48 protein-coding genes and 4 pseudogenes (1 of these 52 only partly in view) are annotated in these 47190 nt (G+C 48.0%); 49 read left to right on the top strand and 3 right to left on the bottom strand.

All coding sequences use genetic code 11. The features are described from left to right. The 23 genes and pseudogenes from B5G27_RS09615 to B5G27_RS09720 form a co-directional block, all read left to right on the top strand. Positions 1–497: the 3' portion of a carbohydrate ABC transporter permease gene (locus tag B5G27_RS09615; protein ID WP_087178680.1), read on the top strand. It extends 355 nt beyond the left edge of the window; 497 of the gene's 852 nt are visible here — the last part of the coding sequence; its start codon lies off the left edge, out of view; it ends in the stop codon at positions 495–497. A 4-nt stretch (positions 498–501) separates the two neighbouring features. Continuing rightward, positions 502–1605 (top strand): ABC transporter ATP-binding protein, encoded by a 1104-nt coding sequence (locus B5G27_RS09620; RefSeq protein ID WP_087178681.1) that lies wholly within the window; start codon positions 502–504, stop codon positions 1603–1605. 59 nt (positions 1606–1664) lie between these two features. Next, positions 1665–3041, top strand: coding sequence for a glycoside hydrolase family 32 protein (locus tag B5G27_RS09625; RefSeq protein ID WP_087178682.1), 1377 nt, complete (start codon positions 1665–1667; stop codon positions 3039–3041). Then, positions 3034–3999 carry a carbohydrate kinase family protein gene (locus B5G27_RS09630; protein WP_087178683.1) on the top strand — a complete coding sequence of 322 codons (966 nt, stop codon included), beginning with the start codon at positions 3034–3036 and terminating at the stop codon, positions 3997–3999. Before B5G27_RS09625 ends, B5G27_RS09630 begins: the two co-directional genes overlap by 8 nt. Positions 4000–4199: 200 nt before the next feature. Next, positions 4200–4700 (top strand): MazG family protein, encoded by a 501-nt coding sequence (locus B5G27_RS09635; RefSeq protein WP_087178684.1) that lies wholly within the window; start codon positions 4200–4202, stop codon positions 4698–4700. Then, positions 4684–5352 (top strand): YczE/YyaS/YitT family protein, encoded by a 669-nt coding sequence (locus B5G27_RS09640; RefSeq protein WP_087178685.1) that lies wholly within the window; start codon positions 4684–4686, stop codon positions 5350–5352. Before B5G27_RS09635 ends, B5G27_RS09640 begins: the two co-directional genes overlap by 17 nt. A gap of 72 nt (positions 5353–5424) precedes the next feature. Beyond that, positions 5425–5580: pseudogene (locus B5G27_RS09645) on the top strand (DapH/DapD/GlmU-related protein); the annotation flags it as partial. A gap of 488 nt (positions 5581–6068) precedes the next feature. Then, on the top strand, positions 6069–6287 hold the full coding sequence (locus B5G27_RS09650) for a helix-turn-helix domain-containing protein (RefSeq protein ID WP_075672052.1): 219 nt from the start codon (positions 6069–6071) through the stop codon (positions 6285–6287). Between the two features lie 14 nt (positions 6288–6301). Then, positions 6302–6715, top strand: coding sequence for a DUF1788 domain-containing protein (locus B5G27_RS09655; protein WP_143449688.1), 414 nt, complete (start codon positions 6302–6304; stop codon positions 6713–6715). Positions 6716–6719: 4 nt separating this feature from the next. After that, positions 6720–6866, top strand: a complete 147-nt coding sequence (locus B5G27_RS16030) for a hypothetical protein (protein ID WP_162611229.1) — start codon at positions 6720–6722, stop codon at positions 6864–6866. After that, a complete protein-coding gene (locus B5G27_RS09660) occupies positions 6853–7092 on the top strand; it encodes a DUF3791 domain-containing protein (RefSeq protein WP_087178686.1) in 240 nt (79 codons plus the stop codon). The genes B5G27_RS16030 and B5G27_RS09660 overlap by 14 nt, the downstream gene beginning before the upstream one ends. Continuing rightward, entirely contained in the window at positions 7089–7559 is a 471-nt protein-coding gene (locus tag B5G27_RS09665; RefSeq protein WP_087178687.1) for a DUF3990 domain-containing protein, read from the top strand. The genes B5G27_RS09660 and B5G27_RS09665 overlap by 4 nt, the downstream gene beginning before the upstream one ends. Beyond that, the gene (locus B5G27_RS09670) at positions 7556–7816 is read left to right on the top strand and encodes a DUF3791 domain-containing protein (protein ID WP_087178688.1); all 261 of its coding nucleotides are present in this window, start codon (positions 7556–7558) and stop codon (positions 7814–7816) included. The genes B5G27_RS09665 and B5G27_RS09670 overlap by 4 nt, the downstream gene beginning before the upstream one ends. A gap of 1248 nt (positions 7817–9064) precedes the next feature. Next, positions 9065–9361, top strand: coding sequence for a hypothetical protein (locus B5G27_RS09680; protein WP_087178689.1), 297 nt, complete (start codon positions 9065–9067; stop codon positions 9359–9361). A gap of 90 nt (positions 9362–9451) precedes the next feature. Continuing rightward, positions 9452–9745 carry a transposase gene (locus tag B5G27_RS09685; RefSeq protein ID WP_087178690.1) on the top strand — a complete coding sequence of 98 codons (294 nt, stop codon included), beginning with the start codon at positions 9452–9454 and terminating at the stop codon, positions 9743–9745. Between the two features lie 41 nt (positions 9746–9786). Further along, positions 9787–10665 (top strand): IS3 family transposase, encoded by an 879-nt coding sequence (locus tag B5G27_RS09690; RefSeq protein ID WP_143405290.1) that lies wholly within the window; start codon positions 9787–9789, stop codon positions 10663–10665. A 49-nt stretch (positions 10666–10714) separates the two neighbouring features. After that, positions 10715–11434, top strand: a pseudogene (locus B5G27_RS09695) (MSCRAMM family protein); the annotation flags it as partial. A 145-nt stretch (positions 11435–11579) separates the two neighbouring features. Next, positions 11580–11849: a reverse transcriptase domain-containing protein gene (locus tag B5G27_RS16770; protein ID WP_330399042.1), complete on the top strand. Its 270-nt coding sequence runs from the start codon at positions 11580–11582 to the stop codon at positions 11847–11849. Beyond that, a complete protein-coding gene (locus B5G27_RS16910) occupies positions 11833–12210 on the top strand; it encodes a group II intron maturase-specific domain-containing protein (protein WP_334293392.1) in 378 nt (125 codons plus the stop codon). Before B5G27_RS16770 ends, B5G27_RS16910 begins: the two co-directional genes overlap by 17 nt. Positions 12211–12544: 334 nt before the next feature. After that, positions 12545–14242: a dynamin family protein gene (locus B5G27_RS09705; protein WP_162611230.1), complete on the top strand. Its 1698-nt coding sequence runs from the start codon at positions 12545–12547 to the stop codon at positions 14240–14242. Positions 14243–14258: 16 nt separating this feature from the next. Beyond that, positions 14259–16514 carry a dynamin family protein gene (locus B5G27_RS09710; RefSeq protein ID WP_087178693.1) on the top strand — a complete coding sequence of 752 codons (2256 nt, stop codon included), beginning with the start codon at positions 14259–14261 and terminating at the stop codon, positions 16512–16514. Beyond that, positions 16514–17731, top strand: a complete 1218-nt coding sequence (locus B5G27_RS09715; RefSeq protein ID WP_087178694.1) for a dynamin family protein — start codon at positions 16514–16516, stop codon at positions 17729–17731. The genes B5G27_RS09710 and B5G27_RS09715 overlap by 1 nt, the downstream gene beginning before the upstream one ends. Before the next feature lie 19 nt (positions 17732–17750). After that, positions 17751–20342, top strand: a complete 2592-nt coding sequence (locus B5G27_RS09720; protein WP_087178695.1) for a tetratricopeptide repeat protein — start codon at positions 17751–17753, stop codon at positions 20340–20342. Between the two features lie 258 nt (positions 20343–20600). On the opposite strand, the gene B5G27_RS16150 is transcribed toward B5G27_RS09720, so the two are convergent. Next, positions 20601–20777, bottom strand: coding sequence for a hypothetical protein (locus tag B5G27_RS16150; RefSeq protein ID WP_164488446.1), 177 nt, complete (start codon positions 20775–20777; stop codon positions 20601–20603). 417 nt (positions 20778–21194) lie between these two features. Here B5G27_RS16150 and B5G27_RS09725 point away from each other — a divergent pair, with 417 nt between their 5' ends. From B5G27_RS09725 to B5G27_RS09845, 25 genes and pseudogenes are all read left to right on the top strand, one after another. Continuing rightward, complete coding sequence (locus B5G27_RS09725) at positions 21195–21647, top strand: Hsp20/alpha crystallin family protein (RefSeq protein WP_087178696.1); 453 nt, start codon at positions 21195–21197, stop codon at positions 21645–21647. 165 nt (positions 21648–21812) lie between these two features. Beyond that, positions 21813–22265 carry an Hsp20/alpha crystallin family protein gene (locus B5G27_RS09730; RefSeq protein ID WP_087178697.1) on the top strand — a complete coding sequence of 151 codons (453 nt, stop codon included), beginning with the start codon at positions 21813–21815 and terminating at the stop codon, positions 22263–22265. Positions 22266–22449: 184 nt separating this feature from the next. Further along, positions 22450–23823: an MATE family efflux transporter gene (locus B5G27_RS09735; protein WP_087178698.1), complete on the top strand. Its 1374-nt coding sequence runs from the start codon at positions 22450–22452 to the stop codon at positions 23821–23823. A gap of 113 nt (positions 23824–23936) precedes the next feature. Then, entirely contained in the window at positions 23937–24848 is a 912-nt protein-coding gene (locus B5G27_RS09740) for a Cof-type HAD-IIB family hydrolase (RefSeq protein ID WP_087178699.1), read from the top strand. A 42-nt stretch (positions 24849–24890) separates the two neighbouring features. Beyond that, positions 24891–26339, top strand: coding sequence for a Mur ligase family protein (locus tag B5G27_RS09745; RefSeq protein ID WP_087178700.1), 1449 nt, complete (start codon positions 24891–24893; stop codon positions 26337–26339). A 59-nt stretch (positions 26340–26398) separates the two neighbouring features. Next, positions 26399–27157 carry a type 1 glutamine amidotransferase gene (locus B5G27_RS09750; protein WP_087178735.1) on the top strand — a complete coding sequence of 253 codons (759 nt, stop codon included), beginning with the start codon at positions 26399–26401 and terminating at the stop codon, positions 27155–27157. Between the two features lie 20 nt (positions 27158–27177). Next, positions 27178–27858, top strand: a complete 681-nt coding sequence (locus B5G27_RS09755) for a metallophosphoesterase (protein WP_087178701.1) — start codon at positions 27178–27180, stop codon at positions 27856–27858. Positions 27859–27945: 87 nt separating this feature from the next. Beyond that, positions 27946–28920 (top strand): leucine-rich repeat protein, encoded by a 975-nt coding sequence (locus B5G27_RS09760; RefSeq protein WP_087178702.1) that lies wholly within the window; start codon positions 27946–27948, stop codon positions 28918–28920. Further along, entirely contained in the window at positions 28910–30256 is a 1347-nt protein-coding gene (locus B5G27_RS09765) for a vWA domain-containing protein (protein ID WP_087178703.1), read from the top strand. The genes B5G27_RS09760 and B5G27_RS09765 overlap by 11 nt, the downstream gene beginning before the upstream one ends. A gap of 120 nt (positions 30257–30376) precedes the next feature. Further along, entirely contained in the window at positions 30377–31888 is a 1512-nt protein-coding gene (locus B5G27_RS09770) for an ATP-binding protein (protein WP_087178704.1), read from the top strand. 192 nt (positions 31889–32080) lie between these two features. Further along, positions 32081–32716, top strand: coding sequence for a lactate utilization protein (locus B5G27_RS09775; protein WP_087178705.1), 636 nt, complete (start codon positions 32081–32083; stop codon positions 32714–32716). 54 nt (positions 32717–32770) lie between these two features. Next, entirely contained in the window at positions 32771–33886 is a 1116-nt protein-coding gene (gene srtB / locus B5G27_RS16775) for a class B sortase (RefSeq protein WP_330399035.1), read from the top strand. A gap of 39 nt (positions 33887–33925) precedes the next feature. After that, the gene (locus B5G27_RS09785; RefSeq protein WP_087178706.1) at positions 33926–34114 is read left to right on the top strand and encodes a DUF951 domain-containing protein; all 189 of its coding nucleotides are present in this window, start codon (positions 33926–33928) and stop codon (positions 34112–34114) included. Between the two features lie 127 nt (positions 34115–34241). Then, positions 34242–34529 carry a 30S ribosomal protein S6 gene (gene rpsF / locus B5G27_RS09790; RefSeq protein WP_087178707.1) on the top strand — a complete coding sequence of 96 codons (288 nt, stop codon included), beginning with the start codon at positions 34242–34244 and terminating at the stop codon, positions 34527–34529. A gap of 16 nt (positions 34530–34545) precedes the next feature. Continuing rightward, positions 34546–34989 carry a single-stranded DNA-binding protein gene (locus B5G27_RS09795; protein ID WP_087178708.1) on the top strand — a complete coding sequence of 148 codons (444 nt, stop codon included), beginning with the start codon at positions 34546–34548 and terminating at the stop codon, positions 34987–34989. A 127-nt stretch (positions 34990–35116) separates the two neighbouring features. Further along, positions 35117–35383, top strand: coding sequence for a 30S ribosomal protein S18 (gene rpsR, locus B5G27_RS09800; protein WP_015527519.1), 267 nt, complete (start codon positions 35117–35119; stop codon positions 35381–35383). A 202-nt stretch (positions 35384–35585) separates the two neighbouring features. Further along, a pseudogene (gene tnpA, locus B5G27_RS09805) lies at positions 35586–35885 on the top strand (IS200/IS605 family transposase); the annotation flags it as partial. A 221-nt stretch (positions 35886–36106) separates the two neighbouring features. Beyond that, positions 36107–36963, top strand: a pseudogene (locus B5G27_RS09810) (KilA-N domain-containing protein). 617 nt (positions 36964–37580) lie between these two features. Further along, positions 37581–37832 carry a hypothetical protein gene (locus B5G27_RS09815; RefSeq protein ID WP_087178709.1) on the top strand — a complete coding sequence of 84 codons (252 nt, stop codon included), beginning with the start codon at positions 37581–37583 and terminating at the stop codon, positions 37830–37832. Positions 37833–37995: 163 nt separating this feature from the next. Further along, on the top strand, positions 37996–38991 hold the full coding sequence (locus B5G27_RS09820) for an ROK family transcriptional regulator (protein WP_087178710.1): 996 nt from the start codon (positions 37996–37998) through the stop codon (positions 38989–38991). An 87-nt stretch (positions 38992–39078) separates the two neighbouring features. Then, on the top strand, positions 39079–39303 hold the full coding sequence (locus tag B5G27_RS09825; protein ID WP_143449690.1) for a hypothetical protein: 225 nt from the start codon (positions 39079–39081) through the stop codon (positions 39301–39303). A gap of 222 nt (positions 39304–39525) precedes the next feature. Next, positions 39526–40029 carry a hypothetical protein gene (locus B5G27_RS09830; protein ID WP_087178712.1) on the top strand — a complete coding sequence of 168 codons (504 nt, stop codon included), beginning with the start codon at positions 39526–39528 and terminating at the stop codon, positions 40027–40029. A 61-nt stretch (positions 40030–40090) separates the two neighbouring features. After that, positions 40091–40594: a hypothetical protein gene (locus B5G27_RS09835; RefSeq protein WP_087178713.1), complete on the top strand. Its 504-nt coding sequence runs from the start codon at positions 40091–40093 to the stop codon at positions 40592–40594. Positions 40595–40624: 30 nt separating this feature from the next. Further along, positions 40625–41173: a hypothetical protein gene (locus B5G27_RS09840; RefSeq protein WP_087178714.1), complete on the top strand. Its 549-nt coding sequence runs from the start codon at positions 40625–40627 to the stop codon at positions 41171–41173. After that, entirely contained in the window at positions 41173–41412 is a 240-nt protein-coding gene (locus tag B5G27_RS09845; protein WP_087178715.1) for a hypothetical protein, read from the top strand. The genes B5G27_RS09840 and B5G27_RS09845 overlap by 1 nt, the downstream gene beginning before the upstream one ends. 45 nt (positions 41413–41457) lie before the next feature. On the opposite strand, the gene B5G27_RS09850 is transcribed toward B5G27_RS09845, so the two are convergent. Both B5G27_RS09850 and pepT read right to left on the bottom strand, forming a co-directional pair. Then, entirely contained in the window at positions 41458–42588 is a 1131-nt protein-coding gene (locus B5G27_RS09850; protein WP_143449691.1) for a hypothetical protein, read from the bottom strand. Between the two features lie 57 nt (positions 42589–42645). Beyond that, a complete protein-coding gene (gene pepT / locus B5G27_RS09855) occupies positions 42646–43887 on the bottom strand; it encodes a peptidase T (RefSeq protein ID WP_087178717.1) in 1242 nt (413 codons plus the stop codon). Between the two features lie 235 nt (positions 43888–44122). Between pepT and B5G27_RS09860 the strand changes: the two genes are divergently transcribed. Further along, positions 44123–47190 (top strand): P-loop NTPase (locus tag B5G27_RS09860; RefSeq protein WP_087178718.1); only part of this gene is annotated, 3068 nt, incomplete at its 3' end.

A 47190-nucleotide genomic window follows, 5' to 3' on the forward strand; every position in this document is an offset into this window, starting at 1 on the left:
TCATGCTGCTCATCGTGCCGACGGAGACGGTCATTACGATCCATTTCCTGATCATCGCCAAGGCGGGGCTTTTGAATACCATTGTCGGATACATCCTGCCGCTGATCGTCAACCCGTTCAACATCTTTCTGTTCCGGCAGGTGTTCGTAAGCCTCCCGGACGATGTGTACGAAGCGGCGCAGCTGGACTTCTGCGGGCCGGTGAAATACTTCTTCACCATGGTCCTGCCAATGTCAAAGACTGTGGTCGCGACGGTCAGCGTGTTTACATTCCTGAATGTGTGGAACGATTATCTCTGGCCGTCTCTGGTATTTACATCCAGCGACCTGCTGACAGCGCAGATCGGCCTGAACTCGATCACGTCCAACGAAAATACAACGATGGGGCAGACCCTCGCGGTCATTACTCTTGTTACCATACCAGTCATCATCATCTACTCTCTGTTCTCAAAGCAGATCGTGGAAGGTGTAACATCAACAGGTTCAAAGGAAGGATAAGAAGATGAGTTTTATAGAATTTAAAAATGTATGTAAAAAATATCCGGGTTCTGATAAAAATACAGTAGACAATTTCAATCTTGAGATTGAGGAAAAAGAGTTCATCGCTTTCGTCGGTCCTTCCGGGTGCGGAAAGTCAACGACACTGCGCATGATCGCGGGCTTTGAGGAGATCACAGGGGGCGAGCTCTACATCGACGGCAAGAAGGTCAATGAGATGGCGCCCAGGGACAGAGGAATCTCCATGGTATTCCAGAATTATGCGCTGTATCCCCATATGACAGTGGAGAAGAACATCGGATACGGCCTGAAGAATATGAAAATGCCGGCGGACCAGATCAAGAAGAAAGTGGACTGGGCGATCGATATCCTTGGGCTGGAGGAATACCGTTACAGAAAGCCGAAGAACCTCTCCGGCGGGCAGCGCCAGAGAGTGGCGCTGGGGCGCGCGATCGTCAAGAACTCCAAGGTGTTCCTCATGGATGAGCCTCTGTCAAACCTTGACGCAAAGCTCCGCGTCAGTATGAGGACAGAGATCAGCAAGCTCCACAGACAGATCGGGGCGACGACCATCTATGTCACCCATGACCAGGTGGAGGCCATGACCATGGCGGACCGCATCGTTATCATGAAGGACGGCGTGATCCAGCAGGTCGGGAAGCCGATGGAGCTCTATGACCATCCGAAGAATCAGTTCGTCGCCGGATTCATCGGATCGCCGCAGATGAATTTCTTCGATGTGACCGTATCCGGGGATACCGTGAGGTTTGCCGATGGGAATACCATTACGCTCTCAGAAGGCATGGTGAAGAAATTAGGCGGGCGCCAGGGAGAAATGGTGCTCGGCATCCGCGGCGAGGACATCAAGTCAGACGCCCAGAATCTGGATCTGAACAGCGCCAACAGACTGCACGCAGTCATTTCTGACACAGAGGTCATGGGAAATGAGAATAACCTGTATTTTGAATTCGGAGGCACGCAGGCAGTGGCAAGGGTGTCAAAGTATGAGATCAGCCAGATCGGCGACAAGATCGATTTCGTATTCATGCCGTCAAAAATGCATTTCTTTGACAAAGAAACAGGAGTGAATTATACGGAAGAAGTGTAAGGACGCGCGGAAGCAGTATGAGATCACACAGAAGAAGTATGAGAACACACGGAGGCAGTATGAAGAGACAGAGACTACACTTAAAAGCGCCGGATAACTGGGTCAATGACCCGAATGGCTTTATCTACTACAAAGGATACTACCATCTGTTTTACCAGTATTTCCCCTATGGTCCCCGCTGGGGGACCATGCACTGGGGGCATGCGGTGAGCCGGGACCTGGTCACATGGGAGCACAGAGGGATCGCGCTCTATCCGACTGTGCGTGAGGACAGGAACGGATGCTTTTCAGGGAGCGCCATTGAACAAGACGGGAAGCTGTACCTCGTCTATACAGGGGTGCGCTACGAGGTGGTGAACCCGGAGGACCCGCACACATGCTTAGACGAGCAGTTCGAGTCCGCGCAGCTTATGATCACTTCAGAGGACGGATTCCATTTTGACAATGAGAATGGAAAGACGGTCATCATACCGCCGGTCACGGATAAGGAGATCGGAGACCGGACCCATACAAGGGATCCCAAGATCTGGAGAGGAACAGATGCGTGGTATCTTGTCCTGGGAAGCACGGTGGAGGAAAAGTACGGGGAATTGCTCTTCTTCCGCAGCGAGGACCTGCGCACATGGACTTATGTCAACAAAGCGTGGAAGGGACCGGAATACGGCTGGATGTGGGAATGCCCGGACTTCTTTGAGACAGAGGGCGGAGCCGTACTTATGGTATCGCCCATGGGACTGCTGAAAAACGGAGAGAAGGAAAAAAATCAGGCAGTGTGCTTCCCGGTGGGATTCGAGGAGAGCGCCTGCAGGATGGACATACCGGACGAGTATCAGTTTACGGATTACGGGATGGACCTGTATGCGCCCCAGACCACAGTGGACGCGGAAGGCAGGAGAGTGATGGAGGCATGGATCAGGATGCCGAAGCCTGCGGAAGCCGGCTGGATCGGGATGTTCTGTTCCCCGCGCGTGGTGGAGCGGAGAGGAGAGCATATTTACTTCCGCATGCATCCGAATATCCGGGCAGCCTGCTCGGAAGAGATCACGGATCCCGCTGAGGCTTCCCCGGACGGATATATGGCGGTATTTGAGCTGGAAGACGGGGAACAGGCGGACATCGGCGGGCTCCTGATCACCCGGGACGGAAACCGGATCCGCGCGGACCGGACCGCAGTGTATCCTTCCTTTGAGGGAGCACACCTGATCTCGGAAACCCCGGAGCTGAAAGACGGCTGCCGCCTGGAAGTCCTGGCGGACGACAGTCTTGTGGAGATCTATATCAATGACGGGGAATATGTGATCAGCAATGCCGTGTACGGGATCGGGAAGACGGTCAAAGTGAGCGGAGGGAAAACAGTCCGGCTGTATACGATGAAAGCAGATAAGGAAAACAACGAGGGAATGGAAGGAAAAAGCAGTGAGGAAAGCTATGAGTGACGGAAAGAAATATGATGTGACTGCCCTTGGGGAGCTTTTGATCGACTTTACGGAAAACGGCGTCAGCGGTCAGGGGAATCCTATGTTTGAAGCAAATCCGGGAGGCGCGCCGTGCAATGTGCTGGCAATGCTTGCCAGGCTGGGGTACCGGACCGCGTTTATCGGAAAAGTGGGCAGAGATTGTTTTGGAGACCAGCTCCGCAGCGCGATTGAGGAAGCGGGGATCAGCATGGAACATCTTCTGACAGACCAGGAGATCCACACCACGCTCGCAATCGTCCATACGTTTCCGGACGGTGACCGGGATTTCTCATTCTACCGGAATCCCGGGGCAGACATGATGCTTACGGAGGATGAGATCCCGGAGGATACGATCCGGAACTCCCGGATCTTTCACTTCGGGACGCTGTCCATGACACATGAGGGAGTGCGCGCGGCTACGAGAAAGGCTGTGCATATCGCAGAGCAGTCCGGGTGCATCCTCTCCTTTGACCCCAATCTGCGCCCTCCCCTCTGGAACAGTCTGGAGGAGGCGAAGGAACAGACCCTCTGGGGGCTGGAACACTGCCACATCCTGAAGATCTCAGATAACGAGATCACATGGCTGACCGGGAAAGAGGACTATACAGAAGGCGCGCGGTGGATCTACAGCAGATATCATATCCCGCTTATCCTTGTGTCAATGGGGAAGGAGGGCAGCAGGGCGTATTACGGCGATATCATGGCTGAGGCAGCGCCCTTCCTGCGCGCAGATACAGTGGAGACGACCGGCGCGGGAGATACCTTCTGCGGATGCATGCTCAGCGGCGTCTTGGAGAAAGGTCTGGAAGGACTTACGCAGGAAAATCTGAGAGAAATGCTGACCTTTGCAAACAGCGCTGCTTCAGTCATAACGACAAGGCGGGGAGCGCTGAAAGTGATGCCGGACAGAGATGAGATCGAGCAGAATAAGAGATAAACAGCGGACGGTATAAGAGAAAAAGTGCCGTTCTTGCGCCTCTCTTCAAAGCGTAGTACAATGGAAACGGATTTATTCACAGATTCACGTCATATCGTGAAAAGAGTTCGTCTCCGAGGGACTGCCTTTGTAAGAGAGGCATTTTTTATGGGATCAAAGCTGCTGTCAGATATACAGCGGATGGAAAGGAAAGAAGTAATATGACAAAGTTTGAAGAATTTGAACATATCATCGAAAAACTCCGCGCCCCGGACGGCTGTCCGTGGGACCGCGAGCAGACCCACGCCAGCCTGAAGAAACCGTGCATCGAGGAGGCGGCGGAGGTCGTCTGCGGGATCAATATCCTGGAGCAGACGGGAGACCCGGATAATCTGAAGGAAGAACTGGGGGACCTTCTCCTCCAGGTGGTGATGCACGCGCGCATCGCGGAGGAGGAAGGCTATTTTACCATGGACGATGTGATCCAGGGGATCATTGACAAAATGGTGCGGCGGCATCCGCATGTGTTCGGGGACGCTGTGGCTGACGATTCCGGCGCGGTGCTGAAGAAGTGGGATGAGATCAAGAAGCAGGAGAAGGCCGGGAAAGAGTGGACGGAAGCCTATCTGCCCGCGGCGTTTGAGGAGGCGAAGGAGCTGATCGACGCGGCGGCGGAGAGGAAAGGCTTCGGGAAAATAGAAAGGAATGGTCAAAGTGAATAAGACAAAAGAAAACAGGACAGCAGTATATGTTTTGAGACGGTATCTGCTCCTCTGCGCCGGACTTGCCATTATGGCGTTCGGCGTTGCTTTTTCTATCAAGGCAAGTCTGGGCACATCGCCGATCTCCAGCGTGCCGTATGTGGTCAGCCTGTTTGCCCCGCTGACGGTGGGGACAGCTACCATTGTAATGCACTGTGTATTCATCCTGCTGCAGATCCTCATCCTGAGGAGACAGCACCATCCGATCCAGCTCATGCAGCTCCCGGTGGCGGTCTTCTTCGGATACCTGACGGATTTCGGCGTGTGGGCGGTGCGCGTGATCCGGTGCGATACATACTGGCAGCAGTGGATCGTCTGTCTGATCGGTATCCTCCTGGTAGCTGCGGGCGTCAGTCTGGAAGTGAAAGCGGGGGTCGTGGTGCTGGCAGGAGAGGGCGTTGTCCTCGCCATCTGCAAAGTGCTTCCGGTGAAATTCGGATACATGAAAGTTGGTTTTGACGTGACCCTTGTGGTCACTGCGTGTATCCTGTCCCTTGTCTTTACCGGGCGTCTCCAGGGCGTGCGGGAAGGGACTGTGGCAGCGGCTCTTATGGTGGGGCTGATCGCGAAGCAGTTTGGGAAAGTGCTGGCGAAGTGGGAGTTGGAGAAATAGGGGAGTGAATTGACCCATGCGATCCAGCTGATCCGCCCGTTTCTCTTTTTTACAGGATAAGAGTAAGATATAAATAATGTATGGATAGGCGGCGGGGTAATTATTATGCCGGGGGTTACCATTGGGGATAATGTGGTAATCGGCGCGGGCAGTATTGTGACAAAAGATCTTCCGAGTAATGTGGTCGCTTATGGAAATCCATGCCGGGTGATACGGGAAAATCAATAAATTGTAGGGAATGGGAATTCATTTCTTGACATTTATAAAAAGCAGGTACAGAGTTGGTCAGACAAAAATAATGCGACCAACTCAGGGAAAATTTACGGCCATTACTGGCACCAGGGAGTTTTTCAAATTGGGTAAACACTGTTTCCACAATTTCATCCTAGGAATACACAACATAAAAAGGACGCATGAGTTTCAGGTTTTTCCGCGGAATAGTATAATGAAGGTATTACAAAAAGAATATCAGGGCAGTTTTGTTCTGTGTTATCAGAGCTCATAAAACCTCATATACAAGGGTTTATGGGCTCTAACGTTCTGCCTTGGAGCGTCAAAAAGTGGAGTGAGATATATTGTGTGTAATTTAAAAATGCGATATTTCGGAATTTAATTTCGGATTTTGATATATTAGATTGTTCAGAACGCATTCCTGTGATATGATGATAAATACAATGTGAACAGAAAGTTTAAATAAATAAGACTGAGGTGAAGAAATGGCAATTAGTTACAAGAAACTGTGGAAATTGCTGATTGATAAAGACATGATGAAAAAAGATTTGCGTGCAATGACAGGTGTCAGTACGACAACAATGTCTCGATTATCTAAAGATGAAAATGTGAGTACAGAAATTTTATCAAAGATTTGTTCTGCTTTGAGCTGCGATGTTGGAGATATCATGGAGTTCGTTCCAGATAAAAAAGAGGAACAGTAAGGAGATACGGCATTATGGATCATTCTTATCCTTATATTGCGTCTCTGACCAGAGAGCTGTTTCTTTTCTACGAAATGCGTTCCACCGCAAAGCTAATGGCAGAAGGAAATTCAGATATGGAAAAAGCTGACGTAAGTGCTTATCTTCTGGAACAGCTGAACTCCGCAATCGGCAATGGAGAGTTCATTGATAAAATTCAGTACGAGCCGCACGAACCAGGCGATGTACTGATGCTGACGGGGGTAGGTGAGGTGTTTCCGTTTATGAGAATCCATACGTTACTGGAAGCCTTGCAACCGTATTTTTCGGATGTTCCGATTTTGGTTATGTATCCGGGGGAGTTTGATGGTCGTCATGTAAAACTATTCAATCGTCTGACACCAAGTGATTATTACCGGGCATTCAATGTGATCGATCAAGGGAGATAAAGCCATGATGATTCGAGAAATGTTTGCGGATGACATTAATCGCAAGCAAAAGGCATTTGAGAATGCAATGGCTGCAATTATTCTTGGAATAATGATGTATGTGGTTGCTGTGCTATTAAGAAAAGGAGGATTTGTAGATTATGACGGATGAAAAAATCAAAAATTCCAGTGAACTGGAGTTTGCTGTTTTTTGCATTGAAAATGTAGCGGCAAAGCTGGGTGTGGATGCAGAGCGTGTTTATCAGGCATTTACTGAACAGAGTGACATTCTGAACGGATATATCGTGCCAGAATATGAAATGCTGCATACCCAGAGCCGGGAATATATCGTTGACGATCTTGTTGATGTGATGAAAGAGAGGGGTGTGGAAGTATGATTCTATATCATGGTTCTTTCTTAGAGATCGCAAAGCCGGATTTGATTCATTCCCGTCCTAATGTGGACTTCGGGCGTGGCTTCTATGTTACGCCGTTGTATGAACAGGCAGCGAAGTGGTGCGGCAAGTTCAAACGCCGTGGAAAAGACGGTATCATTTCACGGTATGAATACGATGAAAGCCGGGAAGCTGAACTGAAAACGCTGAAATTTGATTCTTATTCCGAAAAATGGCTGGATTTTATTCTGGATTGTCGCAGCGGAAAAGATCCGACAGATTACGACCTTGTTGTGGGCGGTGTTGCAAATGATAAGGTGTTTAATACGGTAGAGCTGTTCTTTGATGGGCTGATTGATAAGACGGAAGCCATCAACCGCCTGCGTTATGAAAAGCCGAACCTGCAAATATGTTTCCGCACAGAGAAAGCGTTGTCTCTGCTGCATTTTGAAGGGAGTGAAACACTATGACAGCGAACCCGATTTTGCTTCAGAAAAAATACAGCCGTGTTATTGAGTGCTTTGCCAAACAGCAGGGACTTTCACTGGATGCGGCATTGGGTTTCTTTTATCATTCCCAGGTCTATCAGTTAATGCGTGACGGTGTTTCTGATATGCACTGTATGAGCGATGCGTATCTGACAGAAGAACTGGAACAGGAATATGCCGAGAAAAATGCCGGATACCAAGGAAGGAAAGAAAGTGACTTATGGATACAGACAAAGTAATACAAGACTTGAACCGCAGATTTGCCGCATCTCTGCCGGAGTTTTATCAACGTCGGATCATCTTCTGATTGGATGGATGAGATGGGGCTTGCATCGAATCCGGCCATGCGGAAGCAGGTCAAGAATTATCGTGCTTTTTTAATGCGAAAGACCGTCGTTTGAAGGTTAGCATACAGAATAAAGTTCCAGCAACCCCCTGGCACAGCTGCACATGGCTGTCATGGCGGCAATCTGCGGATTAAGGGCTGCTATTTTCAAGAAGTCACACGGATAGAGAAATGAACTTTCCATCCCCATCACAGGTCTGGGGACGGTTGATTTTCCATGTTTTCAAGGTATTTGTTCGTGACATCTGCCAGTAAAGAATACGAGAGCTCAGGATTTTTGAAAGGGCCACTATTCGTGGAATAGCAGATTATTTGTTGTTTGGTACTATCCCAGACAAAGATGATCGGGATTATGGATGTTTACAATCACGTTACGGATCGGGAATGGATTGACAAGGAGATTGTCAAACTGGATGAAGTTCAGGTCATGTAAAGGAAATCTGCCATGCACCTCACGAACCGCGTTCCTTCAGTCAGGGCTGTCGCCGTATAGGTTCCAAACCGAGCATGATTTTCCGTGAGCAAGCTCCTGAAAGGCAACCCGATTTTGTCTCTGCATGGCTTGTAGCTTGCGCGGAAATGGTGTAAAAATGGTGTAGTAAGTCATTTATGAAGCAAATTAAAAAATCGTAACTCCTTAGAAAGCGCGTAAAATCAAGCTTTTTTCGGACCTCCTAAAAAATCTTAAAAAATTAGCACTCACCTCTTGGCTCGTTTGGGGTGGTTTTGTCCTGTGGCGTCAGAGCCCGTAAAGCCTTATTTTACAAGGTTTTTACGGGTTCTTATTTTTTGTCTGAGAGCGTCAAAAATCGTCATTTTTTGCGAAAATGGTGTAGTAAATGGTGTAGTAAAATGGCCGGGGGAGATGTAGAGAGGGGTGGAAATAATCGATAGCGAAAAGCATCAAAATTTGATAAAATTAATCATATCATTGTGATTAATAAAGAAACTTCTTATTTGCATAGGGAATGAGCATATTAAGCAGTTTTATTGAAGTTTGGAACTTAGACCAAATTCATTTATTAATTATAGCGGTTGGGGTTAAAGTAAGAAATGAAAGAACAGTTCCATTTCGAGAGTGGATAGTCAGATTAAGAAAACTTACTTCCTTGATCCGTTGGATATGGAGAGAGGGTGAAAAATGAACTTTTTGTATTTTGAAGATGATGAGTTAGATGATCTGTATTCAGCAATTAATAGACTACAAATCTGTTTCCACCCAGTTTATGCTCCGGAAGGGAAATTTACTGTTAAAACATCTTTTGAGTTACAATCGGGTGATAAAGATATTATTATTATTGCTGACAAGAATTTTGTATCTCCTATTTGTGAGATCTCAAAAAAAGGCACATTAAGTGATAAATATCGTTTGCAAAAGGTGGCTCTTTTTGTTACTTGGGCAAAGTATCTAAATGCCAGATTGACTTGTGGGATTTAGTGGTAGTATAAAAATAGTACAAAGTAAAGATGCCATGCAGACCTAAATCATGTATGATAAGAGAGATGATAAAAAGGAGGCAGTACAGGCATGGCAAAGGGTAGCAGATACGATCAACAGTTTAAGGAGAATGCAGTCAGGTATCGTTTGGAACATCCAGAACTCTCACTTCAGAAGGCAGCTGAGAATCTGGGAATCAGTGATTCCGCTCTCAAGACGTGGCTACGAGCGGCCAGAGAGAACGAAGGGAGCGTACCAACACGGGGATCCGGGAATTATTCCAGTGATGAGGCGAAAGAGATCGCACGTCTCCAGCGTGAACTAAGGGATACAAAGGATGCGCTTGAAATTCTAAAAAAAGCCATCAGTATCCTGGGAAAATGACAGAGGCTGTCTATACTGCCACAGCGGAGTATATTGTGGAAATGGAGCAGCGTCCGGTGAAGCACCACGTCTCTGTCAGCGGGGTACTGAAACATCTTGGTGTTTCACGATCCGGTTATAATGCTTGGAAAAAAAGAGTCCCTTCTGCCACGGAAAAACACCGTGGGGAGATCAAACAGAAAATCCGAAAAATCTATGAAGATTCCCACCAGAACTATGGAGCCCCTAAGATCACAAGGGAATTGTGGAAAACCGGTGAAAAAATCGCAGTGAAAACTGTGGCGAATTACATGCGTCAGATGGGAATCAAAGCCCAATGGGTAAAGCCATATGTACAAACAACCATAGATTCTGATTTCAGTTCGAAACTGCATAACATTCTGAATGAACAGTTCAATCCCGCTCAGCCGGATGCTGTATGGGTGTCGGATATCACTTATATCTGGACGTTTGACGGCTTTGTATACTTAACCAGCATTATGGATCTGTATTCCCGGAAAATCATCGCATGGGTCTTGGGCGAAACACTGGAAGCATCCCATGTGGTGGAATGTATCGAGAAAGCAAAGAAAATCCGCAGAATAGCACATCCGCTTATCATACATACAGACCGTGGCTGCCAGTATGTATCGGATGCATTCCGTAAAGCAACAGAGGGGATGGTAAACAGCTATTCAAAAAAAGCATATCCATGGGACAATGCGTGTATTGAATCGTTCCATGCATTACTGAAAAGGGAGTGGATCAACCGTTTTAAAATTTTTAATTACCGGCATGCATATAAGCTGGTATTCGAATATATAGAAACATTTTATAACACAGTGAGGACACACAGCCATTGTGGATATCTTTCGCCAGATCAGTATGAAAAAGAATACTATGCAGCGTTAGATGAAAGAGCTGAAGCTTTAGCAGGGTAACTCAACATTAAAAGGGCATATTTAATTTGTACTTTTTCTTGACATAGGACCAGTCCATGCTTCTGAAACGCAATACTGGACAGAAAGTGCGGAGCGAGCAGGCTATATCGAAAAGGTTATGAATGATGGTTCTATCGGTTCGACCTTTAATGAGGGCATTATGAAAGTTGAGGGCGAAACTGCCTACTGCGTGGACATCAACACCAATTTCAAGAACGGCTACAAGACCAGAGCCGACGCAAGCACACGCATGAGTACCGACCAGATTTCCGACGTTGCCCTCTCTCTGGAATACGTCAAGCAGTACGCACAGAGCCACAGCGAGCTGAATTATAAACAGGTCTATCTTCTTGAACAGTGCGTCGTATGGCAGAGATTGAGCGTTCATCTTGGCTGGCAATGCGATAACGTCAGAGCTTCCTATGATGAAATCTCAAAAGCCGTACAGGACGAGGTTTACACTGGGGCGAAAGCCTTTGCCAGCGAGAACAAGGGACGCTATGAATGTGGCGGTTACATCTACTCTGGCGAGGGACAGGACATTGGACAGTTCTGGGAGAAACTTGCCGTAGGGAACGCTACCCTTAAAAAGACTTGCAGTAATACCAGCATTACCGACGGGAACGGGCTTTACTCTATCGCTGGTGCGACTTATGGTGTCTATTCTGATAAGGATTGTACGAAACAGCTTACCACCCTTACGACTGATAACAGCGGAAATACTGATATCGTGGAAGTAAAGGTTGGCACAGTCTACATCAAAGAGCTTTGAGGCTTATAAAAGAGTGAAAGCAAACAAAGGCAGTGCTGGTATAGATGGCATGGGTTTTGAGAAATTTGAAGAAAGACTGAATAATAATCTTTATAAAATCTGGAACCGGATGAGTTCGGGAAGTTATTTCCCATCTCCAGTGATGGCGGTAGAAATACCAAAGAAATCAGGAGGAACCAGACGACTCGGAGTACCGACTATAGCAGACCGGATTGCACAGATGGTCGCAAGAGCATATGTAGAACGGGCAGTGGAGACTATGTTTTGTGAAGATTCATATGGATACAGACCACACAAATCAGCAGTAGACGCGTTTGAGAAGACAAGGAAAAGATGTTGGAAATATGACTATGTTATAGAATTAGATGTAAAAGGATTGTTTGACAATATCGACCATGAATTGTTACCTTAAATGTAAGGATGGTGTGATACGAAATAACTTTATCGCAACGGTCAGTAAAACGGCAGCGAAAGGTTTCAGGGATAAGATCAAAGCACTGGAGATACACAAGAAAATCGGGTGCAAGATAGACATGATTGCAGAATTGCTGAATCCGATGCTTAGAGGGTGGATGAATTACTTTGGGAAATTTAATCCGTCAGCAATGAAAAACACGTTACAGTGTATTGAACACAGACTGATAAAATGGGCAATGTGCAAGTATAAAAGTTTTCGTGGACGCAGGCAGAGGGCTGAGAAATGGCTTTCGTCTATCAGAAAACGAGAGCCGAAGCTGTTTGCTCATTGGAGCAGGATGTACTCGTATTGCTAAATGATAAGAGCCGTATGAAGGGAGACCTTCACGTACGGTTCCGTGAGAAGTTTGAGGTGAAAGTCCTCTTACTTACTCGACTGAGAGGTCGGAATTTCTCAACTATGAGAAATTCCTCTTACTCGATTGGTATATTGAAAAAAAATAAATTATAGGTGGTTGTATATGATGCTGAACAGCGATATATTATCTTTAAGGCTTAAATTATAGTACAGATATACTTTCTGATCATTATGGAAACTGATTATTTGACCGAGCCTGCCTGAGTATAACGCAGATAATGAATATGTAGAAAATGAATAAAGAAATCAAAAGAAAATGGAGGTATGAGGATATGATCCATAAAAAACAGCTTATTGGCAAACTTGAGAAGATTGAGAGTATACTGGTCCCGTTTGAACTGGCGGAGAAGATCAGAAAAGATAAGGATAATCTGATAAGTGATATACGGAACTATCGATTTCGGGTTTTGTTGACAGGAGGATTTTCTTCAGGAAAGAGCGCACTTCTTAATGCACTTATGGAGAGATATGTACTCCGGGAAGATCAGGCTCCTGAGACAACGATTGCAACAGAGCTCGTATGGGACGGTGAGGAGTATATTGAGGCAATAAATGAAGAGGGGATAACACGAAGGTTTGATATGATCAGTCCTGGCAGTGGCATGCCTCAGCCATCTGATGATTATGCGGATGGACTTAATACGAAAGATTACCGATGTCTTGTATATCATTTGAATAATGACTTTCTGAAAAAGACTCAGGATATTATTCTTGTGGATATGCCCGGGATTGAGTCCAATATCGACAGCCATAACAAAGCTATTTCGCAGTATATCACCAGAGGTAGCGCATATCTGTTTTTGGTAAGCTGTGAGGACGGTACATTGCGGCGGTCTTCGATTGATTTTCTCAGGGAGGCGTCTCAGTACCCTCAGAGCATGATTTGCCTCATATCAAAATGTGATCTGCGATGCGAAGAGGAGACAGAACAGGTGTGCAACCAGGTAAAGGAGGATATCTATGCGGTCTACGGGCAGCAAGTCCCGACGGAGAAGATCAGTGTTTATGATGAAGATTTGGCATCGCATATCTGCAGACTTCTGGCCGGACTTGATTTGCAGGAGATATTTGAACAGAAATATGTGGGGAGGATTAATTCGCTAGTCCTTCTTGCGGAAAGCCTGCTGAGTTCTGCGGCAGATGCTCTCTGCCTGGATGTGACGGAGTTGGACAGGCGAATTGAGGAATGCAGCAGACACAGGGCAGAGGCTGAAAAAGAATTTATTGTGCAGAGAAAACGACTTGAGAAAAATTACCGGCAGACAGTGCTGCCTTCGATCAGCTATGATCTTAGGGCTGCTCTTACAGCTCAGACCGACAGGTTGACAGAAGCACTTTCGACAAGTCCAGAGGCGTTCAGTGCAGCGGTTAATTCGATTATCCGTCCGGTGCTCTATAATTCGACACATAAAAATATCGAGAGCAGTTTTGAAGCCTATGTTGCGGGTGTGGATGACTCCCTTTTTAAAGATGACAATGATAAGATAAAGCAGGTACTTACGGAAGGATTGAGCCATATCAGGGATTATGTGACGGATGGAAATGCAGAGGGCTCTGAAAAAGGGAATGAGTCTTTCGGTCTTTATCAGCTGACGGCGTCCGCACTTGCAATCACAACAGATATTATCGCACCGGTCATTGAACTTGTTATTGTACTTCTGCCGAATATTCTTGATTTCTTTGCCGGATTTGGACGAAAACAGAAATATGAAGAGCTCAGACAGAAGGTACAGAACATCATCATACCACAGATTGTTGATCAGATGATCCCGAAGATTGAGGAAGCATTGGATGAAACAAGGGCGGCTGTTATTACCGAATTTGAAGAAAAGATGAAAACCATGATGCAGGCGCAGGAAGAGACGCTGGAAAAATGCCTTGAGGAGAAGAAACAGCGTACACAGGATCATGAGGCTGAAGAAGAAAAGATCAGAGAAGCGATACATGAGCTGAACAGTCTTATTATGTAACAGGAGTGTGAAAAACATGATAGAACAAAGGAAAAGTGACAGAGAGTTCCTTGATTTGCTGGAACGGATAGGGAAAGAACTGGCAGAGGACAACAGCGTACTGAATCCGGAAAATGTATTTGTATTTCAGAAAGGTGTGAAAAATGCCAGAGAACAGATAGAAGTGATAAAGAAAGAGGGGCGGAGGATCAGTGTTGGAATTATCGGCTGCGTGAAAGCAGGAAAATCCACTTTTTTGAATGCGCTTTTGTTCGGCGGCGAAGAGGTTTTGCCGCGGGCGGCGACCCCTATGACTGCTTCTCTTACAAGAATATCCTATTCGGAAAAGCCAAAGGCAAAAGTAGTATTTTACAAAAGCTATGACTGGAAGAATATCGAGAACTTTAATCAGCTCTATGAGAAGAGAATTGATGATGAGATCGCGAAAAGAAAAGAAGAGAATGCAAAAGCTGCGGGTAAAAAGAAAAAAAACGGTCTGTTTTCTGTGGATAGAGAAACGGTAGAACGTCAGATCAGCCTCGAGCTTCCTGACAAATATAAATCGTGTCATGAACTTATAAAAATGGTAAAAGAGAATAGGTTGAATGTAGATGACTATCTTGGAAAGGCGGAAGAGATTGAGATAGACAGCAAGAAGCCGCTTGGCGAGAGTTTGAAAGAGTATGTGGGAGCAACCGGAAGATATACTCCAATCGTTAATTATATTGAGCTGGAAGTCGATAATCCCCTGCTTCAGGACCTGGTGGTTGTAGATACCCCCGGCCTTAACGACCCGATTACGTCCAGGGGAGAGCGAACAAAGGATTTCCTGGAAGCGTGTGACGTTGTGTTTATTGTCAGCAATATGAGTCAGTTCCTTCCGGAGGAAGACATCAATATGATTGTGAAAAATATTGGTGACACAAGTATCCAAAGAGCGTATGTCATCGGTTCGCAGCTGGACAGTGCACTCAGGCAGCAGCCACGATCTCTGGCCAGTATCCAGACGGCGTTTGACAATTGCTGTATCAGCGCAGGGAGGCGCTTCCGTGATGAGATCGACCAGGCATCCCGCATCCGGCCTGACAGTGTACTTCTTCAAGAGTTGAAGAAAACATCTCCTGAATTTGTTTCTGCTATGGCTTTTGGGATTGCAGCAAAGCAGAAAAAAGGAATCCGGCTGGAAAAGGATGAATTAAATGTCATTACGAATCTGGAAAAGCGCTTTTCGGATTTTCATACTGTTATAGAAAGCCCCGACGACTTGGCAGAACTTGCCAATATCGAAGGGGTGAGGAAAAGAGTACTGGAAAAAGTCCGCAGTGAAAACAGGAAGATCGCAGAAGGAAAACTGCAGGACTATAAACCGCGCACTGCACTGAGTATGGCAAAAAATCTTGAACGGATGGAAGAGGAGTGCTATGCAAATCTGAAAATGCTGCGGACCGGAGATATGGAGACGCTGGGTGAAAAGCTGAAGCTGCTGGAGGACAATCTGGATTCTATTCGGAGCAATATAAGAAATATTTTTGAGGGTCAGGATGTGCAGTGCCGTAAACAAATACAGAGCCTCAAGACAGAAATCGCCGGTGAAATGAGTGCTCATGACGGGCTGGAAATCGGGACACGGACGAGGACGGAAATGTGGACGGAACAGTATGGGCTTTTCGGTTTGTTTAAACGAACGAATCGCGAAGTGGTAAGGGATGATGTGGCTGATGTGTCTCAGGTTGTAAAGCTTATTAGTGGGTTTGGTGCAAGAGTCATGGAAATGATCAATGAGCAGCTGGACAATATTTTTGACATCAAAGGACTGAGCGACCAGATCAAAGGATGTGTGCTTGGAGCATTTGATCTCAGTGATGATAAATTTGACCGCAATGAGATCCTGCTCCCGTTAGAAAATGCCATGACAAATTTGACAGTCTATGAAGTGGAATTTGATTTTATGGATGAGATCAGCGAAACAATCTACAACGCGTTTCCGAACGGTCAGGCTGTAAATGAAGAGATTCATTGTCTGCGCCAGCTTCAGGAGAAAGAAATGCGAAAAGTGCTCAAAATATTCTGCCAAAAACTTGACGAAACGGCTGATAATATATCTGCAAATATGAATGAGCAGGCGGCAGTTTTTGTAGACAGTATCCAGAAAAAAATCTCAGTGAATATTGAACATATACGCCGGCTTCTGGATAACAGAGAAGAAAATGTCAGAGAATATGAAGCGGTGATCAGCCGGCTTCGCAGCAGCAGACAAGCACTTGTCAGCTATGCCGGGAAGGAGAAGGGCTGATGGCTTTAAAAAGAAACTTTGATTTCGATTACAGCGCCCCGATACTGACAGGCAACAGATACTTGGATAACCGGGAAAAAGGACTTGAACTTGTGGCACGCATCATTTCAGCGGAGCCAGATAAATACAGTGGATATGACAGAATAGACCGTATTATGGATGAGGAGATCCTGCTTTCAACCGGAAGTCTGAGGCTGGATGATGAGCTTGAGGTATACGCACGTTTAACTGCGCTCAGCGACAGACTCATGGAAGGAAAGTACAGGCTTTTAAAAGAGCGTACTGTGATCGGACTGGGAGGGAAATTCAGCGCGGGTAAATCATTGTTTATAAACTCCCTTCTTGGGAAAGATGAGCTCCCGGTTGATCAGGCTCCGACCACATCAGTTCCTACATATATCATATCAGGGAAGAAGGATGAGGTGTTTGCCTATACATTAAAAGGAACTCATCTTCCTCTGGACGGGGAGGCTGTAAAAGCAATTTCACACGGATTTCAGAAGGAGTACGGACTTGGGCTTGCCCGTTATATTTTATATCTATCAGTAAGGGTAGAAGGTTTTATGCCTGAAGTGGCACTTCTGGATACCCCGGGCTACAATAAGCCGGACGGGGGGACTGAAGATGAGTTTTCTGATTTAAGGAAGGCGTATACCCAGCTTCGCTCTATAGACTCGTTGATCTGGCTGCTCGATGTGCAGAACGGAACGATTACACAGAGTGATATAGATTTTATCCGTCAGCTCAACATGAATTCAAAGATACTGATCGTAGTCAATAAATGTGATCTTAAAACGGAAGAAGAATATGCGGTTGTTGTCAAAAGCGTCCGGGAATCAGCAGAGCATGCGGGGATCCCTCTTTTTGATGTGGTCCCTTATTCCTCCATGGATCCGGAGGCATATGAAGGTATTGAAAAAATACATGAATTCTTTGAGTATTCCCGAAAAACCGGGCTGAGGTCCGAGGACGTTGCCGCAGAAGCGGAGGGGATTCTTTCACGGATCAATAAGTCTTTTTCCGGACGCATAAAGCAGCTGGATTCTGTTGGGAATAGTCTGTCAAAGGCAATTTGTAAATCCTCAAATATTTTTGAAATGCAGTCCCTGGTGGAAATGTATGGTGAGATCAGCCTTGAATCTTCCAATATAAAACATGACCGGGAAAAGTTTAATAAGACAGCAGGCAGGCTGCGGCATATGATAGAGCGTTTGTGACTGAGGGGAGAATAATAAAATGCAGGATAATAGTGAAGAATATTTAAAACTGATATCACGTTTGTCTTCCGTAAAAAAGGAAGACAGGACAGAGTCGGGGAGAAGCTGGGAGAAGCTGTCGCAGTTTTTGAATACTGAGGCGGCAGCAGTGATCGAGGACAGCACATATCCGAAAAAAAGCGTCCTTAAGGCAAAAATCGACAACGCTCTGGATGACGCGCAGCTGTTTCTGCGCGAGCCGTATCTGTATGGAAAACCTGCAGTTGGCGTGCTTGGGGGAAAAGCAGCCTCGGCGGAAGCATCTTTTCTTCACCAACTTCTTAATTCATATATACCGTATGAGCTTTGTCTTCAGCGGTCGCTTCCATGTGCTGTATACAAGGGGGAACGTGTTCAAACAGCAGCAGTTGGAAAGAGCGGGAGCCTTATTCCGCTTGATATGGATGAATATTCATTGATGTTGGAGCTTTATAAGCAGAAACTGCGGATGGATGATCTGGCTGCAGGGATTACATTTTCCCTTCCGGATATGTCTGAAGGATATAATTTGATTCGTTTTCCCTGGTATGCGCAGGAGAAAGAAGAAGAGTATATACGTTTGGCAGGGCTTTGCAGCATATTTTTCATACTTTGGGACTCGGAATATCCAGACCGGTATGTGCCGAGAAGTGTAACAGATCAGGAAGTTCCGATAATTATTGCGGTGAGAGAAGAGGACGGCTCTGCTGTAAAATTTGCGGAAGAACTCCGCAGCAGAATACCAGGAGTTGATATTTCGGTAAAGAGTATAAAAGAATGTGCGTCGCTTATGGAAAAGCAGAATGGGATTCAATATAATTTTACTGTTGGAAACAGGATCTTTGCAGCTTTGTTAAAGCTTTTGGCTTATGAAAAATCTGAAGTGAAGAGGCATGCTGCAAATATAGAAAATCTTCAGCGCAGCGCAGTCTTTGTAGAAAATCTTCAGAATACACTCGACGAAATCAGATCCGTTAAATCTGCGCAGAAAAACAGGGAGCTGAAGAATATCGAACGACTTACCGATGTTCTGAAGGAGACGGAAACGCTGCTGCAGGATTTTGAAAATACGCTTCTGCTTCAATATCCTTCTGAGGTGCGGGAAATGCTGAAAAGTGGAAAGTCCGCAGCATCTCAGCAGGAAATGTATTCTGAGGAGGAAGTTCTTTTCGTAATTGGATCATTTGAGAATTCGAACAGCGATCAATCGAATGAGGATATAGCCATGCGTATCGTCCGGTCGTTGACTGAGAGAGGATTCAAATATGCAGCTCTGGACAATCTCTGGCTTCTGAAAGCAAGGGGGCAGCAGGTTCCGGAAAATATGTTGAATGATCTTATGTGCTATACAGGAAAAGACATTCGTTATATGCGGGCTGTGATTTGTTTCGCAGAGGAATTAAAGATTTCTGACAAAACAGCTGGCTGTATAGCTTCACAGATTCCGGCGAATACAGCAGATGAACTCTATTATCTGGCATATTATACAGAATATACAAGTGGAAATACGGCAAAAACTGTCAGTGCATATGAAGAGGCGTTTGAAGGCGGAAGCAGAAAAGCAGGAGAATGGCTCACAGATCACTATTTTGGAAAAGCAGAAGACAAAATTAATCTTTCTGCTGATTTCAAGACACGTAAGGCAAAAAAACTTGCGGACAGCCTTATTCCGCGTGCTGCAAGATATTATGGTATGTATTGCATTCTGAATCAAAAGAGGTTTTACAGACAGGGAATAACGTATCTGCGGATCGCTGCTGCGCTTGGCGATATACCTGCGATAAGGTTTTACGCGGGTTATCTTTTTGAACAAAGGGGCTCGGATGATAAAGAGACCGTTTATGCAGCTTTGGAATTGTATAAGTATATGGATAATCATAATATTGCGGAAGAGAATTTGTCTGACAAGATAGGAATATTGTATTATAGATGCAAAGATTATGTTAACGCCAAAAAGTGGCTTCAGAAAAAGCATAAAATGCCGGAGGCGGCTTATTTGCTCGGCAGTATGTACTATAGTGGGACGGGATCCACAGCAAAGAACCCTGCAAAGGCACAGGAACTGTTAGGCTATGCTGCTTCCAACGGAAACAGTACCATAAGAAAAAATGCAAAGCAAAAATTACAGAACATAGAGAAAGAAAAAGAGAAACGAGTAAAAAAACTTGCAGAACAGAAAAAAACAGAATATAAGAAGACTGCAACTTATTCAAGCCATACTGTCAGCAGCAGTTCAAGTGATGACTGCTTTATTACTACTGCTGTGTGTGGTTCGGAAGGAAAATCAGATAACTGCGAGGAACTCACAGCGTTTCGGCGTTTCAGAGACACAGTATTGAAAAAGACACCTGAGGGACAGGCGTTGATAAAGGAATATTACCGTATTGCTCCAGAAATCGTAAAATGTATATCCAGGGAACCGGACGCAGCAGAGATTTATCATTACCTTTATGAAAAATATATTGAACCTGGATACTTACTATTGATGCAGGGCAAACAGAATGAAGCAAAGCGGTTATATGCCGAGGGGGTTTTGAGGCTTGCAAAAAAGTATGGTGTTGAAGTGAGCGTAGAAGGATTTGAACTTTTCTAAAAAAATGGTTTGCAAAAAAACGGTCTCAAAAGGGTTGAAAAAATCAGAAATTAGCACTTACCTCTTGTCGTGTGGCGGGTGGTTTTGTCCTGTGGCGTCAGAGCCCGTAAAGCCTTATTTTACAAGGCTTTTGCGGGTTCTGTCTTTTTGCTTTATAGGAAATTCCGATTTTTGGATAAGGGGGAAAAGAAGCCCTGCTGATCGAACATATGTTAGATCAACAAGGGAATGGACATGACAATAGGACGATGGTTAGATTTAGAAGATATAAAAACCTTCTTCTCCAAACAAATCGTCAAAAGGGTCGTCTTCATTCAGAAAATAATCCATATCCAGAAGGTCATCCTCGCTCATATGGCGAATGTCCTCGGATGTCATTCCTTCGGGGGGATTCTCTATGTATTTTTTGCGCAGTTCCTCGATATCTGGTTTCATGGTAAACTGTTGCTGATTTCATGAGCTGTCACCAGACTGCTCATGAAATCAGCAACAAGCAAGCTCCCAAAAGGCAACCCGATTTTCGTCCCTGTATGGCTCGTAGTTTTCGCGGAAATGGTGTAAATTTGGTGTAGTAAGTCATTTTTGAAACAGATTAAAAAGTTGTAAATGCTCAGAAAGCCCGTAAAATCAAGCTTTTTTCAGGCTTTCTAAAAAAATCTTAAAAAATTAGCACTCATCTCTTGACAGTGCTAATAACATTTGCTATATTACAACTAGAACAAGGGAAGAGGAAAAGGAAAGGTTCCTGAAGTTCCCGGTTCTCAAAACTCAACACTCCGGATGGGATTTCGGAAGTGCTTCATAATATAGATAGATAACAAAAAGGTTTGTTTTTGAAAGGAGATATGACTTATGTTAATGCCTAGTATTTTTGGAGAGAACTTATTTGATGATGATTGGATGGACTTCCCGTTTGACAGAGATTTCTGGGGAAAGAAAAATCCGCTGTACGGAAAGAACGCTAAGAACATGATGAAGACAGATATCCGCGAGCATGACAACGGATATGAAGTTGACATCGACCTGCCGGGATTCAAGAAAGATGAGATCAGCCTGGAACTGGAGAACGGTTACCTGACCGTATCCGCTGCAAAGGGCCTTGACAAGGACGAGCAGGATAAGAAAGGCAAATACATCCGCAGGGAGCGCTACGCAGGCGCAATGCAGAGAAGCTTCTATGTTGGCGATACGCTGACACAGGAAGATATCAAAGCAAAATATGACAACGGTATCTTAAGCATCAGCATCCCGAAGAAGGACGCTAAGGCAGTAGAGACAAAGAAGACCATTGCCATTGAAGGATGATGGGATGACACAGAAAAGATGGCAGAGATGCCATTGATATAAAAGGGGGGTCCGGCACCAGAGAGTGTCGGATCCTTTTTTGAAAGATATAGGACAATGGCTGCGGAATATACCGCAGCGCTGCAAAGTGATCCGGGTTGTGAAGAGCGAAAGGAGAAATGACTTATGATGATGCCCAGCATTTTTGGAGAAAACTTATTTGATGACGACTGGATGGATTTTCCATTTGCTCATGACTTCTGGGGCGGGAAAAATCCTCTGTATGGAAAACGCGCAAAAAACATGATGAAAACAGATATCCGCGAACATGACGACGGATATGAGATTGATATCGACCTGCCGGGATTTAAGAAAGATGAGATCAATGTGGAGCTTGATGACGGATATCTGACGATCTCTGCTGAAAAGAGCCTGGATAAGGACGAAGAGAAGAAACACGGAAGGTATATCCGCAGGGAGCGCTATGCAGGCGCGATGCAGAGGAGCTTCTATGTAGGCGATGCGCTGACACAGGAAGATATCAAAGCGAAATATGAGCATGGTATCCTGAAGCTGTCTGTTCCGAAGAAAGAGGCGCAGGCAGTGGAGAGCAGCAGCCACATCGCGATCGAAGGCTGATGTTTCGCACAACAGGCATAATATAACATAAGAAAAGGGCTCGGCGCCGGTAAGGCGCCGGGTCTTTTTTTTGCGGTCTTTTTTGCGGCCTTTTTTGTCAGGCCGGGGACTGTTTTCATTCTTCCATTTTTTTCTGTTCCTGATATAATGTAGGACGGATAATGAGAGAAATGAGGAACAGAAGATGAAAAAGGAAAATGATTTCGGCAGGGATTCCATTCCCCTGCTCGTGCTTAAGATATCAATCCCGTTCATGATCGCGCAGTTTGTGAATGTGTTTTACAGCATTGTGGACAGGATCTATGTGGGAAATATCCCTGGGACGGGCGCGGATGCCCTCGCAGGAGTCGGCGTGTGCGCTCCGATCGTGACGCTTTTGTCGTCTTTTGGCACTCTGTTTGGGATCGGCGGCTCCGTCCTTTTCTCCGTGCGGCTCGGGGCGGGGGACGAGAAGGGGGCACGCAGGCTTTTGGCGAACAGCTTCGCGTGGATGCTCATCGTGTCAGTCGTCCTGACCGCGGTATTCCTGCTGACGAAAGACGCCCTGCTGAACTGGTTCGGGGCCAGCGGCGTGACCTTCCCCTATGCGGATTCTTATATGACGATCTACACGGCGGGCACGGTCTTTGCCCTGCTCTCCATGGGCATGAATTATTTCATCACAGCCCAGGGATTCCCGGTGCTGGGGATGACGACCACGCTGATCGGCGCTGTGATCAATATTGTCCTTGATCCGGTCTTTATCTTTTTGTTTGATATGGGAGTGGCAGGAGCCGCGGTGGCCACTGTGATCGCCCAGATGTCTTCCTGTGCGTTCGTGCTCCTGACGCTCAGGAGAAAGAAGATGAGAGTGCCGCTCGGACTGGCGAAGCCGGAGCTGTCGGCCGGTATGCGGATCGTGAAGATCGGGTTTTCGCCGTTCCTGATACTCGCCACAGACAGTATCATCATCATTGCGCTGAATGCAGTGCTCCAGCACTACGGGGGCAGGGAGTACGGGGATACGCTCATCACAGTGGCAACCATCGTGCAGAGCTATATGCTGCTGATCACTTCGCCCATGCTTGGGATCACCGGCGGTTCCCAGCCGCTGATCAGCTATAATTACGGGGCGAACCGCCCGGACAGGATACGGAAGACATTTTTCTGGGTGCTTGTCCTGTGCGTGTGCTTCACTTCCGTCATGTTCCTTATCTCCAGGATCGTGCCGCAGTATTTTGTATCCATTTTTACGGATAATAAAGAGTACGCAGAGCTTGCCATCTGGGGGATCCGGGCGTTTACGCTGATGATCATCCCTCTGAGCTTCCAGTATGTGATCGTGGACGGGCTGACTGCCCTCGGAATGACGAAGACATCGCTGAGCCTGTCCCTGTTCCGGAAATCACTGTACTTCGGGGCAACCTGCGTCCTGCCTGTGTTCTTCGCCGCCCAGTCCGCGTTCTATGCGGAGCCCGTGGCGGACGGTGTCTCCGCGTGCGTATCCTGCATTGTTTTCTCTTATATTTACAGGAAATACCTGCGCGGAGCGGGACGGCTGAAAGAGATCAGGATATAAAAGGGCAGGGAGCAAAGCCTGTTCTGCCTGTCTATGGTTGCATGAACCGGGGAAACTATTTATAATGGGATGGAAACAGACAGACAAGAATAAGATCAGGGAGATTTACAGATATGATAAAAGTGATCGCAAGCGATATGGACGGGACACTTCTCGGCGATGACCACAGGATCGCTCCGGGGACGCTGGAGGCTGTGAAGGAAGCTGTGAACGCGGGGATCCGCTTTATGATCTGCACGGGGCGGAATTTCCCCGGGGCGATGGAAGAGCTGGAAGGCGAGGATCTTGTGTGCGACTATATCGTCAGCAGCGGGGCGGAAGTGAGAGACCCGGAGCAGAGGGTTGTTCTTACGTACCCCATGAGTATGGAGCTGTGCAGGAGAGTGTACAGTGTGATCAGAGAATATCCGATATCCATGGTGATCTGTACGGATGGTTGTGATTACCGGATCGGTACAGCCGGGGAAGTCGAAGAAAGCATCCTGATGGAGGCGATGCTTTTCCATATGGACACAGACCGGGAAGCTGTCAGGAAGACGCCGGTATTTCAGCGTATGAAAAAACGGACAAGAGCGGCTGCCAGCCTGGACGAGCTGGAAGAGAACGGCGTGCCGGTATACAAGCTCTTTCTCTTTACAGAAGACCGGGAGATGCTGGCGCAGATCGGGAAAAAGCTGGAGCCGGACAGAGAGATCGCGGTCGCTTCTTCCTTCCCGACGAATCTGGAGATCACAGATGTGAGGGCGCAGAAAGGGCCTGTACTCAGGGAATATGCCGGTTCACTCGGTTATACGATGGATGAGATCATGGTGCTGGGAGACAGCCTGAACGACCTGTCTATGATCTCCATGGATTTCGGGGCGACAGTGGCAATGGAGAATGCGGACCCGGAAGTAAAGCAGGCGGCAAAATACATTACAAAGTCAAACGAAGACCTGGGAGTGGCATATGCCATAAGAGAGCTTCTGAAGCGGCAGGCAAAGCTGCGCGGGGACAATGGAAGCCCGGATGGAGAAAGCTTATAAAAGTGCGGAATCAATGATAGAAAGAGAAGTTGGATAAAGATTATGAGATTAAGAAGCAAACTTGCAATAAAATGCGCGAAAGCGACGAGCAGCCTGATCAAAAAGATGAATCGGGGGAGCGGGGTGACCCTGCCCGGGTATGTGGCCCGCCTGATCGATCCGAAGATCTTAAACGAGATGGCAGGACAGGTCAGGGAAAAGATCATCGTGACCATGGGGACGAACGGGAAGACGACGACAAACGCGATCCTGTGCCGTGCCCTTGAGAGCGAGGGGAAAAAAGTCATCATCAACCGGACCGGGGCGAATATGCTGAACGGGATCATCTCTGCGTTCGTCCTTTCCACGGATAAGAAGGGACGTCTGGACGCGGACTTTGCCTGCATCGAGGTGGATGAGATCGCGTCCGTGGGCGTGCTGCCCAGGCTGACGCCGGACTGTGCCCTGCTGACGAATATTTCCAGGGATCAGCTTGACCGTTTCGGCGAGGTGGACATCACCTACAATAAGCTGATGGCTGCTGTGACGAGCGTGCCGAAGACCACGCTCATCATCAACTGCGATGATATCCTTTCCTATTCGCTTGCCGAGAACAGCGGGAATCCGTATGTCACATATGGGATCAGCGAACAGATCTTTGACGATATTTCCCGCTCGGAGATCCGGGAGAGTATTTTCTGCCGGAAATGCGGGAAAAAGCTGGAGTATGACTTCTTCCACTACGGACAGCTGGGCATCTACCACTGCCCGAACTGCGGATGGGAGCGCCCGCAGCCGGACTATACGGCAGAGCATATCGAGCTTCACGATGAGGTGTACTCTTTTGACATGGACGGGCTCCACATCGATTCCACGGCGCGCACGCCGTACAATATCTACAATACGCTGTCCGCGTATACGGCGCTGAAGACGCTGGGCGCGGGATATGCCGGGTTCAAAGAGATGATCGAGGCGTTTGACTATGGGAATAACCGTGAGAGCATCTTTTGGATCAATGGGGCGAGAGTGCAGCTCCACCTGGCGAAGAATCCCATCGGTTTCCAGCAGAAGGTGTCCCTTGTGCTGAAAGATCCGAAGCCAAAGGACATTATCATCCAGATCAATGACACATACCAGGACGGGGAAGATGTCTCCTGGCTGTGGGATGTGGACTTCCAGTATCTGGCGGACAGCAACGCGCGCAGCATCATTACCGCGGGGACGAGGCGGCATGACATGGGGCTCCGCCTGAAATATGAGGATATCCCGTGCGGCTCCACTACGGATCTGAGGGCGTCTGTCCTTGACTGTGTGGAGAATGGGACGAAAAATCTGTATGTGATCGTAAATTATTCCGGCCTGTACCGGACGAACCATATGCTGACAGAACTTGAAAAAACCTGCGGAAAGACCGGGGAAGGAAAAGCAGGGCAGGAAAAGAGCGCGGCAGGGAAGCCGGAGCCGGGGGCACAGGGACAGAACAGAGAGCAGAAAGGAGGGGACCGGGCATGATGGAGCAGGAGAAAATGAAGCAGGACGAAATGCAGCGTGATGGAGTGAAGCAGGGCAGGATGAAACTCGTGATCGGGCATTTGTACCCGGACCTTCTGAACCTGTACGGTGACAGGGGCAATATCCAGTGCTTCCGCAAACGCCTGGAATGGCGGGGCATGGAGGCTGAGGTGATCCCATTCCTCTCGGGGGATAAGATTGATTTCTCAAAGCTGGACATCGTCCTCCTGGGCGGGGGCTCGGACCGGGAACAGGAACTGGTCTGCGGATTCTTAAAAGACATCCGGGAGGACTTTAAAACGTATGTAGAGGACGGCGGCGTTGTGCTGGCGGTCTGCGGGGGATATCAGCTCCTGGGGAAATATTACAGGACGGATAAAAAGACCATCGAAGGGCTGGGGATCCTGGATATCACGACGGAGTGGGAGCCGGAGCGCCTGATCCGAAATATTGTGCTGAACAGCCCGCTTTTCGAGCAGCCGGTGGTGGGATTCGAGAACCACGGCGGGCGGACCTATATCGGGGACCATACCCCTTTTGGAAAGGTGTTTTACGGGCTTGGCAATACCGGAAAATCCGGGTATGAAGGCGTGGTATACAAAAATGTGATCGCCACGTACCTGCACGGACCGCTGCTGCCGAAAAACCCGCAGGTGTGCGACTATCTCCTGGAGCGCGCGCTGAAGCGCAAATATGGGGAGAGCGTGACGCTGGAGCCGCTTGCGGACGAGCTGGAGCACAAGGCGAACAGCTATATCGTGGACAGGTACAGTGATAAGAAATACATTCTGAAAGAAACGATCAAACGTTACACATAATATGCCGGGGAGGCGGGCTTATGGGATATACTTATGTAATGTCAGATATACACGGCATGGGAGAGCTCCTGGAGAACATGCTGGAGAAGCTCTCTTTTTCGGAGGAGGATACACTCTATATCCTCGGGGATATGATCGACCGGGGGCCGGATCCGGCAAAGGTGCTGGATATCGCGTCGTCCCGCGGCAATATCATTCCCCTCAGGGGAAACCATGAGGATGAGTTCATCAGCTGGTATGACAATGAAATAACCAGGATGTTCCAGAAGTATTATTACAATACCTATGATATCCTTATGGACAGCCGTTGTACGCGGGAGAAACTGCCGGAGTATGTGGCCTTTATGAAGAGCCTGCCCTTCTATAAGAAAGTAAAGCAGGAGGACAGGTGCTTCCTGCTGGCGCATGCGTCCACAGAGGAGATCCTCCGGACGTGGAAAAGAAAAGACCGTCTGATCTGGGATACCTCTATGGTGGACCGGAAGAAGGGGATACCGGGATATGTCTCTGTTGTGGGCCATGTCCCGACTTTTGTTATCCGGGGATTCCCGAAAACACCCGCAGAGATCTGGCACAGCCCGGATGGGCGGCTCATCGATGTGGACTGCGGGGCAGCGTTCCCGGACCTGGGCGGACGGCTTGGCTGCCTGTGCCTGGAGACGGGGGAAGAATTTTATGTATCAGCCCGGGGACAGGCATAGCGGGGACAGGCATAGCAGGAACATGCGTGGCGGGAGCTGCCGTATTTGCTGTATTTGCCTGTCGTATCTGCCGGGAGGAGGGAGCATATGAGGATACATTACAGAGAGACTGAGAGCGGGATTGAGATCGTGCGGTGCTTCGGTGCTGACGGGAATGTGGAGCTGCCGGCTGTGATCGGTGGAAAGCCTGTGACCCGCGCGGCGGCCTACGCGTTTTCTGCGAGAAAAGCGCAGGAGGACGAAGACGTCCTGGTCTGTGAGACAGAGGAGAGCAGGCTCTTCCGGCAGCAGGAGCGCCTTCTGGCAGGAGAGGCAGTGGAGAGCGTGCGCTTCCCGGATACGATGGAGGAGATCGGGAAATATATCTTTTACGGGTGCAGGGATTTAAGGCGGCTTAGCTTTTCGGACAGGCTGACAGAGATCGGCAGCGGGGCGTTCACTGGGTGCAGGTCTCTGTCCAGGATGGATGTGCGGTTCCTGACCGGCAGGAAGTCCTGTGTCCCGGAGATACTCGGCGATCTGTGGCAGAGGATCGACGCGGTCTTTTATGAACCGGGCAGTCCGGCTCCGGCGGCGTACCTCGTATTTCCAGAGCATTACGAAGAGGCGGTGGAGAATACGCCTGCCCGCATCCTTTTTACACAGCATCACGGTTCGGGGAATAATTACAGGCAGTGCTTTTACGGGAAAGAGATGGATTACCGGAAATATGACGACCTGTTTTATGTGGCAAAGGCCCAGGATAAGACAAGCGTGCTGTCGGACCTTGTCTTCGCCAGGCTGATGTATCCGGCGGGGCTTACCGGAGAGGCGGAGGAAATGTACGAGTCGTATATCCGGGAGCACGGCGCGAAGACAGCGGCGTACCTGACAGATACCGGGAATCTTGCCGCACTGAGAGAAATGTCCCGACGGGGGCTGTGGACGGAAGCGGCTCTGGATGCGGCTGCGGACCATGCGTCAGCCGGCGCCGGGACCGCGGAGAGGAGAAGCGTTTTAAGCTTCCTGATGAATGAAAAACACAGATTATTTCCTGTGAGAAAGGGAAAATATGAATTATAACATACCAGAAAGCAGCGGGTACGGCGGAGAGGAAGCCGCAGAAGCTGCATTAAAGCTGGACCGGATCGGCAGGGAGATCCTGGGGATCTGCCGGGATGAGCTGTATTTTTCCATGCGGTTTATGGACGTTGCCCTGAGCAGCTTTGTGTACCAGATGGATACGGCGGTCAGCCCCTTCGGGACGGACGGGTACAGGATGTACTTTCATCCCCGGGAGCTGGGCGGGCTCTACCGGCAGAACCGGATCCTCGTGAACAGAGGGTATCTCCACATGGTCCTGCACTGCATTTTCCGGCATCTGACCAAGCGGGGCATGGACAGAAGGTACTGGGATTTAAGCTGCGATATCGCGGCAGAGCATATCATCGACGGATGTGATCTGCGGCCGGTGCGCTTTTCCCGGAGCCTGCTGCGGCGGGAGACATACCGGAAGCTGGAGGCCACCGGTCATGTGCTCAATGCGGAGCGGATCTTCCGGGAGCTGGGCGCATGGGGGCTTACGGAAAAGGAGCTGGCAATGCTGGAGGAAGAGTTCCGTGTGGACGACCACCGGTACTGGCCGGATCAGGACCGGAAACGCCCGCCGGATGAACAGCTTGAGAAAAAATGGAAAGACATTGATGAGAAGATGGAGACTGACCTGGAGACCTTCTCCAAAGAAGCGTCCGCGCAGAGCGGGGACTTTCTTGACGAACTGCGGGCGGAGAACCGGGAGCGCCATGATTACCGGGAGTTCCTGCGGAAGTTTTCTGTGTTCAGGGAGGAGTTAAAGGCGGATGACGATACCTTTGACTACGGGTTCTATACTTACGGACTGTCCCTTTACGGGAACATGCCTCTCATCGAACCGCTGGAGACAAGAGAGGTCCGCAAGGTGGAAGAGTTTGCCGTTGTCGTGGATACATCCATGTCCTGCTCCGGGGAGCTGGTGCGGCGGTTCCTGGAAGAGACATACAATGTGCTCGCGGAGAATGAGAGCTTCTTCCAGAAGGTGAATGTGCATGTCATCCAGTGCGATGAGAAAGTGCATACGGATGTAAAGATCACATCCCGGGAAGAGCTGAAAGAATATATGGAGCATTTTCAGTTATACGGAGAGGGCGGGACAGATTTCCGCCCGGCTTTTGAATATGTGGACAGCCTGATCGAAAAGGGAGAGTATGTAAACCTGAAAGGGCTGATCTATTTTACGGACGGATATGGGATCTATCCGGCGAAAATGCCGCGGTACAGGACTGCGTTCGTATTCATGGAGGAAGATTACAGGGACGCGGATGTGCCGCCCTGGGCAGTGCGCCTGGTGGTCAGCGGCGACAGCCTGGCACAGAGTGAGTGACCGGGCCATACAGGGAAACGGGGAAACGATGCAGGAAAACAATCCAGGATAAAGATACAGAAAAAGATACAGGGAAAAGATACAGGACGGGGACTGGATAACAGGCAGGAGGAACAGAGTTTGGATATAAAACGCGCAAAACAGGAGATTAAAGACGCAGTAGAAGCATATCTTCTAAAGAATGCTTTTGGAGAATATGAGATACCCGCAGTGAGGCAGCGGCCGGTGCTTCTTATGGGACCGCCGGGGATCGGGAAGACGCAGATCATGGAGCAGATCGCGAAAGAGCTGAAGATCGGCCTGGTGGCGTATACGATCACCCACCATACAAGGCAGAGCGCTGTGGGGCTCCCGTTTATCCGGGAGAAAGAGTACGGCGGGCAGAAGTATTCGGTGACAGAATATACGATGAGCGAGATCATTGCCTCTGTGTATGAGAAGATGGAACAGACAGGGATGAAAGAGGGGATCCTTTTTATCGATGAGATCAACTGCGTGTCCGAGACTCTGGCCCCGGCTATGCTGCAGTTCCTGCAGGGCAAGACCTTCGGCACGCACAGAGTGCCGGAAGGATGGATCATCGTGGCGGCGGGGAATCCGCCGGAGTACAATAAATCCGTGCGGGAGTTCGATGTAGTGACGCTGGACCGGCTCAAGAAGATCGATGTGGAGGCGGACTTCCCGGTGTGGAAGGAGTACGCGTACCGCCAGGGCATCCATCCGGCGGTCATCTCCTACCTGGAGCTGCGGCGGGAGAATTTCTACCGGGTCGAGAACACCGTGGACGGCAAGCTCTTTGCCACGGCGAGAGGATGGGAAGACCTGTCGCAGCTCATCCAGGTATATGAGAAGCTGGGCAAGACCGTTGACAGGGATGTGGCGTTCCAATACGTACAGCACAGGATGGTGGCAAAGGATTTCGCCAATTATCTGGAACTGTATTACAAATACAGGAAGGATTATCATATCGAAGAGATCCTGGACGGCAGGTGGGACGCGGGCGTGCTCAGTAAGATCGGGGCTGCTGCCTTTGACGAGCACCTGAGCATCGTCAGCCTGCTGAGCGGAAGACTGGGAGAACTGTTCCGGGAATGTTACCGCCAGGATGCGTATGTGGCGAAGCTGTATGAATATCTGATCTATTACAGGGATGATCAGTCTGTCATGATGCTGGACGATGTGCGGATGATGGCGGAAAAAGACCTGGAAGAGCAGAAGCGCGCTGAGATCCTGACAAAAGAGCAGGAGCATACCCTGGACCGGGTGATCGATGCACTGACCCGTTTCGCCATGGGATTAAAGGGAGAACTCTTTTCCGATGACGATGCCTTTGACTGCGTCAGGGAAATGTTCGCCCGGGAGAAGGAAGAACTCGACGCCGCGGAAAGCCATGCGTCCGAAGTGCTGGAAAATGCGTTCCGGTTCATGGAAGACGCGTTCGGCGAGAGCCAGGAGATGGTGGCGTTCGTCACGGAACTCAATGACAATTATTACAGTATCTGGTTCATCCGGGAAAACGGCAGCGACCTGTATTACAGATACAATAAAGGACTGCTCTTCGACGAGAGAAGGGAAGATGTGATGCGGCAGATGGACGAGGCGGAGACTCTGCTGAATACAGGCATTAAGTAGTGCGAGGCGGAAGGAAGAGCCCGAAGTGCCGTAAAAGACAAGAAACAGAGAAGGGGAATGGAAGATTGCTGTAAAAGGAGCGTCAAATTCCCAGAAAGAATGTGATTTTCCACAGAAATATGCTATAATGGTTCCACGTTCGTGCAATTCAGTTTATTGATCTATCACTATAAAGAAAGCGAGGTCGTTACAATGGATGTCAGGCAGAAAAGAAACGAAGCCCTCGGAAAACGTGTCGTAAAGGCGCTGGAATCCAGGAATATGGAAGCTTACTATGCGGCGACAAAGGAAGAAGCCGTTAAGAAAGCCCTGGAACTGATCCCGGAAGGGAGCAGCATCAACATGGGCGGGTCCATGTCTGTCCGTGAGGTCGGGCTTTTGGATGCCATCAATTCCGGGAATTATGAGTTTTATGACCGGGATAAGGCGGCGACGCCGGAGGAAAAGCAGGAGATCGCTCTGAAGGCGTTTACCTGTGACTGGTTCCTGGGCAGTGTAAATGCCATGAGCGAGGACGGAGTGTTTGTGAATATAGACGGGAATGCGAACCGCGTCGCAGCGTATGCGTTCGGACCGAAAAACGTACTCCTCATCGTGGGGATGAATAAAGTCGTGAAGACAGAAGAGGACGCCATGCACAGAGCAAGGAACGAGGCGGCGCCCATCAATACCCAGAGGTTCGGGATTGACACCCCGTGTGTGAAGAATGGAAGCTGCTTTGACTGTAAGAGCCCGGACTGCATCTGCTGTCAGATCATGGTCACAAGGTTCAGCCGTATCCCGCGCAGGTTTAAGATCATACTCGTGGATGAAAATCTGGGATTTTAAGAGAAAGCAGATCCTTTAAAGCGACTGACGGAAAAAGATAAGAGGAATAGTTTAATGGACAGAGAAGAAAAGAAAAAAACAGAAAACGGCGCGCAGAAACGTCCCGTACATAGAAGACGTCCAAGACCGGAAGGGAGTGCGGCCGGGAAAGCAGACAGCGCGCCGGTCCGCCGCCGGACAGAAGGGAGCGCCGCGGGGAAAGCAGAGGGCACACCGGTCCGCCGTCGGACGGATGGGCACCCGCCGCGCAGACAGAAAAGTGGGGAAAACGGGAAACGGCCCGGCGCAGCGGCAGAGGAACTGCGGAAAGTGAGCCGGGAAAATGAGGGCGGACATCCGTCTCCGGGCAGTACCGGGCGGAAAAAGAACGCCGGAAGCCGCCCGGATCAGCAGGGAAGACCAGGAAGTGCAAGAAAGAAGAGACAGCAGAAAAGAGCCCGGTTCAATGTGATATCGAGTGTAGTCCTGGTGGCTGCGGTCTGCGTGTTTGTGTTCTCTTTGTATCAATTGATCGCGATGCTGGTCCCGTATTATTCGGGAGGAAAGATTTATGATGAGATCAAGGATCTTGCCATAACTGCGGATGAGGACGGAAGCGGATTCAAGGTGGATTTTGACGCGCTGCTCAAAGAAAATTCAGATACAGTGGCATGGATCAGGTTTGACGAACCTTCGATCATTAATTATCCGGTCGTAAAGAGCGCAGATAATGAGGACTACCTTACCAGGACATTTACGGCAAATGACAATAAGCTGGGCGCGATCTTTATGGATTACAGGAACAGTAATGATTTTTCCGACAGAAATACATTTATATACGGACATCATCTGAATGTGGGCGGAGAGATGTTTTCAGAACTCCTGAAATACGAGGACGAGTCGTTCTGTAAAGAACACCCGAATTTCTATATCTATACGCCGGACGGAAAAGTACGGACATATACAGTGTTCTCAGCAGGCGTGGTCAAGGATACGGCAGATAATTACAAGATAGATTATGCCTCAGACGCGGAATATGAAGAGTACCTTAAGCTCTGTCAGGATTCATCAAATTATCAGGTGGATGTAGAACTGAATGCCCAGTCGCAGATCATCAGTCTGTCCACGTGTACAAATGTGCGGGACGACGAGCGATTTCTTGTACAGGGTGTGCTCACTGCGACAGACTAAAAGCACAGTGGGGCATGTGCGCGAAAGGAAAGAAAGAGAATGGCAGACAGATTCGATGTAGGGGATGTCATCACGATGAAAAAGCCGCATCCCTGCGGGAGCAAAGACTGGGAAATTCTGCGGGTCGGCGCAGATTTTCGCCTGAAATGTAAAGGCTGCGGGCACCAGATCATGGTGCCGCGGCGCCTGGTTGAAAAAAATACCAGAAATATCGTAAAAAAAGCTTGAAACACCTGCGCCCTTATGGTATCATGAATAACCGTGACATACTGTCGGAAGTTATTTCGGCATGGATCATAATTCCTTGTTCCCGGAGTGGAGCCGGGGGCCAGAGACCATAAGGAGGTGCAAGAACATGAATAAGTATGAATTAGCTGTTGTTGTGAGCGCAAAACTCGAAGACGAAGCAAGAGCAGACGTGATCGAGAAAGTAAAAGCACTGATCACACGTTTCGGCGGCAACGTGACAGACGTGGATGAGTGGGGCAAGAGAAGATTCGCTTACGAGATCCAGAAGATGACAGAAGGATATTACTACTTCGTACACTTCGAGGCTGACACTACTGTCCCGGGTGAAGTGGAACAGCGTATCCGCATTATGGACAACGTGCTCAGATATTTATGCGTGAAACAGGAAGCATAAGCGGAAAGAGGTATATATGAATAAGGCAGTTTTGGTAGGACGGTTGACAAGAGATCCTGAAGTCAGATATTCACAGGGAGAGAACGCAACGGCGGTTGCGAGATACACAGTTGCCGTTGACCGCAGATTTAAGAGGGACGGAGAGCCGACAGCGGATTTCATTCCGTGCGTTGTATTCGGACGTTCCGCAGAGTTTGCGGAGAGATATTTCCGCCAGGGAATGCGGGTTTCCATTTCCGGCCGCATCCAGACCGGAAGCTACACGAACAAAGACGGAGTGAGGGTATACACTACGGAAGTGATCGTGGAGGAGCAGGAATTCGCAGAGAGCAGGGCTGAGAGCGAGGCAAACAGATCCTCTTACCACCAGCCGGCTCCGGCACCGGCGCCGAGCGCACCGGCAGGCGACGGATTTATGAACATCCCTGATGGCATTGATGAGGAGCTGCCGTTCAACTGACCGGAAGCACTTAGTGAGCACAAGCCGCAGGCGCAGCGCGAACTTAGTGCGAGGTCGTTCTTTTTCTTTGGCGAGGTCTTTTCGAGCCCAGGAAAAAGAACTTCATTGTGAAGAAAGGAGAACCATCATGGCTTACGAAAAGGGAAGCAGACCAGAGGGCGGATTCAAGAGAAGAGGCCCGGCGCGCAGAAGAAAAAAAGTGTGCGTATTCTGTGGTAAAGAGAATAACGAGATCGATTACAAGGACGTTGCAAAGCTGAAGAAATATGTTTCTGAGAGAGGCAAGATCCTTCCGAGAAGGATCACAGGAAACTGTGCAAAACATCAGAGAGCTCTTACAGTAGCGATCAAGAGAGCAAGACATATTTCCCTGATGCCGTACGTTCAGGACTAATTGATCCAGTTGGATATGATGAATGAAAGAAAAGCCTTTAAATACCGGGAAATCGGTGCTTAGAGGCTTTTTTTGTGTAATAGTAAAAATAACCCCCCTGCTATGCAGGGGAGCAGATCTTTAGATAAAAGTATGAACTCCTGTGCTAGAATAAAAGTGGGTCTGCAAAACCACAAATAAAATAGCACAGGAGATCCTAAGAATGGACGTAAATAGTTTAGCTCATACGAAATGGGAATGCAAGTATCACATTGTTTTTGCACCGAAATACCGCAGACAGGTAATCTACAAACAAATAAAAGCCGATGTGGGGCAGATATTGGGAACACTATGCAGAAGGTAAGGAATAAAAATCATAGAAGCAGAATGCTGCCCAGATCATATCCATATGCTGGTAAGGATACCGCCGAAGTATTCTGTATCAGAAATCGTGGGATATTTGAAGGGGAAAAGTTCGCTCATGATATTTGAAAAGCATGCGAATTTAAAGTATAAATATGGAAAAGCAAATTAGCCATAGGGACACCTTCCACCAATCAACAAATACATACAGACAGGTCGCTGCTAAATTGTAGGGATTAGCTTCAAAAAACCGCATAAATACGCCGTTTTCGGACGGCGCTCACTTCAAAAGGTGTTGCTTTCGAGCCGCGCCTTTACAATGGAGACTGGTTCCGTTATACTAAAGACATCCGATTGATTTACCGCAAAGAAAGGTGGGATATGGTGAAGAAAACGACCTTAATTACGGTGCAGAATGTTCCTGTCACCGTTATGCACGTTGACCAGAGAGATTATATCAGCCTGACGGATATGGCAAAGGCGCGCACCGATGCGGCGCGGGCTGCGATGTGATTAAGAACTGGCTGCGGGCGCGCTCAACCCTGGAGTTTCTCGGAACCTGGGAGATCATGTATAACCCGGATTTTAAAGTGGTCGAATTCGACCACTTTAAAAACGAAGCCGGATTACATGCCTTTACGCTCAGCGCAAAAGAATGGATTGAGCGAACCAATGCGATTGGCATTTATGTCCAGGCCGGACGGTACGGCGGCACTTATGCCCACAAGGATATTGCCTTTGAATTTGGCTCTGCTATCAGCCCGGTCTTTAAGCTGTATCTGTTAAAGGAATACCAGCGGTTAAAGGACGAGGAAAATGACCGCCTAAAGCTGGAATGGAGTGCCAAACGGTTCCTTTCCAAAAGCAACTATATCATTCACACTGACGCGGTGAAGAATTATGTGCTGCCGAAGCGCAACTACAAAAAGGATATGGAGTGGCTGGCCTACGCGGATGAAGCCGACCTTTTGAACGTGGTTCTCTTTGGCTGTACGGCAAAAGAATGGCGCGAAGCAAATCCGGCCCTGGCTAAAAACAGCAATATCCGGGACTACGCTTCCATTCCGGAGCTGACGGTTCTCTCCAATCTGGAGACACACAATGCAGAACTGATTAAACAGGGGTATAGCAAGAAAGAACGCTTTGAAATGCTCCAGCAGATTGCACAGTATCAGTTGAAGGTACTTGCAGAGGCGGAACAGATCAAGCAACTTCCGGAGAAAACAGAGGATCAATAAGAAATCGGGCATGGTAGGCAGCTATCGTGCCCGGTTTCTTTTTGGGGAAAGGAGGGGCGGCAGATGGCAATTTTAAAAATCAAACCGCGCCACGCAAACGAGGGCCGGAGTATTGCGGCGGTTCTGAAAGACCGGATTGACTTTATGTAAATATTTTAGGTATAGATTTGCCTGCAAAATCATCGATTGCAAATTACAATCATATATAGCTGATTTTTGATTTGAAAATACAATAATCATATTGACTAAGAAATTGTATGATGATTAAATATTCTTAACTTAATCGTCCGACATATTTCAAAAAGAGAGGGGGGAAGTTATGTTAAAAAAAGTGATAATCCCGAAACTGAAGCGGTTCCCAGAAAAGAAACTTGTGATTCCGTAAGTAAAAAAGCAAAACTTCCTGTCAAAAACGTGCTTTTTGTTTCAGGAGGCACCGTGGGAGCGGGGGGCTTATCAGCGGCCTGGCTGTTTCGGGAGTGATTCGATTTAATGATTATAATGTATTGTGGGGCATGATCATGCTGATAAATACTGCTTATTATTTTTCTCAATGTGTCCTGATTCCTACCTATGATTTTGTGTTAAGATGGTGCGAGCAGAGACATAATTTTAGAATGGAGGAGATAGAGCAGGAATACAGGCATAATAAGGAAAAGCAGGAATTGGAACATCGGCAGAATATTGAAAACCAGCTCGATCCAAAAGAGCTTTATGAGAAGAAATATGAAAAAGATCGGGATTATGACCATGAATACAGGATGGTAAAAGAAAAATTGAAAAGCCAGAACAGCGGAGGAGACGGCTGCTTGCAGGAAACAAATTTCAAATCGCCGCCGGATACCGTTGACTTTAGTAAATACATATAAGCCAGGCTTTAATGTGTGCAAAAAATAAACAGCTTGAAAAGAGGAAATAAGATGACGGGTATAGTGTAAAGTAGTAACTGGGTCGGGATGGGGTTACTACTTTTTTAATAGAAGCAGTTCTGTTTGTACTGCGTATAGAGAAAATAAGAAAGCAGGAATACTAATGGCAGGCGAGATTTTTCAAATTAATTATGAAAACCGAGACATATTAAATGCGCTTCGTTGTCATCCGGAAATAGAAAAAACGGTTTTAGCGAAGGAACTGAATATTGCTTTTAAAACCTTAAATAAGCAGTTAGAGTTTTTGGAACAAAGCGGGTTTATCAGTATGTCACCACAGCTGGAAATCGTAAAGGACAGATTTTATATGTGTGGAATCAGTGTAGGTGGTTCCCATTGTAAGCTGACGCTGGTGAATGCACAGTATAAAGTGATTTCAGCAGAAGACATGGACAAGCTCTGTAATAAATACGGGGTATTTCAGCAAAGCTTTTTTGTCCATAGGAAAAATACCAGAGAATATGGGTATAAATATTTTGATACACCAGATAATTTGGCTACATTAGAAATATACATAAATGAAATTATACAGGACATTATCAGATTGGATGATTTGTCCCGGACGAGTGGTGCAGGGGAGCTTCCACCCATTATAAGTATAGGCATTGCTCTCACAGGATCAATAGACTTAAAGAAACAAATCATTATACGTTCTCATAATGTCAGATATTTGAAAAACATAAAAAAAGAAATATTGTTGTGGCCGGACACAAGATATGAGCTGAAAAAAAGAAATATTGAACTGATTATAGATCACAATGCAAAAGCGATGGCTGTATGTGAAAAGTTTTCTTTGTATCATTCTGATAATAAAAACCATGAGTATGCGGGAAAGAAAAATATAGCATGCTTTTATCTGGGATCCGGCATCAGCTGCGGATTAATACTGAATAACAGGGTGATCCGCGGGGCGCGTAATTTCAGCGGAGAACTGGGACATATTCAAATACCAAGAATGCCGGAATTTGAAGGTGACGCTCTTCCGAAAGAGCGGTGTACCTGTGGAAGAATGTATTGTATGGAACATTTGCTGATATGGGATGTTTTAGGAATGAGCAGAGATGAATTCCGGAAAATTACATCTGAGGAAATTAAATAAAAAATAAATGAACTCCAGATTCATAATCCGGAAGAATATCAGACGAGAATGCGTGCTTTAGGGTATTATGTGGGATGGGCAGTAGACTTGGTAACAAAACTGTTAAATGTTGATTTGATTATTTTTTCAGGAAAAATAACCTGTTTCATTGAAAGAGCATGGTCTTACTTAAAGCCGGCTGCTGGAGATTTGGACTATGCTCAGGTAGACTGCCCGATGATACTATCCAGGTATGAAGCGCTGGCACCCTCGGTCGGAGCGGCAATATTGTCAACATATCCGAGCGGCGCTATGGTGGAGTGGGTCATATAGCAGGAATTAAGAAATGAAATAAATCACTGAGCTGGTATTTGGGGGGCTACTGTGGATTTCCGCAGCAGCCCTTAGTGTTTTCTGTGCAGCGTTTTCTCTCAAATTTAAATGCCATGATAAAATTTACCATAATTTTACATCCCCTTAAACAAAATGAGACTTTCCCTCTGCTATCCTGTTTTAACAAAAGGCCTTTTGCAAAAAGGAAGGAGGATAACAGGAATGAAAAAATCAAGGGTATTATTGGCGGCAGCGCTTGCGTCTATGGTGTTTCCGACCGGCGTCATGGCGGCGGAAGCGGAGCAGCAGCTCAGCATCACATTAACCGCGGAGCCGGAGTATTCGGTGACGATCCCGGCCTCAGTAGCCATGGGGAATGAAGGGACCTATGTAGACGTTACGGCATCGGATGTAAAAAATCTTCCGGAAGGAAAGAAGATTTCCGTGACAATCTCCGGTACGGATAAATATAATGATCAGATGCTTGTAGAAGCTGAGACGACTCCAAAGACATCCCTGCGTTATCAGATCATTTCCGAAGACGGGGAGCTGATCGAGACAAATGCGTCCACAGGCGCAGTCGGCGTTGGAAAAGAAGTTGTCTCTTTTACAGGAAATGAGACAAAGCAGTATCAGATCAAACCGGTCATTGCCGGAAGATATGAATACGACGTCGAATACACGGGATGTATTATGTTTGGGATCGAAGTGACTGACGCCGAATAAACACTGGCCGGAAACGGCCGCGTTCTGAAACAAAGAAAACAGAAAGAAGAGTACAGAATATATGCAGAATCAGGAGAACAGGAAAAAAAGACAGTGGATCATCCTCGCAGCCGTGCTGGTCATCCTCGCGGCGGCTGCCGGACTCTTCCTGACATTCGGAACCAGAAGGGAGAACCCGGATGGGAAAGGGATCGTGCTGGAAGAGGGAGCCGAAGACTGGGACGGCGAGATGAAAGATATGTCAGAAGGACAGACCGGGATCAAGATCCCGGGGTATGGAGAGATCACAGTCCCGGCAGGAGAAACGACATGGAAGATCACCCTGGCGAATCCGGAGGAGAATACATGTTATTTCAAATATACGGTTACGATTGACGACAGTGAGAACCCGATCTATGAATCAGATCTGATCGAACCTGGAAAAGCAGTGAGGGAGTTTGATGTGACGGAACCGCTGGAGGCCGGAGATTATGAGATCCATCTGAATATCTCGACTTACGCGATGGATGAGGAACTGACCCCGCTCAACGGCGCAGTCGTGAAAGCTGTTCTGCATGTAGTCTGACAAAGTTGCAGAGTACAGGAGGTAACTGACATGAAAAAATTAGCAGCTGGAACAGCAGTCCTGGCAGCAGCGGCAGTGCTGACTGCAATGCCGGTATTTGCGGAAAATACAACAAGTGCAAAAACAGACCTGACATTATATGTGCCGAATGATCCGGTATATACGATCACAGTCCCTGAGACGGTAGAACTCAGCGCTACAGAGAACACACAGGTGCCGGTGACTGCGAGCGATGTAAAATATATTCCGGAAGGAAAGAAAATCTCCGTAACATTCGAGAAAGGAAACGGCACATTCGGAAGATTGTATCTGACAGGTGTCAATGAAGAGACAGGAAAAGATTACACACTGACCCTGTATATCAAGGGCACAGAGGGCGAGTTTAAGATGGGAGCCCTCGAAAACCAGATCAAGGGCATGGAGCTCGCCGCGTTTACGGATAACGGGACAATGAACTATGAACTCCGCCCGGCGAACCTGGAATTCCCGGACTCCACCAGTGACAATCTGAAAGTCCAGAAAGGCGTGCACTACTCAGCATCCGTTACATACGGGATTGAACTGACGGATATCGAGTAATGCATTTTCGGAAAGCGAAGATCCAGAAAGCAGAAAAATACAAGAGGCAGAGCATGGAGCAAATCTGTGCCCTGCCTTTTGGGGTAAAAAGGAGATATGTATGTTACTGGTTCGAGGGCGAAGATGCTCCGGAGATCACGATCTTTTCATTTTCCGACCAAGTACCGGTCAGAGTTTTTGACGCGGATCTCAGGATTGATTTTGCGGAAATTGCGGAGCGCTTATGGCGGGAAGTGTGACGGAGAGGATATAACGGGTTACCTGCCGGACAGCATTCTGGCGCATTAATGATCAAGGGTGTCAAAGGTCAGTCCTGTCAGGGCGGAAAAGCGTTCGCTGTCTATCAGGGGTGCGTCTGTCAGGATGACTTTTGTCTCACCTGAGAGATAATAAAAGGATCCCAGCCGCGGCATCCCGCCGGAGGTTTCGTCTGAGCTGTTTCCCGGCACCCGGTATGAATAGGAAAAAGAGCAGACTGAGCCGTTGGCAGCTGTAAAGGTAAATTCTTCCGGGGTGCCGGATACCTGAAATGTGCCCTCCCGTACCAGGACTTCGTAAAGGCAGCCGAAAGACATGCTGTCATAGTATGCCAGGATCAGCTCGGGATAGCAGAGCTCCGTGCCGTCAGGCCGGGTGATGGAAAAACGGAGACTGCCGTATTGGCCTGCCGCAGCATCAAGCTGGTCTTCAGTAAACTGATCTGTCTCAAGCCGATAGGCAGCGGCGTATCCGGCGAATGCGTTCCGCGCCCGGTTCTGGAGTGTATCTGCAAGTGTGCCGGCATTGAGAATGTCAGGATCGGATGCGCCTCCATCCTCAGATACGCAGGTGTACCGCATGGTAAATGGCTCTTCTGCGGCGTCAAAAGTAAGCGGCTCGCGGTAGGCGAGGGCGTAAGTGATCTGGCAGGGATACTCCTGCGCTGCAATATAGTCTTCCAGGTTCCCCATTTCCCGGCAGATCGTGTCGATCTCTGACGCGGTATCGTAGATCCCGCTGACTGTGAGGTGCTCTTCCGAAACATCCGTGCCGGTCTCGAGTCCGCTGAGAGCGGACGGGCTGCTGTCCATATAATTTTCCAGATAAAATCTGCCCATCTCCAGATGATAGGTGGTTTCCATATCGTAAGTGACGAAAAGAGAGACTGTCCTGTGGCTGATAAGTTCGAATTCTACTTCCGGCAGATCTTTTAAATGAGCGGTCCATACACGCTCCGCGTCTCCGCTGCTGTTTTCCCGGTCCGTGTATTCTTTAGAGACCATGATCCCTTCATCGACCACATTCTCCTGAAACCATTCAGCGGCCTCCCGGTTGCTGTAATGTCCGCAGCCGGAAAAAGCGAAGGCGCAAAACAGGAAGAATGACAGGACAGCTGCGATCCTGAGACTTTTTTTCAAAATATTATGATCCATCATATCCACTCCACTTCATTTGGTGCTGCTATTGCTCGGTCTGTATTGCTCGGTCTGTGTTCACAGATCTGAGCCAGTGCCTGTTTCCTCAGCATAAATCTTCACCAGTTCCAGTGCGATCCTGCACGCCGCTTCCATCCCTTCCGCCGTGATGTGCTCATACGGTCCGTGATATCCGTGACCGCCGGTCCCCAGATTCGGGCAGGGAAGTCCTTTAAAGCTTAACTGCGCGCCGTCCGTGCCGCCCCGGATCGGAAGGATCAGAGGCGTGACGCCTGCGGCTTCACAGGCTTTCTCAGCATTTCTGATCAGATGCATGCTGCCGGCGATGATTTCCGCCATGTTCCGGTACTGATCAGTTATGGTGAGGACGGCAGTGCCGCGTCCCCATTTTTCATTGATCTTCTTTTCAATCCTGCGGAGCGTTTCTTTGCGCTCTTCGAATTTCTCAGCGCTATGGTCCCGGATAATGTACCTGAGGACCGCGCTTCCCACATCCCCTTTCATGTCCGTCAGATGGTAGAAACCTTCGTAGCCGTCCGTGTCCCGGGGAGTCTCATCTGCGGGCAGCATGGAGTTGATCTCCATTGCCACGAGAGAAGCATTCACCATGACGTCTTTGGATGAGCCGGGGTGGACATTTACGCCCGTGACCTGAAATTCCGCTTTTGCCGCGTTGAAGTTCTCGTACTGGATCTCCCCTTCCGTGTCGCCGTCCAGTGTGTACGCAAAGTCAGCATCGAATTCTTCTATATTAAAATGGGCGGCGCCCATGCCGATCTCCTCGTCGGGGGTAAATGCGATGGAAACAGGACCGTGGGGGATCTCTTCGTCCAGGATACGCTCCGCCATGGTCATGATCTCCGCGATGCCCGCCTTATCGTCCGCGCCGAGGATCGTGGTGCCGTCGCTTGTGATCAGGGTGCGGCCTTTGAGCTCCCGGAGATGAGGGAACATATCCGATGAGAGGATGCGTCCGCTCGTGCCGAGGGGAAGGTCCTTCCCATTGTAATCTTCGTGGATCTCCGCGAGGATCCGGCGGTCGCAGAATTCGGACACCGTGTCCAGATGCGCGATAAAGCCGAGCCTGGGGCAGTCCTCATATCCCGGCGTGGGCGGGATGTGGGCGTACAGATAGCACTTTGTGTCCACTTTGGCGTCCGTGATCCCCATCGTAAAAAGCTCGCGTAAGAGATGCTGGGCAAGCTCGAACTGACATGCGGAGGAGGGGACAGTGGCGCTCTCCTCGTCGCTGGGAGTCCTTATGGCAATGTATTTTAACAGTCGTTCATATGGTTTCATAGAGATTGCTCCTTGTATATGTTTCTCTGTTTTTTGAAGCCGCCGACGCGGCGTTTGAGATAAATTTATTGTAGCGTATGGAACGGGGATCTTCAAGAGCTGGTGAGATGTAGTATTAATTCGACAGCCCTTTTCTTATTTGGTCGATTTTTATATAATAGAGATAACATTGTGAACGGCATCCCGAGGTTCTGCTGACAAGGGATGATATTTTATACTTTTGGAGGAAATGATAATGATATACCTTTTGCATATTTCAGATCTGCATCTTGTAGCTGATCCCCAATGGAACAATATGAAAAATGCTATCTTAGAATCAGTCCGGGAGACACTGCGGGAAGTGCCTTCGGGAGAAAAGCTGCTGGTCATCACAGGTGACTTTCATAATTTTATCCAGGATAATTTTGTGTATGCAGAAGAATTTGTTCTGAGCCTTGTTAAAGCTATGGACATTGATTTGGAAAAAGACGTTTTTGTGATACCGGGAAATCATGATGTTTCCAATAATATACCAGGGGAGGTTGACCGTGAAGCGCTTCTGGATTTTATAAAAAGGAATCCGGAAAAGCTCTATCAGAATAATAGGATAGACAAACTGCTTGAATGTTATAAAGGTTATGAAGAGTTTGTGAAAAAAATTGGAATTTATAATGAAACAGACGGCAGAAAACCTATGACCACACATGTGAGAACATGGCGTGGAAAATTGAACCTGTTGCATTTAAATACAACATTGGTTGCAGACGGTTCTGAAAAAACCGGACAAATGGCGGATACATTGACAGCAACATCGCAGGAAATACGGGATGAACTGCGCCGGGGAAACCTGCCGTGTATTGCTATCGGCCATAATAGTTTTTATGACTTGGAGGAAAATCAGAGAAACGAATTGGCAGGTATGTTTCTCCAGGAGGGGATCTGCGCGTATCTGAGCGGAGACCGGCATCAGAAGAATCGGAAAAGAGAGGAAAAGAGCATTGTACTGGGTGAAGAAAAAGGTACTGTAACGATACCGAATGTAGTTGGATACCGGACATCTGCTGATAAAAGTGATACATATTCTGATTTCGGCATGATCTGGCATCTGTGGGATGAGCAGACTGGGACAGTGCGGATGAAATATATGAGATGGGATCCGGACGATCAGGGGAAAATGCATGAGGACGGCGAGGGTGATCCCTATAAATTAACGGGTGACTCACGGGAACAAGCCGACAAAAAGAAAGCCTCTGACAGTGAAGAAAGCAGCTTGTATGGAAACGGGAGCTGCTGGATGACAAAGGAAGCGCTGTCAGAATGGAACGATAAAGCTGTGAAACAGAATGAGATCCGAAATTTTCTGCTGGGAAAAAGGTGCAGCTGGAAGCTGGCCTTTTCGGAAAATCTCATTGTGGAACGTGATATTGTAAATGATTTATATCAGAAGGCTTGTGAGGGAGGGGTGTATGTACTGCTTGGACCCGGCGGCGAAGGGAAGACAACAGCTCTGATGCAGATGTGTGCGAAGCTGTTTCAGGAAGGGGCAAATGTCTTTTATTATCGGGGACATGGTCTGTCGGAGCTTTCAGGAAATATTCCCGACCATTCGGTCTTCATACTGGATAATCCACCGGAACGGCCGGTATTTAAAAAAGTTTTGGATAAAGCCATAGAAGAAGGGATTACGCTTATCATCGGATCACGCGAAAATGAATGGAATCTGTTGAAACAGTCGCTTCATATTTCCGTGAGGGATATACAGGAAGTTCGGATGCCGAAACTGTGTGCAAAGGAAGCCTGGGGATTTGCGGACTGTGTCTGCAATAATCTTAAACATATGAAAGAACGTAAAGAAATAAAAGATATATTTTTGACAAACTCTTATGGATTCCTGTATGCGGCTATGCTGCTGGCGGTAAATAAAGCGGAGTCTCTGGAAGAGATCGCGCATCAGATTATAGAAAATTTATCCCATATGTCCCATTCGGGAATGCTGCTCCTGGCACATATTGTCCTGGCAGAAAAATGCGGAGCAAAATTGACTAAGGAAAATTTCAGAAAAGTGTGCGAAAAGCTTGGAATGAGCCCCCAGGAGGGAAGCAGGGCACTGAGCAGGGAAATTCGGTTGAACGGTGAAAATTATCAGACAAGGCACGAGGTGATTTCCAATCTCTTTTACCGCGAATTGTTTTCTGATGGAGGCAGATTGTCCCAGGAGGAGACGGATAAGATACTGATCGGATTGCTGGAGCTTAAATTTGGACAATATGACAGGACCTATGGGCTCTTTAAAAAACTGGCATTAAAGGAAATAACAGGACTTTGTAAAGGACTGTCTCTGACAAGTCTGGAGACCTGTCAATATCTGGTGGACAGGGTGCTGGATGAAATAAAGACGCAGCCAAAGGAAATATATGACAAATTATTTTCCGCTGTAAAACAGGACGAAAGGACCCAGTTGATCCTGTTCCGGCAGTGCTTTGACCGACGGTGGCTATTAACTCAATATTTAAAAATATGGTGTGATTTACTGAGTAAAAAGGGCGCCTCATGGGATGTGACGGAAGAATATTCACCGGCGTGGATCCTGAGAAAGGCATGTATTGAAAAAGATGGGGGAAATGATACCTGGATGCTTTGGGCAAAGATGGAAGAGAAGGAGAGAGGAGCCGGGGAGTATAGCAAAGAAAATACAGCGCGGTGGATTTATCGAAAGGCATGTGAGGAAAAACACGCAGAAAGTAAGGTATGGTTGGCTTGGGGAAAGATGGAAGAGAAGGAGAGAGGAGCCGGAGAGTATAGTAAGGAGAATACAGCGCGGTGGATCTATCGAAAGGCATGTGAGGAAAAACATGCAGAGGGTCAGGTATGGTTGGCTTGGGGAAAGATGGAAGAGAAGGAGAGAGGAGCCGGAGAGTATAGTAAGGAGAATACAGCGCTGTGGATCTATCGGAAGGCGTGTTTAGAAAAAGGAGCAAACAGTGCTGTATGGGCAGCGTGGGCGCAGCTGGAAGAGAAGGAGAGAGGAGCCGGGGAGTACAGCGAGGAGAATACAGCGCTGTGGATCTATCGGAAGGCGTGTTTAGAAAAAGGAGCAGACAGTGCTGTATGGACAGCGTGGGGACAGTTGGAAGAGAAGGAGAGAGGAGCTGGGAAGTACAGCGAGGAGAATACAGCGCTGTGGATCTATCGGAAGACATGTTTAGAGAAAAATGCGAATAACGATGCTTGGCTGGCATGGGCGCAACTGGAAGAGAAGGAGAGAGGAGCCGGGGAGTACAGCGAGGAGAATACAGCGCTGTGGATCTATCGGAAGGCGTGTTT

The organism is Lachnoclostridium sp. An76, assembly GCF_002161355.1.
Classification (GTDB): Bacteria; Bacillota; Clostridia; order Lachnospirales; family Lachnospiraceae; genus Mediterraneibacter; species Mediterraneibacter caccavium.

Bases quoted from the DNA above. Each gene is read 5' to 3' on its own strand.
- B5G27_RS09620 (WP_087178681.1), top strand. From the start codon at position 502: ATGAGTTTTATAGAATTTAAAAATGTATGTAAAAAATATCCGGGTTCT.
- B5G27_RS09625 (WP_087178682.1), top strand. From the start codon at position 1,665: ATGAAGAGACAGAGACTACACTTAAAAGCGCCGGATAACTGGGTCAAT.
- B5G27_RS09630 (WP_087178683.1), top strand. From the start codon at position 3,034: ATGAGTGACGGAAAGAAATATGATGTGACTGCCCTTGGGGAGCTTTTG.
- B5G27_RS09635 (WP_087178684.1), top strand. From the start codon at position 4,200: ATGACAAAGTTTGAAGAATTTGAACATATCATCGAAAAACTCCGCGCC.
- B5G27_RS09640 (WP_087178685.1), top strand. From the start codon at position 4,684: ATGGTCAAAGTGAATAAGACAAAAGAAAACAGGACAGCAGTATATGTT.
- B5G27_RS09650 (WP_075672052.1), top strand. From the start codon at position 6,069: ATGGCAATTAGTTACAAGAAACTGTGGAAATTGCTGATTGATAAAGAC.
- B5G27_RS09655 (WP_143449688.1), top strand. From the start codon at position 6,302: ATGGATCATTCTTATCCTTATATTGCGTCTCTGACCAGAGAGCTGTTT.
- B5G27_RS16030 (WP_162611229.1), top strand. From the start codon at position 6,720: ATGATGATTCGAGAAATGTTTGCGGATGACATTAATCGCAAGCAAAAG.
- B5G27_RS09665 (WP_087178687.1), top strand. From the start codon at position 7,089: ATGATTCTATATCATGGTTCTTTCTTAGAGATCGCAAAGCCGGATTTG.
- B5G27_RS09670 (WP_087178688.1), top strand. From the start codon at position 7,556: ATGACAGCGAACCCGATTTTGCTTCAGAAAAAATACAGCCGTGTTATT.
- B5G27_RS09680 (WP_087178689.1), top strand. From the start codon at position 9,065: ATGAACTTTTTGTATTTTGAAGATGATGAGTTAGATGATCTGTATTCA.
- B5G27_RS09685 (WP_087178690.1), top strand. From the start codon at position 9,452: ATGGCAAAGGGTAGCAGATACGATCAACAGTTTAAGGAGAATGCAGTC.
- B5G27_RS09690 (WP_143405290.1), top strand. From the start codon at position 9,787: ATGGAGCAGCGTCCGGTGAAGCACCACGTCTCTGTCAGCGGGGTACTG.
- B5G27_RS16770 (WP_330399042.1), top strand. From the start codon at position 11,580: ATGGCGGTAGAAATACCAAAGAAATCAGGAGGAACCAGACGACTCGGA.
- B5G27_RS16910 (WP_334293392.1), top strand. From the start codon at position 11,833: ATGAATTGTTACCTTAAATGTAAGGATGGTGTGATACGAAATAACTTT.
- B5G27_RS09705 (WP_162611230.1), top strand. From the start codon at position 12,545: ATGATCCATAAAAAACAGCTTATTGGCAAACTTGAGAAGATTGAGAGT.
- B5G27_RS09710 (WP_087178693.1), top strand. From the start codon at position 14,259: ATGATAGAACAAAGGAAAAGTGACAGAGAGTTCCTTGATTTGCTGGAA.
- B5G27_RS09715 (WP_087178694.1), top strand. From the start codon at position 16,514: ATGGCTTTAAAAAGAAACTTTGATTTCGATTACAGCGCCCCGATACTG.
- B5G27_RS09720 (WP_087178695.1), top strand. From the start codon at position 17,751: ATGCAGGATAATAGTGAAGAATATTTAAAACTGATATCACGTTTGTCT.
- B5G27_RS16150 (WP_164488446.1), bottom strand. From the start codon at position 20,777: ATGAAACCAGATATCGAGGAACTGCGCAAAAAATACATAGAGAATCCC.
- B5G27_RS09725 (WP_087178696.1), top strand. From the start codon at position 21,195: ATGTTAATGCCTAGTATTTTTGGAGAGAACTTATTTGATGATGATTGG.
- B5G27_RS09730 (WP_087178697.1), top strand. From the start codon at position 21,813: ATGATGATGCCCAGCATTTTTGGAGAAAACTTATTTGATGACGACTGG.
- B5G27_RS09735 (WP_087178698.1), top strand. From the start codon at position 22,450: ATGAAAAAGGAAAATGATTTCGGCAGGGATTCCATTCCCCTGCTCGTG.
- B5G27_RS09740 (WP_087178699.1), top strand. From the start codon at position 23,937: ATGATAAAAGTGATCGCAAGCGATATGGACGGGACACTTCTCGGCGAT.
- B5G27_RS09745 (WP_087178700.1), top strand. From the start codon at position 24,891: ATGAGATTAAGAAGCAAACTTGCAATAAAATGCGCGAAAGCGACGAGC.
- B5G27_RS09750 (WP_087178735.1), top strand. From the start codon at position 26,399: ATGAAACTCGTGATCGGGCATTTGTACCCGGACCTTCTGAACCTGTAC.
- B5G27_RS09755 (WP_087178701.1), top strand. From the start codon at position 27,178: ATGGGATATACTTATGTAATGTCAGATATACACGGCATGGGAGAGCTC.
- B5G27_RS09760 (WP_087178702.1), top strand. From the start codon at position 27,946: ATGAGGATACATTACAGAGAGACTGAGAGCGGGATTGAGATCGTGCGG.
- B5G27_RS09765 (WP_087178703.1), top strand. From the start codon at position 28,910: ATGAATTATAACATACCAGAAAGCAGCGGGTACGGCGGAGAGGAAGCC.
- B5G27_RS09775 (WP_087178705.1), top strand. From the start codon at position 32,081: ATGGATGTCAGGCAGAAAAGAAACGAAGCCCTCGGAAAACGTGTCGTA.
- srtB (WP_330399035.1), top strand. From the start codon at position 32,771: ATGGACAGAGAAGAAAAGAAAAAAACAGAAAACGGCGCGCAGAAACGT.
- B5G27_RS09785 (WP_087178706.1), top strand. From the start codon at position 33,926: ATGGCAGACAGATTCGATGTAGGGGATGTCATCACGATGAAAAAGCCG.
- rpsF (WP_087178707.1), top strand. From the start codon at position 34,242: ATGAATAAGTATGAATTAGCTGTTGTTGTGAGCGCAAAACTCGAAGAC.
- B5G27_RS09795 (WP_087178708.1), top strand. From the start codon at position 34,546: ATGAATAAGGCAGTTTTGGTAGGACGGTTGACAAGAGATCCTGAAGTC.
- rpsR (WP_015527519.1), top strand. From the start codon at position 35,117: ATGGCTTACGAAAAGGGAAGCAGACCAGAGGGCGGATTCAAGAGAAGA.
- B5G27_RS09815 (WP_087178709.1), top strand. From the start codon at position 37,581: ATGGAGGAGATAGAGCAGGAATACAGGCATAATAAGGAAAAGCAGGAA.
- B5G27_RS09820 (WP_087178710.1), top strand. From the start codon at position 37,996: ATGGCAGGCGAGATTTTTCAAATTAATTATGAAAACCGAGACATATTA.
- B5G27_RS09830 (WP_087178712.1), top strand. From the start codon at position 39,526: ATGAAAAAATCAAGGGTATTATTGGCGGCAGCGCTTGCGTCTATGGTG.
- B5G27_RS09835 (WP_087178713.1), top strand. From the start codon at position 40,091: ATGCAGAATCAGGAGAACAGGAAAAAAAGACAGTGGATCATCCTCGCA.
- B5G27_RS09840 (WP_087178714.1), top strand. From the start codon at position 40,625: ATGAAAAAATTAGCAGCTGGAACAGCAGTCCTGGCAGCAGCGGCAGTG.
- B5G27_RS09845 (WP_087178715.1), top strand. From the start codon at position 41,173: ATGCATTTTCGGAAAGCGAAGATCCAGAAAGCAGAAAAATACAAGAGG.
- B5G27_RS09850 (WP_143449691.1), bottom strand. From the start codon at position 42,588: ATGATGGATCATAATATTTTGAAAAAAAGTCTCAGGATCGCAGCTGTC.
- pepT (WP_087178717.1), bottom strand. From the start codon at position 43,887: ATGAAACCATATGAACGACTGTTAAAATACATTGCCATAAGGACTCCC.